This is a genomic window from Neisseria sp. HMSC067G12, assembly GCF_001812725.1.
Taxonomy (GTDB): domain Bacteria; phylum Pseudomonadota; class Gammaproteobacteria; order Burkholderiales; family Neisseriaceae; genus Neisseria; species Neisseria perflava.
Map to the genome: position 1 here is coordinate 1 of NZ_KV810199.1, position 53,262 is coordinate 53,262.

The 53,262-nt window shown below is 48.4% G+C and carries 65 protein-coding genes and 2 pseudogenes (1 of these 67 only partly in view); 45 read left to right on the top strand and 22 right to left on the bottom strand.

Going from position 1 to position 53,262, the window contains the following annotated elements; translation table 11 throughout:
- Positions 1-208: 208 nt before the first annotated feature.
- Both HMPREF2871_RS04155 and HMPREF2871_RS04160 read left to right on the top strand, forming a co-directional pair.
- Entirely contained in the window at positions 209-1,192 is a 984-nt protein-coding gene (locus HMPREF2871_RS04155; protein ID WP_100066646.1) for a ribose-phosphate pyrophosphokinase, read from the top strand.
- A gap of 65 nt (positions 1,193-1,257) precedes the next feature.
- Entirely contained in the window at positions 1,258-1,830 is a 573-nt protein-coding gene (locus tag HMPREF2871_RS04160) for a 50S ribosomal protein L25/general stress protein Ctc (RefSeq protein ID WP_004519902.1), read from the top strand.
- A 111-nt stretch (positions 1,831-1,941) separates the two neighbouring features.
- Here the strand turns inward: HMPREF2871_RS04160 and hscB are convergent, their stop codons facing one another.
- Positions 1,942-2,442, bottom strand: coding sequence for a Fe-S protein assembly co-chaperone HscB (hscB, locus tag HMPREF2871_RS04165; RefSeq protein WP_004519901.1), 501 nt, complete (start codon positions 2,440-2,442; stop codon positions 1,942-1,944).
- 79 nt (positions 2,443-2,521) lie between these two features.
- On the opposite strand from hscB, the pseudogene HMPREF2871_RS04170 reads away from it, so the two are divergent.
- Positions 2,522-2,744: pseudogene (locus HMPREF2871_RS04170) on the top strand (alternative ribosome-rescue factor A).
- Here HMPREF2871_RS04170 and iscA read toward each other — a convergent pair.
- The 7 genes and pseudogenes from iscA to iscR all read right to left on the bottom strand — a co-directional run bounded on the left by iscA (position 2,704) and on the right by iscR (position 6,544).
- The gene (gene iscA, locus HMPREF2871_RS04175) at positions 2,704-3,024 is read right to left on the bottom strand and encodes an iron-sulfur cluster assembly protein IscA (RefSeq protein ID WP_003685774.1); all 321 of its coding nucleotides are present in this window, start codon (positions 3,022-3,024) and stop codon (positions 2,704-2,706) included. The pseudogene HMPREF2871_RS04170 and the gene iscA sit on opposite strands and share 41 nt — an antisense overlap.
- A 70-nt stretch (positions 3,025-3,094) precedes the next feature.
- Positions 3,095-3,339, bottom strand: a pseudogene (locus HMPREF2871_RS12090) (recombinase RecA).
- A 107-nt stretch (positions 3,340-3,446) separates the two neighbouring features.
- Entirely contained in the window at positions 3,447-3,833 is a 387-nt protein-coding gene (gene iscU, locus HMPREF2871_RS04185) for a Fe-S cluster assembly scaffold IscU (RefSeq protein WP_049335285.1), read from the bottom strand.
- Positions 3,834-3,901: 68 nt separating this feature from the next.
- Positions 3,902-4,030 (bottom strand): hypothetical protein, encoded by a 129-nt coding sequence (locus HMPREF2871_RS12095; RefSeq protein WP_004519897.1) that lies wholly within the window; start codon positions 4,028-4,030, stop codon positions 3,902-3,904.
- A 116-nt stretch (positions 4,031-4,146) separates the two neighbouring features.
- Positions 4,147-4,755 (bottom strand): hypothetical protein, encoded by a 609-nt coding sequence (locus HMPREF2871_RS04190; protein WP_049335283.1) that lies wholly within the window; start codon positions 4,753-4,755, stop codon positions 4,147-4,149.
- 76 nt (positions 4,756-4,831) lie between these two features.
- Positions 4,832-6,046, bottom strand: a complete 1,215-nt coding sequence (locus HMPREF2871_RS04195; RefSeq protein WP_049335281.1) for an IscS subfamily cysteine desulfurase — start codon at positions 6,044-6,046, stop codon at positions 4,832-4,834.
- Between the two features lie 51 nt (positions 6,047-6,097).
- Positions 6,098-6,544 carry a Fe-S cluster assembly transcriptional regulator IscR gene (iscR, locus tag HMPREF2871_RS04200; RefSeq protein ID WP_004519894.1) on the bottom strand — a complete coding sequence of 149 codons (447 nt, stop codon included), beginning with the start codon at positions 6,542-6,544 and terminating at the stop codon, positions 6,098-6,100.
- A 359-nt stretch (positions 6,545-6,903) separates the two neighbouring features.
- On the opposite strand from iscR, the gene HMPREF2871_RS04205 reads away from it, so the two are divergent.
- Positions 6,904-8,076 carry an alpha-hydroxy acid oxidase gene (locus tag HMPREF2871_RS04205; protein ID WP_049344453.1) on the top strand — a complete coding sequence of 391 codons (1,173 nt, stop codon included), beginning with the start codon at positions 6,904-6,906 and terminating at the stop codon, positions 8,074-8,076.
- Between the two features lie 61 nt (positions 8,077-8,137).
- On the opposite strand, the gene dsbD is transcribed toward HMPREF2871_RS04205, so the two are convergent.
- A complete protein-coding gene (dsbD, locus tag HMPREF2871_RS04210; protein WP_070629610.1) occupies positions 8,138-9,943 on the bottom strand; it encodes a protein-disulfide reductase DsbD in 1,806 nt (601 codons plus the stop codon).
- Positions 9,944-10,159: 216 nt separating this feature from the next.
- A complete protein-coding gene (gene folE2 / locus HMPREF2871_RS04215) occupies positions 10,160-10,933 on the bottom strand; it encodes a GTP cyclohydrolase FolE2 (RefSeq protein ID WP_003685690.1) in 774 nt (257 codons plus the stop codon).
- A gap of 178 nt (positions 10,934-11,111) precedes the next feature.
- Between folE2 and HMPREF2871_RS04220 the strand changes: the two genes are divergently transcribed.
- The 5 genes from HMPREF2871_RS04220 to HMPREF2871_RS04240 all read left to right on the top strand — a co-directional run bounded on the left by HMPREF2871_RS04220 (position 11,112) and on the right by HMPREF2871_RS04240 (position 16,068).
- Complete coding sequence (locus tag HMPREF2871_RS04220) at positions 11,112-12,269, top strand: trans-sulfuration enzyme family protein (protein WP_049344451.1); 1,158 nt, start codon at positions 11,112-11,114, stop codon at positions 12,267-12,269.
- A 66-nt stretch (positions 12,270-12,335) separates the two neighbouring features.
- On the top strand, positions 12,336-13,205 hold the full coding sequence (locus HMPREF2871_RS04225; RefSeq protein WP_141744538.1) for a hypothetical protein: 870 nt from the start codon (positions 12,336-12,338) through the stop codon (positions 13,203-13,205).
- Positions 13,206-13,238: 33 nt separating this feature from the next.
- Positions 13,239-13,694 (top strand): META domain-containing protein, encoded by a 456-nt coding sequence (locus HMPREF2871_RS04230; RefSeq protein ID WP_039862177.1) that lies wholly within the window; start codon positions 13,239-13,241, stop codon positions 13,692-13,694.
- Between the two features lie 98 nt (positions 13,695-13,792).
- A complete protein-coding gene (locus HMPREF2871_RS04235; RefSeq protein ID WP_004519886.1) occupies positions 13,793-14,572 on the top strand; it encodes a ferredoxin--NADP reductase in 780 nt (259 codons plus the stop codon).
- 170 nt (positions 14,573-14,742) lie between these two features.
- On the top strand, positions 14,743-16,068 hold the full coding sequence (locus tag HMPREF2871_RS04240) for a tyrosine-type recombinase/integrase (RefSeq protein WP_049343818.1): 1,326 nt from the start codon (positions 14,743-14,745) through the stop codon (positions 16,066-16,068).
- A 44-nt stretch (positions 16,069-16,112) separates the two neighbouring features.
- On the opposite strand, the gene HMPREF2871_RS04250 is transcribed toward HMPREF2871_RS04240, so the two are convergent.
- The 9 genes from HMPREF2871_RS04250 to HMPREF2871_RS04285 form a co-directional block, all read right to left on the bottom strand.
- A complete protein-coding gene (locus HMPREF2871_RS04250) occupies positions 16,113-16,664 on the bottom strand; it encodes a hypothetical protein (RefSeq protein ID WP_141751232.1) in 552 nt (183 codons plus the stop codon).
- A gap of 109 nt (positions 16,665-16,773) precedes the next feature.
- Positions 16,774-16,950 (bottom strand): hypothetical protein, encoded by a 177-nt coding sequence (locus HMPREF2871_RS11875; RefSeq protein ID WP_161799805.1) that lies wholly within the window; start codon positions 16,948-16,950, stop codon positions 16,774-16,776.
- Positions 16,947-17,231, bottom strand: a complete 285-nt coding sequence (locus HMPREF2871_RS04255) for a hypothetical protein (RefSeq protein WP_049343814.1) — start codon at positions 17,229-17,231, stop codon at positions 16,947-16,949. The genes HMPREF2871_RS11875 and HMPREF2871_RS04255 overlap by 4 nt, the downstream gene beginning before the upstream one ends.
- 1 nt (position 17,232) lies before the next feature.
- Positions 17,233-17,439: a hypothetical protein gene (locus HMPREF2871_RS04260; RefSeq protein WP_049343811.1), complete on the bottom strand. Its 207-nt coding sequence runs from the start codon at positions 17,437-17,439 to the stop codon at positions 17,233-17,235.
- Complete coding sequence (locus HMPREF2871_RS04265) at positions 17,436-17,675, bottom strand: helix-turn-helix transcriptional regulator (RefSeq protein WP_049343809.1); 240 nt, start codon at positions 17,673-17,675, stop codon at positions 17,436-17,438. Before HMPREF2871_RS04265 ends, HMPREF2871_RS04260 begins: the two co-directional genes overlap by 4 nt.
- Positions 17,676-17,917: 242 nt before the next feature.
- Positions 17,918-18,331, bottom strand: a complete 414-nt coding sequence (locus tag HMPREF2871_RS04270; RefSeq protein ID WP_070629583.1) for a hypothetical protein — start codon at positions 18,329-18,331, stop codon at positions 17,918-17,920.
- The gene (locus HMPREF2871_RS04275) at positions 18,328-18,789 is read right to left on the bottom strand and encodes a helix-turn-helix domain-containing protein (protein ID WP_049343805.1); all 462 of its coding nucleotides are present in this window, start codon (positions 18,787-18,789) and stop codon (positions 18,328-18,330) included. Before HMPREF2871_RS04275 ends, HMPREF2871_RS04270 begins: the two co-directional genes overlap by 4 nt.
- A gap of 16 nt (positions 18,790-18,805) precedes the next feature.
- A complete protein-coding gene (locus HMPREF2871_RS04280; RefSeq protein ID WP_049343803.1) occupies positions 18,806-19,243 on the bottom strand; it encodes a hypothetical protein in 438 nt (145 codons plus the stop codon).
- A gap of 117 nt (positions 19,244-19,360) precedes the next feature.
- Positions 19,361-20,002, bottom strand: coding sequence for a S24 family peptidase (locus tag HMPREF2871_RS04285; RefSeq protein WP_049343801.1), 642 nt, complete (start codon positions 20,000-20,002; stop codon positions 19,361-19,363).
- A 457-nt stretch (positions 20,003-20,459) separates the two neighbouring features.
- Between HMPREF2871_RS04285 and HMPREF2871_RS04290 the strand changes: the two genes are divergently transcribed.
- The 34 genes from HMPREF2871_RS04290 (at position 20,460) to HMPREF2871_RS04450 (ending at position 49,781) form a co-directional block, all read left to right on the top strand.
- A complete protein-coding gene (locus HMPREF2871_RS04290; RefSeq protein ID WP_049343799.1) occupies positions 20,460-23,300 on the top strand; it encodes a DUF5906 domain-containing protein in 2,841 nt (946 codons plus the stop codon).
- Between the two features lie 384 nt (positions 23,301-23,684).
- Positions 23,685-23,879 (top strand): hypothetical protein, encoded by a 195-nt coding sequence (locus tag HMPREF2871_RS04295; protein ID WP_141751233.1) that lies wholly within the window; start codon positions 23,685-23,687, stop codon positions 23,877-23,879.
- Positions 23,854-24,228, top strand: coding sequence for a hypothetical protein (locus HMPREF2871_RS04300; RefSeq protein WP_049343672.1), 375 nt, complete (start codon positions 23,854-23,856; stop codon positions 24,226-24,228). The genes HMPREF2871_RS04295 and HMPREF2871_RS04300 overlap by 26 nt, the downstream gene beginning before the upstream one ends.
- Positions 24,229-24,354: 126 nt before the next feature.
- Positions 24,355-24,759 carry a hypothetical protein gene (locus HMPREF2871_RS04305; RefSeq protein ID WP_049343669.1) on the top strand — a complete coding sequence of 135 codons (405 nt, stop codon included), beginning with the start codon at positions 24,355-24,357 and terminating at the stop codon, positions 24,757-24,759.
- Positions 24,760-24,903: 144 nt separating this feature from the next.
- The gene (locus HMPREF2871_RS04310) at positions 24,904-25,566 is read left to right on the top strand and encodes a hypothetical protein (RefSeq protein ID WP_049343667.1); all 663 of its coding nucleotides are present in this window, start codon (positions 24,904-24,906) and stop codon (positions 25,564-25,566) included.
- A gap of 239 nt (positions 25,567-25,805) precedes the next feature.
- Complete coding sequence (locus HMPREF2871_RS04315; protein WP_049343666.1) at positions 25,806-26,297, top strand: terminase small subunit; 492 nt, start codon at positions 25,806-25,808, stop codon at positions 26,295-26,297.
- A complete protein-coding gene (locus HMPREF2871_RS04320; RefSeq protein ID WP_053088858.1) occupies positions 26,257-28,293 on the top strand; it encodes a phage terminase large subunit family protein in 2,037 nt (678 codons plus the stop codon). The genes HMPREF2871_RS04315 and HMPREF2871_RS04320 overlap by 41 nt, the downstream gene beginning before the upstream one ends.
- 192 nt (positions 28,294-28,485) lie before the next feature.
- Positions 28,486-28,689, top strand: a complete 204-nt coding sequence (locus HMPREF2871_RS04325) for a hypothetical protein (RefSeq protein WP_049343661.1) — start codon at positions 28,486-28,488, stop codon at positions 28,687-28,689.
- 1 nt (position 28,690) lies between these two features.
- Complete coding sequence (locus HMPREF2871_RS04330; protein ID WP_049343659.1) at positions 28,691-28,972, top strand: hypothetical protein; 282 nt, start codon at positions 28,691-28,693, stop codon at positions 28,970-28,972.
- Between the two features lie 9 nt (positions 28,973-28,981).
- Positions 28,982-30,532 carry a phage portal protein gene (locus tag HMPREF2871_RS04335; RefSeq protein WP_049343657.1) on the top strand — a complete coding sequence of 517 codons (1,551 nt, stop codon included), beginning with the start codon at positions 28,982-28,984 and terminating at the stop codon, positions 30,530-30,532.
- Entirely contained in the window at positions 30,516-32,402 is a 1,887-nt protein-coding gene (locus HMPREF2871_RS04340) for a phage major capsid protein (protein WP_049343655.1), read from the top strand. The genes HMPREF2871_RS04335 and HMPREF2871_RS04340 overlap by 17 nt, the downstream gene beginning before the upstream one ends.
- Positions 32,403-32,474: 72 nt before the next feature.
- Positions 32,475-32,774 (top strand): hypothetical protein, encoded by a 300-nt coding sequence (locus HMPREF2871_RS04345; RefSeq protein ID WP_070647852.1) that lies wholly within the window; start codon positions 32,475-32,477, stop codon positions 32,772-32,774.
- Complete coding sequence (locus HMPREF2871_RS04350) at positions 32,767-33,069, top strand: head-tail joining protein (RefSeq protein ID WP_049343653.1); 303 nt, start codon at positions 32,767-32,769, stop codon at positions 33,067-33,069. The genes HMPREF2871_RS04345 and HMPREF2871_RS04350 overlap by 8 nt, the downstream gene beginning before the upstream one ends.
- Positions 33,050-33,634: a hypothetical protein gene (locus tag HMPREF2871_RS04355; RefSeq protein WP_065424123.1), complete on the top strand. Its 585-nt coding sequence runs from the start codon at positions 33,050-33,052 to the stop codon at positions 33,632-33,634. Before HMPREF2871_RS04350 ends, HMPREF2871_RS04355 begins: the two co-directional genes overlap by 20 nt.
- 2 nt (positions 33,635-33,636) lie before the next feature.
- Positions 33,637-33,813 carry a DUF2635 domain-containing protein gene (locus tag HMPREF2871_RS11705; protein ID WP_141751234.1) on the top strand — a complete coding sequence of 59 codons (177 nt, stop codon included), beginning with the start codon at positions 33,637-33,639 and terminating at the stop codon, positions 33,811-33,813.
- Positions 33,813-35,288, top strand: a complete 1,476-nt coding sequence (locus tag HMPREF2871_RS04360; RefSeq protein WP_049343651.1) for a phage tail sheath subtilisin-like domain-containing protein — start codon at positions 33,813-33,815, stop codon at positions 35,286-35,288. Before HMPREF2871_RS11705 ends, HMPREF2871_RS04360 begins: the two co-directional genes overlap by 1 nt.
- Before the next feature lie 54 nt (positions 35,289-35,342).
- Positions 35,343-35,711 carry a phage tail tube protein gene (locus HMPREF2871_RS04365; protein WP_049343649.1) on the top strand — a complete coding sequence of 123 codons (369 nt, stop codon included), beginning with the start codon at positions 35,343-35,345 and terminating at the stop codon, positions 35,709-35,711.
- A 60-nt stretch (positions 35,712-35,771) separates the two neighbouring features.
- Positions 35,772-36,059, top strand: a complete 288-nt coding sequence (locus HMPREF2871_RS04370; protein WP_049349576.1) for a phage tail assembly protein — start codon at positions 35,772-35,774, stop codon at positions 36,057-36,059.
- 149 nt (positions 36,060-36,208) lie between these two features.
- Entirely contained in the window at positions 36,209-36,691 is a 483-nt protein-coding gene (locus tag HMPREF2871_RS04375) for a hypothetical protein (RefSeq protein WP_049343646.1), read from the top strand.
- A gap of 54 nt (positions 36,692-36,745) precedes the next feature.
- Complete coding sequence (locus HMPREF2871_RS04380; RefSeq protein ID WP_053088857.1) at positions 36,746-38,452, top strand: tape measure protein; 1,707 nt, start codon at positions 36,746-36,748, stop codon at positions 38,450-38,452.
- A gap of 12 nt (positions 38,453-38,464) precedes the next feature.
- Positions 38,465-39,766: a DNA circularization protein gene (locus HMPREF2871_RS04385; protein WP_049343643.1), complete on the top strand. Its 1,302-nt coding sequence runs from the start codon at positions 38,465-38,467 to the stop codon at positions 39,764-39,766.
- A gap of 2 nt (positions 39,767-39,768) precedes the next feature.
- Entirely contained in the window at positions 39,769-40,998 is a 1,230-nt protein-coding gene (locus HMPREF2871_RS04390; RefSeq protein ID WP_049343641.1) for a phage baseplate assembly protein, read from the top strand.
- Positions 40,995-41,546 carry a phage baseplate assembly protein V gene (locus HMPREF2871_RS04395; RefSeq protein WP_049343639.1) on the top strand — a complete coding sequence of 184 codons (552 nt, stop codon included), beginning with the start codon at positions 40,995-40,997 and terminating at the stop codon, positions 41,544-41,546. Before HMPREF2871_RS04390 ends, HMPREF2871_RS04395 begins: the two co-directional genes overlap by 4 nt.
- Before the next feature lie 10 nt (positions 41,547-41,556).
- Entirely contained in the window at positions 41,557-41,979 is a 423-nt protein-coding gene (locus HMPREF2871_RS04400; RefSeq protein ID WP_049343637.1) for a phage GP46 family protein, read from the top strand.
- Positions 41,969-43,027, top strand: a complete 1,059-nt coding sequence (locus HMPREF2871_RS04405; protein ID WP_049343636.1) for a baseplate J/gp47 family protein — start codon at positions 41,969-41,971, stop codon at positions 43,025-43,027. The genes HMPREF2871_RS04400 and HMPREF2871_RS04405 overlap by 11 nt, the downstream gene beginning before the upstream one ends.
- Positions 43,015-43,614 (top strand): YmfQ family protein, encoded by a 600-nt coding sequence (locus HMPREF2871_RS04410; RefSeq protein ID WP_049343635.1) that lies wholly within the window; start codon positions 43,015-43,017, stop codon positions 43,612-43,614. The genes HMPREF2871_RS04405 and HMPREF2871_RS04410 overlap by 13 nt, the downstream gene beginning before the upstream one ends.
- A gap of 62 nt (positions 43,615-43,676) precedes the next feature.
- Positions 43,677-45,995 (top strand): tail fiber domain-containing protein, encoded by a 2,319-nt coding sequence (locus tag HMPREF2871_RS11375; RefSeq protein WP_079453963.1) that lies wholly within the window; start codon positions 43,677-43,679, stop codon positions 45,993-45,995.
- Positions 45,992-46,237, top strand: a complete 246-nt coding sequence (locus HMPREF2871_RS04420; protein ID WP_053088856.1) for a hypothetical protein — start codon at positions 45,992-45,994, stop codon at positions 46,235-46,237. The genes HMPREF2871_RS11375 and HMPREF2871_RS04420 overlap by 4 nt, the downstream gene beginning before the upstream one ends.
- 63 nt (positions 46,238-46,300) lie before the next feature.
- Positions 46,301-46,639: a hypothetical protein gene (locus tag HMPREF2871_RS04425; protein ID WP_070629588.1), complete on the top strand. Its 339-nt coding sequence runs from the start codon at positions 46,301-46,303 to the stop codon at positions 46,637-46,639.
- An 8-nt stretch (positions 46,640-46,647) separates the two neighbouring features.
- The gene (locus HMPREF2871_RS11380; protein WP_204371637.1) at positions 46,648-47,808 is read left to right on the top strand and encodes a collagen-like domain-containing protein; all 1,161 of its coding nucleotides are present in this window, start codon (positions 46,648-46,650) and stop codon (positions 47,806-47,808) included.
- A gap of 140 nt (positions 47,809-47,948) precedes the next feature.
- Positions 47,949-48,434 (top strand): hypothetical protein, encoded by a 486-nt coding sequence (locus tag HMPREF2871_RS04435; protein WP_049343632.1) that lies wholly within the window; start codon positions 47,949-47,951, stop codon positions 48,432-48,434.
- Positions 48,434-48,745, top strand: coding sequence for a hypothetical protein (locus tag HMPREF2871_RS04440; protein ID WP_049343631.1), 312 nt, complete (start codon positions 48,434-48,436; stop codon positions 48,743-48,745). The genes HMPREF2871_RS04435 and HMPREF2871_RS04440 overlap by 1 nt, the downstream gene beginning before the upstream one ends.
- A gap of 50 nt (positions 48,746-48,795) precedes the next feature.
- Complete coding sequence (locus HMPREF2871_RS04445; protein WP_049343629.1) at positions 48,796-49,272, top strand: D-Ala-D-Ala carboxypeptidase family metallohydrolase; 477 nt, start codon at positions 48,796-48,798, stop codon at positions 49,270-49,272.
- The gene (locus tag HMPREF2871_RS04450; protein WP_049343628.1) at positions 49,269-49,781 is read left to right on the top strand and encodes a hypothetical protein; all 513 of its coding nucleotides are present in this window, start codon (positions 49,269-49,271) and stop codon (positions 49,779-49,781) included. Before HMPREF2871_RS04445 ends, HMPREF2871_RS04450 begins: the two co-directional genes overlap by 4 nt.
- 59 nt (positions 49,782-49,840) lie before the next feature.
- On the opposite strand, the gene HMPREF2871_RS04455 is transcribed toward HMPREF2871_RS04450, so the two are convergent.
- A complete protein-coding gene (locus HMPREF2871_RS04455) occupies positions 49,841-50,257 on the bottom strand; it encodes a type II toxin-antitoxin system HicB family antitoxin (protein ID WP_049343627.1) in 417 nt (138 codons plus the stop codon).
- 75 nt (positions 50,258-50,332) lie between these two features.
- A complete protein-coding gene (locus HMPREF2871_RS04460) occupies positions 50,333-50,518 on the bottom strand; it encodes a type II toxin-antitoxin system HicA family toxin (protein WP_234395568.1) in 186 nt (61 codons plus the stop codon).
- 288 nt (positions 50,519-50,806) lie between these two features.
- Here HMPREF2871_RS04460 and HMPREF2871_RS04465 point away from each other — a divergent pair, with 288 nt between their 5' ends.
- A complete protein-coding gene (locus HMPREF2871_RS04465) occupies positions 50,807-51,814 on the top strand; it encodes an adenosine deaminase (protein ID WP_004519885.1) in 1,008 nt (335 codons plus the stop codon).
- A gap of 49 nt (positions 51,815-51,863) precedes the next feature.
- On the opposite strand, the gene bioB is transcribed toward HMPREF2871_RS04465, so the two are convergent.
- On the bottom strand, positions 51,864-52,916 hold the full coding sequence (gene bioB, locus HMPREF2871_RS04470; protein ID WP_004519884.1) for a biotin synthase BioB: 1,053 nt from the start codon (positions 52,914-52,916) through the stop codon (positions 51,864-51,866).
- A gap of 217 nt (positions 52,917-53,133) precedes the next feature.
- Between bioB and miaA the strand changes: the two genes are divergently transcribed.
- On the top strand, positions 53,134-53,262 hold the 5' end (the start) of the coding sequence (miaA, locus tag HMPREF2871_RS04475; protein WP_049343623.1) for a tRNA (adenosine(37)-N6)-dimethylallyltransferase MiaA. The gene runs 813 nt beyond the window's last position; 129 of the gene's 942 nt are visible here — the first part of the coding sequence; the start codon lies at positions 53,134-53,136; the stop codon falls past the right edge of the window.

A 53,262-nucleotide genomic window follows, 5' to 3' on the forward strand; every position in this document is an offset into this window, starting at 1 on the left:
ATGCGAAGGTTCGAATCCTTCCTCCCCAGCCAAATAAAAGCGTGTAAGTTTTCTTACACGCTTTTTTATGCTCAGAGCGCAATAACGCTGAAAAACTTTTTTTTACCCGTCTTTACGCGTATAATCGCATAATTAGTGTCTTAGACATAGGGCAAAGGGAAGCGTAATGTTTTCTGAGCGTAAATCAAATCTAGAATCAGGTGAAGATATGGCTGCTTATGACAGTTTAATGGTGTTTACCGGTAATGCAAATCCGGAATTGGCACAACGTGTTGTCAAACATTTGGATATTTCACTCGGTGAAGCCACCGTTTCCAAATTCTCTGATGGCGAAGTAGCCATTGAATTGTTGGAAAATGTGCGTGGTCGCGATGTGTTTATTTTGCAACCTACCTGCGCGCCAACCAATGATAACCTGATGGAAATTTTGACTATGGCCGATGCACTCAAACGTGCTTCTGCCGGTCGTATTACTGCCGCGATTCCTTACTTTGGCTATGCGCGTCAAGATCGTCGTCCTCGCTCTGTTCGTGTACCGATTTCTGCTAAATTGGTAGCGAATATGTTGTACTCCGCAGGTATCGACCGCGTATTGACTGTTGACTTGCATGCCGACCAAATTCAAGGTTTCTTTGATATTCCGGTAGATAATATTTACGCTACCCCGATTTTGTTGAACGACATTAAACAACAACGTATCGACAATCTGACTGTTGTCAGTCCTGATATCGGTGGTGTTGTACGTGCACGTGCTGTTGCTAAATCTTTAAATGCTGATTTGGCCATTATCGATAAACGCCGTCCTAAAGCCAACGTGGCTGAAGTGATGAATATCATTGGCGATATTCAAGGCCGTACTTGCTTGATCGTAGATGATATGATCGATACGGCAAACACCTTGTGTAAAGCGGCTGTAGCCCTGAAAGAGCGCGGTGCAGAACGTGTACTGGCATACGCTAGCCATGCAGTATTCTCCGGTGAAGCAGTGAATCGAATTGCTTCTTCCGAAATTGACCAAGTAGTTGTGACAGATACGATTCCGTTGTCTGAAGCAGCTAAAAAATGTGAACGCATCCGTCAAGTTACCATTGCCGGTTTGCTGGCTGAAACGGTACGCCGTATTAGCAATGAAGAATCCGTCTCATATCTTTTCAATGAAGATGTGATGATTGGCGGCATGTTGTTGCCATAACCCGATGTCGTCTTAAGCTGGTCGCGGCCGATGACGACGATTTTATCTAAATTGGAGTATTAAACATGACTTACGAAATTCAAGCCTCTGTTCGCGAAGCCCAAGGCACTGGTGCGAGCCGCCGCCTGCGTCGCGAAGGCCAAATCCCTGGCATTCTGTATGGTGAAGGTCAAGAGCCTGTTGCTATCGCTGTAGACCACAAAACTGTATTCTACGCATTGGAAAAAGAATCTTTCCATACTGCTTTGATTAAACTGTCTTTGAACGGTGAAACTAAAGACGTTATCGTGCGTGACTTCCAAATGCACCCATTCCGTCGCGAAGTTCAACACATCGACTTCCAAGCTGTAAAAGCTGATCAACCTGTACGCATCCGCGTTCCTCTGCACATTGTTAACGCTGAAAACTCTCAAGCTGTTAAATTGCAAGGTGGCCGCGTATCTCTGTTGAACACTTCTGTTGAAGTAGTTGCTTTGCCTGCAAACATTCCTGCTTTCTTGGAGTTGGATTGTGCATCTGTAGTTGCTGGCGACATTCTGCACTTGTCAGACATCAAATTGCCAGAAGGTGTTGAAAGTGTTTCTCTGAAACGTAATGAAAACCTGGCTGTTGCTACTGTTACTGGTAAAAAACGCTAATAGGTAGTTAATATAAGAAAACCGTATCAGATAAATCTGATACGGTTTTTGTTTTACATATAAAATCATTTGCCATAATAAAACTTAGGCAAATGCAGCAGCATATGTACTTTATAAGATTGAAGCAATTTCATTGCGAAGTTTATTAAGAAAGCGGCCATGCCGTACCCATTGTGCGGCCGATTCATAATCCTGTTGTTCAAATGCTTGTTGTAAATCTTGATATAGGTTGCTTTGTACTTCTTGGATTTCTTGATCCAGCGCTCGGATGGCATCATGGTTTTGTTCCATTTGTGCATCCATCAATGTTTCCCGCCATTCCATCTGCTGCATGAGGAATTCTGGTGAAAACGAAGTGTGTTCAGGTGCATCAGCATCGATATTTTGGCTTTTCAAGAGATAAGCGGCTCGATCAATAGGGCTTTTTAATGTGCGGTAGGCGTCATTAATTGTAGAAGACATCATAACGGCTTGTTTCTGCTCAAAAGCTGAAGCAGAAGCAAATTTATCGGGATGAAAACGGGCAGCTAAAGCTCGATAGATCTGTTCGAGTGCTTCGGTATCAATATTGAAAGATGGCTCAAGCTGAAAGAGGTTGAAGTATTGAGACATGATATCAAAGGAAAAAATCTAAAGAAGAGGATTATTTTACGATATAATCCAGAAACTGTTTATACGAAAGGAAAACAATATGACCGGTAAGGTGCAACACAATAAAGGCAAAATACGAGACAATGCCTTAAAAGCCTTAGTCAAATCTGATTTGTTCCGACACAAAGTAGAACGAAAAAGAAAAGGCAAGGGTAGCTATAATAGGCAAGAAGCCAAAAAATGGCGGGATGGTTTTGATACTTTCTCGCCATTTTTGATATTTTAAACGTGGAAGCTCTCGCCACAGCCGCAGGAATCTTTAACGTTTGGGTTTTCAAATTTGAAACCTTCCTGTAATCCTTCTTTGGTGTAATCGACTTGCGTGCCGTCTAGATAAACCAAGCTTTTCGGATCGATATAAACGCGTGCGCCGTGTTCTTCAAAAATCAGGTCATCCTCGTTCACTTCATCGACAAATTCAAGGTTGTATGCCATGCCTGAGCAGCCGCTGGTTTTCACACCCAAGCGCACGCCCAAACCTTTACCGCGTTTGGTCAGGTAGCTGTTGATGTGTTTGGCTGCGTTTTCTGTGATGGTAATCATGCTTTTTTCCTCATTTCGCAATCATTTTCTGTTTTGTCTGCTTTTTTATTTCAGATGGCCTCTTGAACTATCAGGCCGTCTGAAAACGCTGTTTTGCCCACTCTATTGCGGCAGTAATGGCAGCTTTGGCCTGCGGACTATTTTTCCAACAGGTTGAGCCGGTTAATTGTGCGCCCTGTTCCAAAATATCGTCTAAATCCGCAACCTCCAGAGTGGCAATATCATCAATCCCATTTGCTGCAAACGCTGCAATATGGTTTTACCTATTCCTTTGACAGCAAGTAGGGATTGGATTTCTTCATCGGTAAAAGGCATATCGTCTTCTTTGATTTTGCAGGTACTGGCGCACTTATATGGCAAGTTGGGCCTATCAAGCCGATTTAGACATTAATGTCTGCAAACTAAGTATCTGGCAAACAAGGTTATTTGTTTTCCTGACGTTTGCGATAGTCGGCAACGGCTGCTTTTACCGCATCTTCAGCCAAGATGGAGCAGTGGATTTTTACCGGCGGCAGCTCCAATTCTTCGGCGATTTCGCTGTTTTTGATTGCCAGCGCGTCATCCAAGCTTTTGCCTTTTACCCACTCGGTAATCAGGCTGGAAGAAGCGATAGCAGAGCCGCAGCCGTAAGTTTTAAATTTTGCATCTTCGATAATACCCTCATTGTTTACTTTGATTTGCAGACGCATTACGTCACCGCAGGCCGGTGCACCGACCATGCCGGTACCGACAGATTCGTCGTTTTTGTCGAAAGTACCGACGTTGCGGGGGTTTTCGTAGTGGTCGATTACTTTATCGCTGTATGCCATGATGTGGTTTCCTTTGTGTTTTTAGTGGTGTAAATGGTTTGTTTACGAATATTCAGACGGCCTGAAGTTTAGATTTTGCACGCGCCGCCTTCGCAGCCGTCATCATTCTCTGAATCAACGCCGCCTTCTACGGTAACGCCGTCAAAATCTTCGAGCAGGTTGTCGAGATTGTCGAGGTCGAGTTCTTGTTCGTCCATGGGTTTGTATCCTTAATTTGAAGATTGTGGCTTTTAGGTCGTCTGAAAAGGTATATTTTTAGAGTTTCAGACGTCCTTTTTAATGTCTAAGTTGATTATCTATTACAGTTGTTTTATCAGCCATTTATAAAGGCACATTCTAAAATTGTTTGGGGTTTTCCGTTAACATTAATCGGTTTTAGTTTTGCTTGCAGGGTTTCGTATTCTTCTAAAATCAAACTGTATTTTCGAATAGGGCGGTATTTTCCTTTTAACACCTTGCGTGCCTGTCCCAAAGGTACATCCAACAATAAACGGGTGTAACTGTAACCTGCGGTTTCTACTTGGAACGTCTGGCTGATATGAACCACAGGCAAGCCATAGTAAGTACCGCTGAGTTTCAAACGGGTTTGATCAAGAATAAACGGTTTTCCATCTTCACTAAATTCCGTGCGGTGCAAAGTCATCGGAGGGTGCGCAAGATCACGGTAAGCCTTTGGCAGCTTGACTCTATTGGGATAATTCAAACGCAGGTTTTGATATTTAGAGTCTTTATCGTTCCAGTCATAGCTTACATCACTAAATGGATCCAACAGGTTTTCCAAATGTTTATCGAATTGGCAGCCATTTTCAAATGATTTGAATATAGTTGACCAATCAGATTGTGTCTGTGCTGAAACCAGCGGGGCCGAGCATAGAATCAGACAAGAAAGTAAGTGGCGTATTTTATTTTTTATTATCGTCATTTTTAGTATTTTTCTTGATGAGGTCGTCTGAAAAGGTAAAGGCCTTGTGGATTTTTCAGACGACCTTTTCTCTTGATTAATGCGCCGCCCATTCAATCGAGTTCAAATCGATACCTTCTTTAAACATTTCCCACAGCGGAGACAGTTCGCGCAGTTTGCCGATTTTGGATTTAATCAGTTCTGCTGCGAATTGGACTTCTTCTTCAGTGGTCATGCGGCCGAAGGTGATGCGCAGGGAAGAGTGCGCCAATTCGTCGTTACGGCCGAGTGCGCGCAGGACGTAGCTTGGTTCGAGACTGGCAGAAGTACAGGCGGAGCCGCTGGATACGGCGAGTTCTTTGACTGCCATAATCAGGCTTTCGCCTTCGACGAAGTTGAAGCTGACGTTCAGGTTGTTTGGAGCGCGGTGTTCGAGGTCACCGTTGATGTAGACTTCTTCGATGCCTTCGATACCTTTGAGGAAGATATCGCGCAGTTTCAGGTAGTGCGCCATGTCTTGCTCGAGTTCTTCTTTGGCGATGCGGAAGGCTTCGCCCATGCCGACGATTTGGTGGGTGGGCAGGGTGCCGCTGCGGAAGCCGCGTTCGTGGCCGCCGCCGTGCATTTGGGCTTCGAGGCGGACGCGTGGTTTACGGCGTACATACAGGGCGCCGATGCCTTTAGGGCCGTATACTTTGTGGCCGGACATAGACAGCAAATCAACTTTGGCGGCTTCAACGTCGACAGGCACTTTGCCGCATGCTTGTGCTGCGTCAACGTGGAAAATGATTTTGCGTTCGCGGCAGATTTCGCCAATGGCAGGAATATCTTGAACTACGCCGATTTCGTTGTTTACCCACATTACGGAAACGAGGATGGTGTCTTCGCGGATAGCGGCTTTCAGCACGTCTAAGTCAACCAAACCGTTTTCTTGTACGTCCAGATAAGTTACTTCATAACCTTGGCGTTCGAGTTCACGCATGGTGTCAAGCACGGCTTTGTGCTCGGTTTTCACGGTAATGAGGTGGTTGCCTTTGGATTTGTAGAAGTGCGCCGCGCCTTTAATGGCGAGGTTGTTGGATTCGGTTGCGCCGCTGGTAAAAACGATTTCTTTAGAGTCGGCGTTAATCAGGGCTGCGATGTCTGCACGTGCTTTTTCTACGGCTTCTTCTGCTTCCCAGCCGAAGCTGTGGCTGTTGGAGGCTGGGTTGCCGAAAATATCGGACAGGTAGGGAATCATTTTTTCGGCAACGCGGCGGTCAACGGGAGTGGTGGCGGCGTAGTCGAGGTATACGGGGGTTTTGACGGTCATGGTTTGCTCTTTCGTTTGGTCATCTGCCTGCGGTCTTTGCCGCAAGTCGGTTTAATGAATGTGTGTAAAAGTAACGACATGACTGCTGTCGCTGCAGTTTTTTTGTTCAATGATGCTTTGCAGCGTAACGCTGCTGAGGTAATCATTGATGGTTTTGTTTAAGTTTTCCCAAAGGTCATGGGTCAGACAGGGGGCACCGTGGTGGCAGTTTGCTTTGCTGCCGCATTGTGTGGCATCCAGTCGGTCTTCGGCTGCGGAGATGATTTGTGCAATATTGATTTGCTCGGCGGGTGCGGCAAGGATATAGCCTCCGCCTGGGCCGCGTAGGCTTTCAACCAATCCGGCACGGCGCAGCTTGCTGAATAATTGTTCGAGGTAGGACAGCGATATGCTTTGTCGTTCGCTGATGGCACTGAGTTTGACAGCGCCGGTTTGCGCGTTCATCGCCAAATCTATCATGGCGGTTACTGCAAATCGCCCTTTGGTAGTCAGTCTCATGGTGTGGTTGCCTGTGTGGGGCGTTTTTATTAGTAGGGGAATTGTCTAATATCTGAGTGTTTCAGTCAAGTATGTGGCGGTTCGGTTTGATTGTTTGTTTAAATGGTGGCATGGGCTGATTTTTAAATCGGAAAATATTTTCCTTATTTTTCTGTAATTTGGACTTAAGGCCGTCTGAAAAAAGGCTATCAACCCTACAAATATCAGGGTTAAAATGTTTTGATTTAATATTGATACTGATATAGATTATCAAAATTATTCTTAAAATTTAGTTGTTTTGATGGAGTAAAATAATGAGGTGTTTGAAATGTTCAGACGGCCTTGACCATCCATCTTTACCTTAACAGAGGCAATCGACAATGAAATGTAATTTAAGCAAAATAACCTGTATCGAAGACTTGCGCCTTGTTGCCAAACGTAAAATGCCGCGTATGTTTTATGACTATATTGACTCAGGCTCTTGGACGGAAACCACTTATCGTGAAAACACTTCGGATTTTAAAGACATCCGTTTCCGCCAAAAGGTATTGGTTAATATGGAGGGGCGCAGTCTCGAAACCAAAATGATTGGGCAGGATGTGAAAATGCCGGTAGCGATTGCGCCAACAGGTTTCACGGGTATGGCGCACGCCGACGGTGAAATTTTGGCGGCGCGTGCGGCGGAAAAATTTGGTATTCCGTTTACGCTGTCGACCATGTCCATTTGTTCGATTGAGGATGTGGCTGAAAACACCAGCGCGCCGTTTTGGTTTCAGCTTTATGTGATGCGCGACCGCGAGTTTATGGAAAACCTGATTAAGCGTGCGAAGGATGCCAAATGTTCGGCTTTGGTATTGACCGCTGATTTGCAGGTCTTGGGTCAACGCCACAAAGACATCAAAAACGGCCTGTCCGCGCCGCCGAAACCAACCATTGCCAATTTAATCAATTTGGCGACCAAACCGGAATGGTGTATGAAAATGCTGAACACGGAACGTCGCACCTTCCGCAATATTGTCGGTCATGCGAAAAACGTGGGCGATTTGTCTTCGCTGTCTTCGTGGACTTCCGAACAATTCGACCCGCGCCTGAGCTGGGATGATGTGGCGCGCATTAAAGATTTGTGGGGCGGCAAGCTGATTATCAAAGGCATTATGGAGCCTGAAGATGCGGAAAAGGCAGCGAAAAGCGGCGCGGACGCATTGGTCGTTTCCAATCATGGTGGCCGTCAGCTTGACGATACCGTGTCCGCCATTAAAGCTTTGCCTGATGTGGTCAGCGCAGTTGGTAGCGATATCGAGGTTTGGATGGACAGTGGTATCCGCAGCGGTCAGGATATTTTGAAGGCTTGGGCTTTGGGTGCGAAAGGTACGATGATTGGTCGGGCGTTTCTGTATGGTTTGGGTGCGTATGGTGAAGAAGGCGTAACCCGTGCGCTGGAAATCCTGTATAAAGAAATGGATATTTCCATGGCATTTACTGGTTATCGCAATATTCAAGATGTGGATTCCAGCATTTTGCGTTCTACGCGTTGGGCTCAAGATGAATTTTAATTTTTAAACATAAGAAAAGGCCGTCTGAAAATCTGTTTTCAGACGGCCTTTTTATAGACGGCTATTTCTCGTTTTTGCGATACCATTCGATGAAGGCATCGGGTTTGACAAAGCCTAATAAGGCTTCGCTATGACTGCCGTCGGCGCGGACAACAAACACGCCCGGAGGACCGAAGAGGCCGTATTCTTTCAGTAAGGCCTGATGGTCGGGAGTGTTGGCAGTTACGTCGATTTGGAAGAAGCGCTGCATATCGACCGCTTCGTGTACCTGCGGTTGGTTGAGCGTGTAGGCGGCCATTTCTTTGCAGGATACGCACCAGTCGGCGTAGAAATCAATCAGCACGGGCTTGCTTGGATCGGCTTTCAAGGCGGCATCCATAGCGGCTTTGAGTTCGCTGACATCGGTAAACATCTTGCCGTGGTCGGTTTCTTGTCCGGCTTCGGATGGCGGAACCAGCGTTAAGAAGTGGTGGAGGGCGGTGGTTTGTTTATTGAGGCTTTGCCAGCCAAACCATGAGCCGCCAATCAGCAGTAAAAAGCCCAATACGGCGGCAACCGTTTTCAGACGGCCTTTTTGTTTGCCGGATTTCGCTAAAAGCATAAGGGCGGGAACAATCATCAGCAAGGTGTAGAGGCTGACTACTGCGAAATAAGGCAGATGCGGTGTAGCAAGGTATACGGCAACAGCCAGCAAGATGAAGCCGAATGCGTATTTGATGCCGTTCATCCAGTCGCCTGCTTTAGGCAGGATATGGCCGCCGAATGTACCGATGATGATGAGCGGCACGCCGGTGCCGAGTGCCAAGACATAAAGCGCAAGACCGCCCAATACGGCATCGCCGGTCTGGCCGATATAGCCCAAAGCAAATGCCAGCGGAGGCGCAACGCAAGGGCCGACAATCAGGGCGGACAAAATACCCATGATGAAGACGGAAATGATTTTGCCGCCGGAGAGTTTGTTGCTTTGGTTTTGGAAATAGGATTGGACGGAGTTGGGCAGTTGGATATTGAAGAGGCCGAACATGGACATAGCCAGTACCACCATCAGCGCGGCGGCGGCAAGTACGACCCAAGGCTGTTGCAGCCATACGGTCAACAGCGCACCGGTCAAACCGGCAATCACGCCGACCAAGGTATAGGTCAATGCCAAGCCTTGTACATATACCATAGACAAGGTAAACGCGCGGCCTTTGCCGGCTTTTTTATCGCCCACGACAATACTGGAAACAATCGGCAGGAGCGGATACATACAGGCGGTAAAGCTTAAGCCCAAACCTGCGACAAAAAACGCCAACAGGTTGGCGTTTAAAGTATCCCAAGAGAGCTTGAAGCGGCTGCTGTCGGGATTGTTTGTAGCGGGCTGCGTGGGCATTTGGCCGTCTGAAGAGGCGGACGGTTGCAAGAATCGGTCTTTGGCAGAAACCGGCTCATCGCTTTGCGGCTGGTAAACCCCGTTGCCTTTTACGTCAAACTCGGTGTCCACCGGCGGATAACACACACCCACTTCGGCGCAGCCTTGATAAGTCAGTGTCAGTTTGTATTGCGGCGCGGCTTGTTTGTAAGGCAGGTCAACCTGTGCGGTATGGTGGTAAACCGTTTGTTTGCCGAAGAATTCGTCTTCTTTTTCTTCGCCTTTGCTGAATTTGGGTTCGGCCAAGACTTTGTCAGGATTGGTCGCTGCAACGATTTTGGACTGGTACATATAGTAGCCATCAGCGATTTTGAACTGCACGCTGATGCCTTGGTCGGTTACATTGACTTGAGGTACAAAGGCTTGCTCGGGGGGCAGCAAATCATTGGCATCTACTGCGAATGCGAAGCTGCTCAAGCCTAAAAATGCAATGAGGAAATAAAGGAATTTTTTCATAATATCCACGGATATGCCGTTGAGAAACCGTCATTATAAATGATGGGAAAACAATCGGCTTAATTTAAGTTAAAGATTACGCGAGTTGTCTAATTCTTTTGAATTATATCGGATTGCAGTTAACCTTACATGAGCGATAGTCTCATGTTATCGTTCAATTTATGCCAAAGGCCGTCTGAAACGTTCAGACGGCCTTTGTTGCTATTTGGCTTAACTTTAAGGATAAGCGATATAAGCGTAAGCGGAATGGTTGTGTATCGATTCGAAGTTTTCGCTTTCGACGACGAATGATTCGATGCGTTTGTCTGCAATTAACACCGTGGCCACATCACGAACCATGTCTTCGACAAACTTCGGATTTTCGTATGCTTTTTCCGTTACATACTTCTCGTCAGGGCGTTTGAGCAAGCCGTAGAGCTGGCAGCTTGCCTGTGCTTCGACGTAATCGATGATTTCTTCAATGCCTACATCCGCGTTTGCAATCAGGCTGACGGTCACATGCGAACGTTGGTTGTGCGCGCCGTATTGGGAAATTTCTTTGGAACACGGACACAAGGAAGTAACCGGAACCATCACTTTCAAGCTGTGGCTGTATGTACCGTTTTTGATTTCGCCGGTCAGGGTGACATCATAGTCAAGCAGCGATTGGATGCCGGAGACAGGCGCACTTTTCTTGCGGAAAAACGGGAAGGAAACGCTGATTTTGCCGGAATGGGAATCCAACAGGGCAACCATATCGGCGGTCAGCTTGTGCAGCGTATCGAAATCCAAAGCATCGGTTTGTTTTTCCATCAGGGCGACAAAGCGCGACATATGCGTGCCTTTTTGGTCGGCAGGCAGGAAAACCGTCATGGTCAGGCGGGCGACGGTGGATTGTTCGCCTTCTTTGCTTTTAAGCGAGATTGGAAAGCGCAGGTCTTTAATGCCGACCTGATTAATCGGCAGGTTGCGTAAATCGCGGCTGGATTGCACGTCTGCAATGGCGTTCATGCGTGGTATGTCCTTCATGATAGGATTGTTGAGATGCGTGTGGAGGGAATCGGCTCGTATCGGCCGATTTGCAAATGCGAGATTATATCACTTGCTTTATCTGCCTGCATTGATTGTTTCTATTTTTCAGATAGTGATAAAATCTTCGATTATTCACATCTATATAGGCAGAGACCAAATGAAATTCGCCACGAAAGCCATTCATTCCAGCTACGATTGCGACGAACACAACCGTGCGCTGATGCCGCCGATTTATCAAAACAGTATGTTTGCGTTGCACGAGATTGGCGAAAATGTGCCTTACCGCTACTCGCGCCTGAGCAACCCGACCCGTCAGGTATTGGAAGATACCGTTGCCGATTTGGAGCACGGTGCGGCCGGTTTTGCGTTTTCCAGCGGCATGGCGGGGATTGATGCCGTATGGCGTACTTTCCTGCGCCCGGGCGATACCATTGTCGCAGTCGCCGATATTTACGGCGGCGCTTATGATTTATTGGTCGATGTTTATCAAAAATGGGGTGTGAACGTTGTTTTTGCCGATTTGGGCAATCCGGATAATCTGGACGAGCTGCTTAAAGCGCACAATGTCAAACTGGTTTGGCTGGAAACGCCGTCCAATCCGCTTTTGCGCTTGGTGGACATCAAAGCGCTTGCCGCGAAAGCCAAAGCAGCCGGTGCGCTGGTCGGCATCGACAACACCTTTGCCACGCCGTATCTGCAACAGCCGTTGGATATGGGCTGTGATTTTGTGTTCCATTCCGCTACCAAATATTTGTGCGGCCATTCGGACGTACTGATGGGCGTAGTCGTTGCCAAAACCAAAGAGCTGGCGCAGCCTTTGCACGACATGATGGTGCATACCGGCGCGATTGCAGGTCCGATGGATTGTTGGCTGGTGTTGCGCGGTATTAAAACACTGGCTCTACGCATGAACGCCCATTGCCAAAACGCACTCGAAATCGCGCGCCGTTTGGAAGCCCATCCTGCCATTGAAAAAGTGTTCTATCCCGGCCTGCCGTCTCACGAACATTACGAACTCGCCCAAGCACAAATGCCCAAAGGCATCGGTGGCGTGGTTACGGTTTACCTCAAAAACGACACGCGTGAAGCGGCCAATAGTGTGATTAAAAACATGAAACTGGTCAAAATGGCTTCTAGCCTTGGCGGAGTGGAAAGTTTGGTCAACCATTGCTATTCCCAATCCCACAGCGGCGTGCCGCATGATGTGAAAATGGAAATGGGCATCAAAGTCGGCCTGCTGCGTTTCTCTGTCGGTATCGAAGATGTGGACGATATTTGGAACGATATTTCCAAAGCATTGGATACGACTTTGTAAATAAGGCTTAAAGGCCGTCTGAAGGTGGATAGTTTTTCAGACGGCCTTTAAATTATGGTGATTAAGATGAATATCCCTGAAAAATTTATTCGTCCATTCCCCTCTCCGGAAGAAGTTTTTTCTGAAGAGATAGAGCGACACGCGAAACATTTTTTACCCATTTGTTCGCTTAATCTTCAATTTATACGTCCTGATAGTGAAGAGTTTTGGATACATTTCGTCCAGCCTGCGGAAATTCATTCGGGTTGCGTAGGTGAGCATACATCGGCATTTCATGACCGCTATAATTTTGAGGACAGTATTTGTTTTGATGTCGATGAGAACGGTAAATATCGATTTAATGGCGATTGGCATTTTTTTATTTTGGAAAACAAGGAAATGCCGTCTGAAATTAAAACCAGAATAATGGAACAGGCGCAAAAGATTGCGGAAAAACAGGGTATGAGTTTTGATCAGGCAGCTTGGTATAAAACGCCGCATATTTATCGGCAGGATACGCAGGAAGAATTAGAAAACGTATATAGAATCAATCATCTTTGTTTTAATGCCATCAAAAATTTGTATCTGAAATATGGAAAATTCCTTCAGGGATATGTACCCATTGAGCTGGACAGTAAATATACTTTGGAAGAATTGGTTGCATTGAAGGAAGCTGCAGATTCACAATGTCAGGATGACGGGTTGGATAGAGATTTGATTGAGGATGCCGGCGGATTATCAGAGGGTATGTTGGAAGAAGGTTTTAACCATATTGATGGAATGTTCCAAGAAGAGTACGGTAATTTAGTGGATACACCCAAACGAGATGATGGAAAAGTTTTTTCTTATGTCGGCTATTTGAGCGGATATAAATTTCAGGAATATGGTTGCGATGAGTTGTACCTATTTTTTGATGCGGATAGTAAAAAAGCCGTTGTCCGTTTGGTGTACAGTTAGACGATAAAGAAGATTTCTAAAAAAGGATGAGTCATGAAAACCCTTATTTCAGCAATGATTGGTGCATTTGTATTGGTTGCTTGTTCTACGCCTGCCGATAAGCCTTTATCAAGTCAGCCACATATTTCTTCTAGCAAATCATCTGAATCAAAGCAAATGAAAATGCCTACTTTAGCCGCTAAATGGCGTGTTGTCGCTTTCAATAAATTCACTGAAAAAGAATTGGCAGATAAAAACGCCTATTTGGATTTCAGCAAAATGCCTAAGGCTTATGGCAATATGGGTTGCAACGGTATGATGTTTCAAGCGAATGTAATCGGAGCGGACAAAATTGATTTTGGCCATATTGCGGTAAGTATGATGCTGTGTGAAGACATGAAGCTGGAAGATGCGTTTTTGCGTAAACAAAGCGTGTGGAACTATCGTTTTGATGGTAACGATTTGATTTTGGAACAAAAAGGCATCAATATCCGTTTGCGCCGTGAATAATCTTAAAGGCCGTCTGAAAATAAATATTTCAGACGGCCTTTTGAATCTTTATAATAAGCCCTATTTGAAACTGATACCGAATATCAAGGAAACCTATTATGGCAGCTTCTCCAGAAGCCAAGTTTACAGAAGAAAAAGTCTTGTGGATCAAACACTATACGCCCAAGCTGATGACTTTTGCCATCAGCCGCCCTGAGTCCTACCGTTTTTCGGCAGGGCAGTTTTCGCGCCTTGGTTTCCGTGACGGCGAGGGCTTTATTTGGCGCGCGTATTCTGTCGTGTCTGCCGAATACGCCGATACGCTTGAGTATTTCGCAGTATTAATCGAAGGCGGCCCGATGTCGGCGCGTTTTGCTGCGATGAAAGAGGGTGATACTATTTTGCTGGATAAAACGGCTACCGGTTTCCTCTTGCCCGAGCGTTTCCCCGACGGCAAAGATTTGGTTATGCTCTGCACGGGTTCAGGCATTGCGCCTTTCCTCTCTATTATTGAGCAGCCTGAAATTTGGCAGCGTTTCGACCGTTTGGTTTTGGCGCATTCCGTCTCTTACGCCGACGAGTTGATTTTCAACCAGCGCCTTGCCGATTTGAAAGAGCATCCGCTGATTGAAGAATATTTCCATAAATTCACTTTTGTTCCGGTCACCACGCGTGAGGAAACGGAAGGCGCATTGAGTGGCAAACGGATTCCCGAATTGCTGAAGAATGGCGGCTTGGAAGAAAAAGTCGGCTTCAAGTTCACCAAGGCCGATACGCGCTTTATGGTCTGTGGCAATCCGGCAATGGTCAAAGACACTTTCCAAGCCTTGATGGATTTGGGCTACGCTATGCACCGCAACCGCATCCCCGGCGAAATCATGATGGAAAATGGTTTCTAAATTCATTTGCAATATACGGCCGTATATAGAAGTGTACAAACCTGCTTATAAACAGTATATTAAGCGGGTTTTTATTTTGCCTGTAATATACGGCGATATACGGAAAACCACTCAAAGCAACATTAATCAGGGGGGATTTTCTGGGGTATATTTTGTGAAGGTTAGGAAAAATGGCGGAATCCAACCGTTTGACGCAGCGGAAAATTGACACGGCAAAGCCGGGGGATAAGGCTTATAAGCTTTACGATGGCGGCGGGCTGTTTTTGTTTGTGCATCCTGCCGGTGGGAAATACTGGCGGCTGAAATATCGGTACGGTGGTCGTGAAAAGGTGTTGTCTATCGGTGTTTATCCGGTCGTGACCCTTAAGGCGGCGCGTGATGCGGCTTTTGAGGCAAAGCGGCAGCTTTATGAGGGGATAGACCCGGGTGCGTTGAAGCGATCTGCAAAACAGGCGGCGCGGGCGGCGGCCGGTGGGCAAAGTATGGTCGATTTGGGCGCAGCATGGTATGAATCGCGTGTGGGTAAGCTGGCTAAAAATACGTTGGATGGCGACAGGGCGAGCCTTGCGCATATCAATGAATTTTTCCGAAAGAATACGGATATTAATTCCATTACGGCGCTGGATATGTCTGAGTTTGTTGAATGGATGAATGCCAAGAATATACCGGCGCGTGCAACGCGTGTGATGCAGATTGCTGAAGCGGTGTGGGATTATGCTGTTCGTAAGGGCATAATTATCAGTGATAGGCGTAATCCTGTCGAAACAGCCAAAGGGTTGCTTACGCCTTATCAATCAAAACCGGAAGCGCATTTGGCTGAGAGCGAGTTGCCGTTGTTTTTTTATTCGCTCCTGAAAGATGAAAGAATTACGGCTTTGGCCAAGTATTTGGTATTGCTTACTGCGCTTATTGCACCACGGAGTGGATCGATAGTGGCCAGCCGGTGGGAAAATGTGGATTTGGATCGTAAAGTCTGGCTTATGCCGGGTGAAGATATGAAGATGCGGAATGATTTTTTGATTCCGCTGTCTGATTGGTCGGTGGCATTGCTGTCTGAGCTGCGTAAGGCAACGGGGCGGCATGAATTTGTTTTTCCGGCCATGAGGAATGATAGTGTATCGGGTACTGTTGGCGTGAAGCTTGGGCATCAGGCGATTAAGCGGTGTGGTTATGATGGGCAGACTGCCGGTAAATCGAATGCTACCATGCACGGCTTTCGGCACTTGATGACGAATATTTGCCTGGTGAACGGCAAGGATATTCTGACGATGGATTTGGCGCTTGGGCATGTGAGTAAATCGGCGTTAAAGCGAGCGGGGTTTTCTTCTTTACCGCATTATCTGACAGCTCAGGAATTCAGATTTAATGAGCGGCGTGAACTGGCGCAATGGTATAGTGATTATTTGCGCCGGTATTATGATCAGGCTGTGGCGCGGCTACATGGGGAAGGGATAACGGATTTCTTCGGTAATTGGAAGATGTTTTATCAGGATTGAGATTATGAAACAGGCCGTCTGAATTTCAGACGGCCTTTGTGTTGTCACTGGTTTGGTTTTTGTTGCTGTTTTTGATTTCTGTGGTTTATATCGTTGGTTAGTTTGTTCAGTAGCGGCGCGGTTTGAGCGTGGGCTTGGATTAAGTGGCCGTAGTCGGCCAGGCTTAATATTTCGATTGCTTGTTCGGTGGCGGATTCTAGTATTTTGATTTCGTCGCCGGTGGCTACGAAGCGGCCGATGTTGTTTTTTCGGATTTGTTGGGCTTCTAGTGTGTCGCTGACGTGATTTACAAAATAATCGCGGGCGATGCTTAGTTTGATGCGGGCGATTTCTTGTACGGTGTCATCGGTTTGGATTTTGGTACTTTGTAGGATGAGGACTAATTCAACCATGAGGTAATTGGTACAGCAGGCAGCCCATAAGTCGGTCTCGTTGGCTGTTCCTGCTTTCAGGCGGTCGATGTACTTCAGCAGCGGGCTAGTGGCTTTGTCGATTTCGTTGATGGTCAGACCGCGCCGGCTGGTTTTCATGATGGCTATCATGTGTGGGGGTATGCCGTCAAAGGTTTTGGGTTGGTACCGTTTTCTTTTTTTCATGCTGCGTCCTTGGTGTGCCATCGGCCCAATAGCTGAACCGATGGCGGATAGTGCGTTCGATGATGATTTGGATGATGATCAGGGCTAATTTAATGATGGCGGGCATGTTTTACTCGTATACAATGCCGCCGCCGATTAATTCGGGATGGGCGTCAAAATCGATGCAGCCATGATCGGGATTGCACTCTTCGGTGGCTGTATTTTCGTGGTGGGCAATGGCTGGGGCGCAACCATAACCGAGTGCGGCGGCTAGGATGGCGATGATTAGTGTGTAGCGGATTTTCATTTCAGACGGCCTTTCTTAAAAATATCGGGGATTGCGTCCATTAATGATTCTGCAACCATTTCGGCGCGGTCTTGCGTTAATGCTTTAAAAATTCGGTCTTGCTTTGAGCGATTTGGAAATTTGAATTGCCATGTGGAGTTGATCGATTTAACTGTTCCACTTGCTTCGAAATGTGAATTCGGGATATTAAGCACGAATATCGATTGGTAGTTATTGCGATGCTGTGTTTGAATTTTCAGCATGAGCCGGCCATATTTTGTGCGGTAGATTTTACGTTTCATTTCACATGCTCCCTAAATGAATGGTTTGTACTAATTCTTTGAGTGCGGTTTTGACCGCTTGCTGTGGTTCGCGGTGTCCGCCGGTTCTGACGAGGTTTTCGCCGGATTCGTTGCGGATTTGGCAGCTGTAGTAGGTCAGATAGTTGGTTGTGGTGTTAGCGTTTACGTCAATTCGCAATAGGTAGGTTTCTTGAACTTGGGTAGTCATGCGGCGGCTCCTTTTGGGTTGTTGGTTTTTGCGGCTTGAGCGGCCAACCATGCGTCTATGTTGGATTCAAGCCATACTGTTACGTTGCAGGCGATTTTGAAGGGTTTGGGGAAAGTGGCGTCATAGCGGGTGTTGTCGGGGTTGCATTTTGCCCAGACAAAGGGAATGCTGACCCCCAGTTTTTCGGCGACTTGTTTGGCGCGAAGGGCGCGGTCGGTATATTTTTCTGAAGTCATGGCGGTTTCCTTTGTTGTTTATTTCGATAGTTGTAGTTTAGTAAACACTTAATTCATAGTCAAGCAAAAAGTTTATTATTTGTTCAATAAATATTAAATTATCTGATTTTTAAGGGAATTTAATTTGCAAAAAAAAACGCCTAACGGGACTGGTGGTAGGTGGTTTTGGATGTTTAGGTGAAAAAAAACCGCCCAGTGGGCGGTTTTTTTAAGGGGAGGGATTAGGTGGCGGTTCGGTATTGTTATGAGTGGTAAGGAAGCCAAGAAAAAAACAGAGGATGGCTCTCGGAGAGAATATGGTTGTGTGTTTTCATTCTTACATAAATGCGGTCGTTGTCTGAAACGGGTAGTCCGCTGATTGTTTGGTGTAGCATGAATGACGCGTTTTCTTCTGTATAACTGCCGTCATATGGTGGAATCTCAAATGCGGAGATTACATCATTGTTGCGGACGATCTCCAGAAAAATTTGACGGGTTTGCAAGGTCTGTATATCCATACCTTTGGCGGAAAATGAAATAGACAGGCACAGACGGCCTAAAATGGCTTGTTGTGTCGGGATATGGCATATATCGGGGAATATACCTATCAGACTGTATTTGTCATTTTCCGCATGGCGGATGATTTCATCGCAATAGTGGACATTTAGGTGGATCATGCCTGCTCCATATATTTGTACTGCCGTTCGAACGCTGCACGAACCTCAAGCGGGGAAACGCCTAATGCGTTTGCCAGTTTCTGTACAGTTTTATCTTGCAGGGATTGTTTGCTGTTTTCGATGCGGGACAGATAGGGTTGAGGCAAGCCTGCGGCGGTTGCCAATTCAGACTGTGTAAACCTCTTTTTCATCCTTAGGCTGACAAATGTCTCCCCGCCTGCTTTGAGGGCTATTTTATCGGCAATTTTCGCTGCCGCCCTGTCCATCGCTGCTTTTCGGCGCGGATTTTTCCGCACATGCTCAATATGCTCTGCGGCGGGGGTAGTGTTGGGGCTGATCGGTTTGACGCATTTAATCTGCCCGTTTATCCGCAGGCAGTTTATGTGGGTGACGGGGGTGGCGGATGTAGGTGTTGATACTGTGCAGGCGGCCACGGCAACAGTGAGTGTTGCACCCATTTGGAACAATGTGCCGTTAGTTGGAGTACAGTTCTTCATAGTCTTTGATAATCCGTTTTGTGATTGGGTGTTCTGCCTGATAGTGAAATTTGTCTGTCTTCTTGTTTACAACAGCCAATATATCTATGCGGCGGATATACGCGCCGTTTGGCTGTTTTTCATGGCATGGTGCGTAAATTATTCTGTATCCGGCGACTTCTTCGCTGTCAGATCGGACGCGTAAAACTTTGATGTCTTTTTTCCACAATGACAATATGGGTTTCACTTCCAAATCAATCGGGCCTATGGTTTCGCCATATTCTCTGAAGTATTTGTTTTTGTATAAGCCATCAAAAATAGCAGAGTCCGCCTGAATCATCTCAATGATGTTCTCGAGATAAGCGACCGCGTCTTCGTCTTTTTCAAAGAGGCGGTCTAAATCCTGCTCGGCGTTAAAGTGGACGGTCAGCTCCATGCGTGCCCTTTTTTATATATTATATCTTTTTAGTTATACCGCGCAATATGCGGTAATAAATCAGTTATTCAAATATTTTAAATCCATAGCCTTCTGCCGGTAACAGTCTTTTTTCTGCTACATCTCTTCGAGCTTCCACGCGCCTTTGATTTTGCCGCAGATTTTAAGCTGTTCAAGGTCATGCTTCTCTACAGTTTCGGTTTCGTAGCGTTTGTTGTCGCTTAGGATTTTGACGCCGCCGGTAACGGTACGTTGCAGGCGTTTGGCGCGCAGGCCGTCGGAAACATGAATCAGGTATACGCCGTCTTCCATCATTTCAGTAACGGCGGTGTCGACAAATATAACGTCGCCTTCATCAATAGTTCCTGCCATGCTGTCGCCGCGTGCGGTGATGATTTTGATGTGGGAGAGGTTTCCGCCGAATTTGTCTTTTGCCCACAGGCGCGATACGTTGACGTAATCGACGACTTCCGCGGGCAAGTTTTCGATACCATTGCCGCATGCCGCTTCGATGTTGAGGCGTTCAAAGCGGATTTGTTGATCGTCATCTGAACCAATCGGACTGTTTGGCGTGGAGTCCAAATAATATCTTCCCATGCCGTAGTCTTCTTCCAGCCGTCTGCTGACTTTTTCGCCAAAAGATGCTTTGCCGCTCATCAATTGAGACAGGAGGCTTTTGTCTTTTGTCGGTAGGGTTTTGTCTTCAAAGAATTTTTTTAAATTTTCAATCCGTATTTCTTTCAATTCTGACTTATTCATAGCTATATCTCCCAGCAGTAATATTCATATTCTATTTAGTTTCTACTAAACAAACAAATAATAAATATATTTGCTTTTTAGTTTAATGACTGTTAAACTTGTTTAATGTTTAAAAATGGAGCAGATATGACTCACGCTGAATTTATTAAAACGCTTTCGACTAAGCGTGGAGCAAGGTCGGAATATGCCCAAAAGTTGGGTTTGTCTCTGTCGTTTTTATGGCAAATCGAAAACCGAAAGGCTGTAACACCGAAGCGGTGCTACGAAAATGTAATTTTGCTTACCAATGGTCGGGTTTCTGTATCCGACCTGATTTCCGAAACGAGATCATAGCCTTGGTACGGATTTCTCATTTTTCCCCCCATTACTGATTAACGCGCAATCAGTGATTCAGCCTGCCCTCTCAAGGGGGGGGCAGGCCTTTTTTACGCCTAAAAAATGTGCAGGACAAACGGATATGGAAAACAAACTGGATTTTAAAACGGTTGCCGATGCGGCTTTGAATGCGGTGGACAACCTGCTTGCGGAATGGCTTCCGTCAGGCAAATACAAAGGGCATGAGTTCTTCGCCCTGAATCCGACGCGGGCGGATAAGCATCTTGGCAGTTTTGCGGTCAATACGCATTCGGGCGCGTGGGCGGATTATGCGACGAACGATGCAGGCGGCGATTTGGTCAGCCTCTATGCCTATCTTTTCTGCAACGGACGGCAGGGGGACGCGCTAAAAGCGGTCGCCGAGCGGCTGCGCATCGGCAATTTCGGAGCGGTCGAAAGGAAGGAATGGGACGGCGAGCCGAAGACGGGTAAGTCGAAACGGGAAAGCTGGCAGCCTATTGCGCCGTTCGATGAAGGCCGTCTGAAATATCTGGAAGGCAGTCAGGTTTACCGTCTTTGTAAAAATGAGCGGGCGGAAGGCTTGCGGGCAGTGTACCGCGATGCGGACGGCAAGCCGCTTTGCGTTGTGCAGCGCTTTATAGACCAGGACGGCGGAAAATCCGATTTGCCGTTTGTGTGGGCGAAAAACAGCGAGGGTGTAGAGAAGTGGACAAGCCGCCGCCTAAAGGATCCACAGCCGCTGTTCGGGTTGGATACTTTGGCGGAAAGGCCTGATGCGCCTGTTTTGATTGTCGAGGGCGAAAAGTGCAAGCTGGCGGCAGAGGCGTATTTTGATTTGAAGGGCTGGGTTGCCGTGTCTTGGCTGGGCGGTTGCAACGGCTGGAAAAAGGCGGATTGGTCGCCGCTTGCCGGGCGCAATGTGCTGATTTGGCCTGACTGCGATTCCCAGCGGGAAAAGCTGTCGAAGAAGAATGAGGCGGCGGGTGTGAAGCCGTCGGATATGCCGTATCTGCCGTGGCGCGGACAGCCCGGCATGAAGGCGGCGCTGGGGATTGCCCAAGTTCTCAAGGAGTCGGGCTGTACGGTCAAAATCGTGAATATTCCGAATCCGGGCGTGTGGCCGTCGGGCTACGATATTGCAGACGTGATTTCGGATACCGAGCCGCTGACGACGGTGCGTGAGATGATGGCGGATACGCTGGTTTTCCCGTTTTCAGACGACATTGACGGGCAGCCTTTCCCGCGCCTATCCGATAAGGAGCGTGCGGCGCAAAATGCGCCCACGGCAACGAAAGGGGGCGGCGGGGACGGCGATGATGCGGAATACGACGGAGAAAATCCGCGTTTGGCGGAATTGTTGAAAAATTACGCGCAAATTGGGTTGAAAGAGAAGGTTTTGAACTTGGAAACAGGGGAATCTTTCAGCCGAAGCCAGTTGGAAAAAGTGTTTTCGCGTCCTGCCGTGCTGACTTGGTTTCATCTGCGCGATAAAAACAAGCTATCGGAGCTTGAGGCGGGGATTTTAATCAAACAGAAAAAATTGGAGGCGATGGCGGTTGTCAGCCCCGTTTTTAAAAACGCGCTTGCCCGCTATATCTACCTAGACGGGACGACGGACGCCTACGACAGGCAGTTGGAAGCTATCGTGTCGCTGGCGGCGGTCAAGGCTGCCGTGCCTGAAGAATTTGACGACTGGAGCAAGTCGCCCGCTCGCCTCGTCTGTCCGATGAGCAATTATGTGTTTGAGCCGGATATGCCGCAAGGTGTGGTGTATAAAAACGAGAAATTAAGCCATATCAATGCGTTCAAGGGCTTGCCGAAAAAGGCTGAAGCGCCTGAAAAGCCGTTCGCGCCGGAAACGCCGCTGGCTGAATTGGAAAAACATTTTCCGAAATGTGCAAACATTATCGGGCTGGTACGGCATTTGTGTTCGGGCAACGGCAATTTGAGCGAGGCTTGCACGGAATGGGTTCTAAACTGGCTTGCCTGCCGTTTCAGGCGGCCAGCCGAAAAGCCCGCTACCGCATTGGTGTTTATCTCCGAAACGCAGGGCGTGGGCAAATCGACGTTTGGCGAGAAGGTCGTCAAAGAGCTTTTCGGCGAGTATCTGCGCCAACTCGACCAAAACGCGCTGGAATCGCGCTTCAATGCGTCGCTGCTGTTTGCACTGGTTACGATATTCGAGGAAATCAGTCCGTCAGACGAGCGGCTGAACGTCATCGGCAAACTGAAAAACATGATTACGTCGGATGTGATTATGGTGGAGCGTAAAGGGCGCGATGCAGAAAAACACAACGACTTCAATTCTTTTATCATTTTCTCGAACGACGAGCGGTCTATCCCCATCGAAAGCAACGACAGGCGGTTTATGGTCTTGTCGTGCAACCGCAAGTATTCGGACGCGCAATACGAGGCATTGCAGGCGGAAATCGACAACGGCGGAGTGGACGAATTCGCGCGGTTTCTCTATGCGCTGCCGCTGATGTATTCGGACGGTGATACGCGGCGGGCATTCACGCCGCATACCAAGCCGCTGACGACAGAAATCAAACGGCGGATGATCAACCTGAACAAACCTTCTTGGGAAGCTTTTCTGGACGACTGGTGGCGCGGCGATTTGGGCTTGCCCTTCATCTCCTGCGCTGCGGGCGATTTGTGGTCGGCATACAAGAAATGGTGCATAGATACCAAGACTTTCTATATGCAGCAGAAGAATTTTTATGCAAATATAGCAAAACGCTTGGCGGATTTGCGAAGCACGGTTACAATCCACGGACAGCCGAAAAAAGTACGGTTTTTCGCCGTGCCACATTCGTGGCTGTCGCCCGACAATCAGGAGAAGTTTCCGCCGCCGAATACCGACAAGACCGAACGTGGTTCTGAAGGGTCGGTTTCAAAGGCAGATTATTACGGCAGGCAGATAGAAGCATTTGCCCTTGCCTCGGATTCTGACCGGTTTTAGGCGTTTGGACGGGGTTGGACACCGTTTGGACGGGGTAAGAGTCGGAAAAAATCCCTTTAAAAACATCGTTTAGACCGTTTGGACGGTTTGGACAGGGTAGTTATCCCATACGCGCGAAGATATACATTTATCTTCGCGCTTTTATTTTTTCTTTTTATACACCTTGTCATATTTTGTTTTTATTTTTTTCTTCTTATACGCGGATTTTTATAAAAAAGTATGTCCAAACGGTCTAAACGATGATTTTAAAGGGAAAAAAGGTGTTTTAAAAGTTGTCCAACCCTGTCCAAACGGTATATTTCCCCGTCTAAATCTTGATTTTTAAGGTTTTTTCGAAATGTCGGTAATTTTGATATGTGGTAAGATACGGACAAGGAGATGAAAATGAAGCATTTGAAGAATATTTGGGAAGGTATGGGGCTGATTTCCTCCGTATTATCCGAGCCGAAAGCCTATCCTGACACAAGGAACGGTTTTGCACGAGACCATGCAAGACTGATACGGGACGCCCGGCGCGTTGCCGGTGAACTCAACGAGAAGGCGGAAAAGGTTTATGGCAAGCAAAAATACGCGGATTAGTGCGAAAAACAGAACGGGCAATGAAGTCAGTCTGTCGCACAGTCAGACCGACAGCCCGATTATCGATGTTGCATCATTGGAGCGGTTGCAGTCTTTCCGTCCCGATTTGGTGGATTTTGTCATCAATCAGACGCGCGAAGAGGCGGAAAACCGCCGAAAAGAGGAAAAGCGGATCGTTACATTTACCTTTATCGAACGGATAGGTGGTTTGCTGCTTGCCGCCTTTATATGCAGTTTCGGCGTTTTCGGTTCTGTCTATGCGCTAAATCAGGGTAGCGAAAAGCTTGCAATGACGATTGCAACGGTATCTATCGGTACACTTGCCGTTGCTTTTTTGAAACGAAGATAACAACTGGTTGAAAAATGCCGTCTGTTTCAGACGGCATTTTTTGTTATAATATGCGCTTAAAAATTAAAGCCCTGCGGACTCCGACGGGGCTAGGGATGGTCGGTGCGCGAAGAAATCGACTGATAAATGACTATTGATGATTTGCTTGCCCGTTGGGGCTTTTGGCGTTCGGTTCGGGATGATAACGGACTGGGTTATGCAACCAGTGCGGCAAACCGTGCAATGGCAGGTGATGCGAATACGGGCGGAACGCGTCCGTTGCTGCCTTATGGGGTGGACGCGGATTCGGTGTTTTCTGCGGTGGACAGGGTGGTGATGAAGGAATTGCCTGCGTTCCATCGGGAGGTGTTGCTGTTGCGCTATTCAGGCGGTATCGGCGATGAGTACAAGAAGGTCAGCGTCGAAAAGGCGATGGCAGAGAAGTGCGGCTGCTGCGTCCGCTTGTTCTACAAATATTTGAAAGACGCTAAAGCCTTGCTGTGCGTGGCTTTGAGTAGCAGTGAAGCGGGCAGGCTGTTAAACGGTTGTTAAAAACTGCTTGCGCTTCGTGCAGTGAAATGTTTAAATTATGGAAAACTGCGGTTTCGTGCGTAACGAGACCACAGTTTTTTTATTGTCATTACCCGTATAGGCCGTCTGAACCGCCATTCAGACGGCCATTTCTTTGGGGTGGATATGATAAAGATTAAAGCGGATGCCCGCGAAACCGTGCGCTGGTTTGATAATGTGCAGAAAAAACAATTGCCGTTTGCGTGTAGTCGAGCTTTAAACGCTGTGGCAAAAGATGTTAAGACCGCCGAACAAACGGAAATGAAGTCGGTCTTTGCTGCACCGAAAGCTTATACCGTGAATTCGGTTTTCGTCCGAAAGTATGCGCGTAAGACTGATTTAACCGCTGTTGTTGATTTTAAAGACGGTGGCCGTGGGCGCAGTGCTGCTAAATATCTTGCGGCGCAAATCGAAGGCGGAAGCCGTAGGCAGAAAGCGGTGGAATCGTTATTGATTGGCCGTGGGTTAATGCCTGCCGGAATGAAGATTGTTCCGGCTGCGGTCAAGCTGGATCAGTACGGTAACATAACGCTTGGCACGTTCAGGCGCTTGGTTGCCGGCGTGGCGGCGGGTACGCACTTTGCGCTACATCGTCAGCATGGCAAGCTTGAGCCTGGACTTTATCAGCGTAGTAAGCGCGGCAAGGTTAAGCCCTTGCTGATTTATGTGAGTGGTGCCAGCTATGGTAAGCGATTTAAATACTTTGAAACGGCAGAACGTACAGTTCAGTCCAAGTATCGTCAACACTTCGATAGGGAGTTGGCAAATGCTGTGGCAACAGCCCGTTAGGTACTTCCGCCGTCGCTGGACACGCGGGTGATTCGCGCCGCGTTTTTTGTGAAGCGACAGGGGGCGTTAGCTTCCTTACTTGGTTTTGTTCCGATGATTTTTGTGTGTGATGTGAGTTTTATGGGTGGCCTTTGTCCACCCAGTTTTTTTTAGTGTGTTTCAGACGGCCTGTCATTTTTGAATGTGTTGATATTGGGTCTGGTGGCAAGCCGTCTGAAGTGCATTTTTAGGACTTGGATATGCTGGTTAATAAAAGGCAGTTGTCCGAGATTTTAGGCGTGTCCGAACGGTCGTTGACGGATTGGCAGAAAGAGGGTTTACCCGTTGCCAGCTATGCCGACAATCGAGGACAGGCAAACGAATACGAAAGCAGTGAAGTTATCCGCTGGATGGTTCAGCGTGAAATTGAGCGACTGAACAAAGAGAAGCCGCGCGATAGACTGGACAGGCTTAAGGCTGATGCGATTGAGCTTGATATTAAAGAGAGAACGGGCGAACTTGCTCCGGCCGCGTTGTTTGAGCGCGCTTGGTCGGATCATATACTTGCTGCCCGTACCGAATTTTTAACGATGCCTGATATTTTGGCCACCGAATTGAGCGCGACGGCTGGCGTTGAAATCGACCCAGATGCCATTGCCGCCCATATTTACCGAGCGCTTGATAAGCTGGCGAACTACGGAGCCGATGACGATGCAGACAGCGACAGCAACGATGCAAGTGCAGATGGCTGATACCGTGTTGCGCGTGTTGCGGCAGGCATGCCAGAAATGGCGTCCGCCGCGTAAGGTAAAAACACGTGACTGGGCGAATAAGTACCGCTACTTGTCGAGTATTGAAGCAGCCCGACCCGGTAAATACGTTTTGGGCGTTACGCCATATCTTGAGTGGGAAAACAGCCCGCTTGACGCTCTTGATGATCCAAATGTACAAGTGATTTGCTGCCAAAAATCCGCGCAAGTCGCATGGACTTCCGGTGTATTGGGTAACTTCTTGGGCAAGACAATCGACACCGACCCTAGCCCAATACTGGTGCTATTCCCGAAAGAGGGTGCGGCCAAGGAGTACATGGACGAGAAGTTCACGCCGATGGTAGAGGCTACACCTGCCCTGCGTGAAAAAGTCGATACCCGTGCCCGCGTGCAAGGGCAAAGGCAGCTATTTAAGAAATTCCCTGGCGGTTTCCTTAAGCTGGTGGGTTCAAACAGCCCTGCCAGCGTGAAATCGTCGCCGGTGCCGATTGTGTGTGTGGAAGAACCTGACGACTGTAACCTAAACCTACGGGGGCAGGGCGACAGTATCAAGTTGGCAAAGGAGCGAACAAAAACCTACCGCCGTCCGAAAATTATTTTAGGCGGCACACCAACCATTGCAGGCGTATCAACCATAGCGGCTGAAATGGAGCTATCCGATAAACGCGTTGGTATGGTGCCATGCCATGAATGTGGCGAAGCGCACGCTTTGAGTTTTGACTACTTAAGCTGTGATGAAGACCCGAACGGCAACCATCCCGTTTTCGGTAAGAAATTGCCTGAAACTGCACATTACACCTGCCCGCATTGTGGCAGTGTATGGAACGATATGCAGAAAAACCGCAACGTGAAGCGCGGCTGGTGGCAAGCTACCGCCCCATTTCATGGCACCGCTGGTTTTTATCTGAACGAGCTTTACAGTCCGTTTCCCGGCAGTGTCTTTTCCGAATTAATGAAAAAATGGCTCACCGCGCAGTATGAGATGGATAACGGCGATGTCGCGCCAATGATTGCATTTGTCAATTCATCAATCGGCATTCCGTTTGAAATGACTAACGACGGTGTTAAAGAGGATGAGCTGGCTGAGCGTGCCGAAGACTACCCGGAAAATACCGTACCACGTGGTGGCCTGTTGTTGACAATGGGTGTTGACGTACAGCACGATCGATTGGCTATTATTATTCGCGCCTGGGGGCGCGGTGAGGAAAGCTGGTTGGTTTGGTGGGGTGAGATACACGGCAATACCGTTGACCCTAAATCAGACGTTTGGCGCAAGCTGGCGGAAATGATTTTCCAGACAGTCTACCGGCATGAAAGTGGTGCCGGTATGAAGATTGCCGCGGTGTCTATTGATAGTTCAGACGGCAATACGTCTGATGCGGTTTATGGTTTCGTCCGCGCCTGCCGCGGTTATAAGAATATCAATGTAATGGCTGTGAAGGGTAGTTCGAACCCGGATAAAGAGATTTTCAGCCGCGCCCGTGCGATTGATCTGAAACACAAAAACACCAAGGCCGACAAATTCGGCGTACAGGTGTATAGCGTTGGGGTGAGCCGTGCTAAAGACCTGCTGATTGATGAGCATGCCCGAATTAATTTAGAAGGTAGCGGCGCCGGCCGTATGCACTTTTATTCAGGCGTCCGCGCCGATTACTGCAGCCAGTTGTTGTCTGAAATCAAAGTGCCGAGCCGGATGAATAAGCACAAAAAAGTGTGGCAGAAAAAAGTAGGAGTGCGAAACGAAGCGTTGGACTGCGAAGTGTACGCACTTCATGCCGCCCGTTCGCTGGGTACGCATACCATGTCTGCCGCGCGGTGGGCGTTGTATGAATCGGCCTTGTTGCAATCCGAACTGTTTGCAGAACCAAAACCTGAAACTGATCAGGTTGTTGGATCTGAAGCCGGCCACGAAAACAGCAGCGGTTATTCGGCCGTGAACCGTCGCAAGCGTGGCGGCAATTTTGCTACTAACTTTTAAATTCTTGACACGTTGGCGGTGGCACTGCACAACGGTGAAGGACCGAGGCCGGAGAGATGTAGCCGGTACAGTCTGTAAACAGCCCGGCGGTGGCGCGTCGTTAGCAAAGGCAACTGCTACTGTTACTCTCAACCGCCGCCCGGCCTGTAAGTTATGCTTACAGGTTAGGGTGGTTTATAACCGCTTAAAACTATGAAAACCGAAATTTTAGACTACATCCGCGCCAATCCCGGCTGCACATCTACCAGTGTTAATAAAGCACTGCGAGAAGATCGAAGCTGGGCTGATTGGATTAATACGCGCAACGATATAGACAACCTGATTAAAGAAGGGTTGGTCAAATCGAGTGAAGAAAACGGTATCACTTTATTTTATTTAACGGATAAGGCCGTCTGAAATGACTATCCAGCAAATCACCGCCGATCAGCGTGAACAGCAGTTCATAGCAGAATTAGATGATGCCCGTGAAATCTTGCAGGTGCTTAAAAACGCCTATAAGGAACATGCTACCGGCCGTGGCTTGACCAAGCGCTACAAAATTAAAGACCGTGAAATGGAGTTTGTCGATTTGGCAGATTTGCTGAAGCAAATCCGCTATTGGGAAAACGAAATCCGGAAATTTGAAGCTGCTTTAGGTTTTTCAGCCAGGCGTAGCGGACGTATTATTTGCCGATTCTAGGATTACACCATGCCAACAAACAACCCAACCGTGCAAAAGCGCGGTTTTTTTGCGCGTATGTTCGGGCGCAAACAGCCGGAGCAGTCCCAGCAGGGTAATCGCCGCAATTTTGCCGGTGCAGGCCGTTTGGGTGCATTGCAATCGTGGCAGCCGCAAAACTGGTCGGCTGATGCCTTGGCGCAATCTGATTTAGACCGGTTGCGTGCACGTGCCCGTAGTTTGGCGCGAGATAACGACTATATGCGTAAATTCTTGCAAATGGTCGAAAGCAATATTATCGGGCGCGAAGGCTTCGCATTGCAGATGAGGGTGCCGATGGACAACAGCAACAGCTCCGACAGTATCGCAAACCGTGCGATTGAAGCAGCGTTTTACCGCTGGGCACGGCGTGGTGTGTGCGATGTTACAGGCCTGTTGTCATTTGCTGATTTACAGCGACTTTTAGTGCGTTCGGTAGCGCGTGACGGCGAAGCGCTGGTGCGTCACATCTGGGGATTTGGTAACGATTACGGCTATGCCTTGCAGGTTCTCGATATTGACCGTTTGGATACAGGTTTCAGCCGTGATCGGATGGACAATCTTAACGCGGTACGCATGGGTGTGGAGCTTAATGAATACAGTCGCCCGGTGGCTTATTGGTTGCGCACCAGCCATCCCGGCGAGCGCGGTCAGATTTCATCCAGCCCAAATCTGCGTGAGCGGGTGCCGGCAGATGAGATCAGCCATATTTACCTGCACGACCGACCAGAACAGCGGCGCGGCTTCCCGTGGGTTGCTTCAGCGATTGTCGGGCTGCAAAACTTGGGCGGTTATCAGGAAGCGGCGATTATTGCGGCGCGTATCGGCGCGTCAAAGATGGGTTTTTTCAAGCAAACCGAAGAATCTGACAGCTTTATGCCGCCAATCGATGGGCAAGAAGTGAATAACGGGCATGGCGGTGTTGATTTAATCGATACGGTTGAACCTGGGACGTTTCATGAGTTGCCCCAGGGGTACGATTTCACTCCTTTTAATCCAGATTATCCCCATGCGAATTATGATGCTTTCGTTAAAGCAAGCTTACGCGGTTTGGCGAGCGGATTAGGGGTTTCGTATCACTCGCTGGCAAACGATTTGGAGGGTGTGAACTTTTCCAGCATCCGTAGCGGTACCCTTGAGGAACGTGACGCGTGGATGTCGTTGCAGAACTGGTTTGCCGAAAGCTTTTTGTATGACGTTTTCGACCGTTGGATTGAATCGGCGTTGCTTATGGGGGCGATTAAGTTGCCTAGCGGTAAAGCATTGCCGCCTGCCAAGCTGGATAAGTTTAAAAACTACCAATGGCAAGGTCGCCGCTGGTCGTGGGTTGACCCGTTGAAGGATATTAAAACTCACGAAGCAGCTGTATCGCTGGCGGTTAAATCACGGCGCGATATTTGTGCCGAAATGGGCTTGGATTTTGATGATGTGCTGGCTCAAATCGAGCAGGAAAACGTGCTGATGGCCGAAAAAGGCATTATCTCAACTGTAAGCAATTCCGCTGCGGCGGTAGAGGGAACACCAAATGACGAAACACAATAAACCAGATAAAGCAGATATGCAAAACATGAGCCGATTTGCCGTATTCGAGCGTGAAACGGTGAATACCGAAAATCGTACGGTCGAAGTGGCATTTTCGAGTGAGGAGCCGGTAAAACGCTGGTTCGGCGATGAAGTATTAAGCCACGCGCCCGGCGCGTGTGATTTGAGCCGTTTAAACGATGGCGGCGCGGTGCTGTTTAATCATGCTTGGGATAAGCATATCGGCGTAATTGAACGCGCTTGGATTGATTCCGACAAAAAGGGCCGTGCATTAATCCGATTTGGTAATAGCGCCCGTGCTGCGGAAAAGTGGCAGGACGTGCAAGACGGCATCCTGCGCCATATTAGTGTTGGCTACCGTGTTAATGATATGGCATTAGATAATCCCGAAGCTGATTATGATGATTATCGATACATTGTTACCAGCTGGGAGCCATACGAAATCAGTTTTGTAACCGTGCCTGCCGATACTACGGTTGGTGTTGGACGCAGTAACACGCCTGAAGTAACACAATTGCCGGTAGAACCGGAAACCCAAAATCCTGAACCTATTGAAAAAGGAAACCGTAACATGGATAAAACCCAAAATAAGCCGGCAGTTGTACCTGCCGAACCAACCGATACCGCTGAACGCGGCATGCAAGCCGAACGCAGCCGTGTAAGTGAATTGCTGGCGATTGGCCGTGCATATGCGGCGCATGGTGGCATTGAGGCCGCCGAAAAAGTGATTGCAAGCGGCGGTAATGAAGCGAATTTGCGCGCGGTCATCATGGAAAACATGAAAACGCCCACTACCGTAACATCGGACAGCATCGGTATGAACGCTACCGAAAAACGTGAATTTTCGTTGCTGCGAGCAATGGAAGCTGCGGCCACAGGCAAGTGGGAAAAAGCAGGTTTGGAGCGTGAAGTATCCGCTGAGTTGGAAAAACAGCATGGTCGTAGCGCAACCGGCTTCTTTGTGCCTACCGATCTGATGGCACGTGCATACAGCAAAGGCAATGCAGCCAACGGCGGCAACACTATTGCCACTGATTTCCGTGATGACTTGTTTATCGATCTGCTGCGCAACCGTCTTGCTACCGCCCAACTGGGTGCTACCGTATTGGATGGTTTGGTTGGTGATATTACTATCCCGAAACAGCTGACCGGTAATAGCGTAACTTGGGTGGATGAAAACGGCCAAGCCAGCGATAGCAATGCCACATTTGGCCAAATTGGCTTGAAACCTAAAACCGTTACTGCCAATACCGAATTAAGCCGCAAATTCATGCTGCAATCGTCTTTGTCGGCTGAACAATTTGCACGTAATGAATTGCTCCAAGCCATGATGTTGGGTATCGATTTGGCAGCCATCAACGGTAGCGGCACGTCGAATCAACCTACAGGCATTCTGAATACATCCGGTATTGGCGCGGTAGCCATCGGTACCAACGGTGGCGCGTTGACTTGGCAGCATATCGTTGCGTTGGAAACATCCATTGCCGCCGCAAACGCAGATTTGGGCAACTTGGCATACCTGACCAACACCAAGGTGCGCGGTGCGCTGAAAACTACTCTGAAATCCGAAGGCGTGAGTGGTTATATTTGGCAAGACGGCGATACTCCGTTGAATGGCTACCGCTGCGCAGTATCCAATCAAGTGCCGAGCAACCTGACTAAGGGTTCTGCGGCGGGTAAATGCAGCCCTCTGATTTTTGGTAATTGGGCTGACCTGATGATTGCCCATTGGGGTGTTTTGGATGTGATTGTTGATCCGTACACCAAGGGTAAGCAAGGTGCGGTGGTGATTACTGTTCTGCAGGATGTCGATATTGCTGTACGCAATGCCGAATCTTTTGCGGCAGTGAAAGATATTGTGACCGCCTAAGTAGTTTAATCAAGAAATGCCTGTCTGGAAGGTTTCAGACAGGCATTTGTGTTTAAATCATTGGAGTTTGAAATGGCAAAAGTACAAATTATCCCGCGCCGTTCTTTTTTCTTGGGCGATATGCTGCTGAATGAGTCGGAGGTGGCAGTCGTTGAAGAAGCGGATGTAGGTCATCTGATTAAAAGCGGCTGGGTTGATCTGGTAGAAGACGGTGGCGGTGGTGAATCCAAACCGGCGGCCGGCAAGAAATCTGGTGGTAAAAAAGTACCGTCCAAAGTGAGTGAAACAGACGGTCAACGCGAAGGCGAAACAGACGGTCAACGCGAAGGCGAAACAGACGGCCAACGCGAAGGCGAAGGCGAGAATGTTTAAAGAACCGTTCGAGGTGTTTACCAATACCGCAGATTTCGGTGAAACCGTTTTGATTGACGGCGTGCCGGTAGCGGTGGTGTTTGACCGCGAATATCTACCCAATAATGGTTTCGGCGTGGTCATCGGCAATGCCGACCCACAGTTAATTGTTGCCGACAGTAAGCTGCCGTCTAATATCAAAGATGCCACCATCACCGCACGCGGTGTGGCGTATTCTGTGGCTGAAATTGATTATGACGGTTCTGGTATGTCGGTTATTCAGTTGAGAAAACAGCATGACAAGCCAGCTTACTGAAATCCGTTCTGCGGCGGTGGCATTGTTGAAGAAACGTTTTCTGCGTGTCTATGACAACCGTGTGACCGCGCCTGCGCATTCGCAGTTACCGTGTGTGGTGGTTTATATCGATGGGCGGCGTAGCGAAGTATTTAACGTGTCGCCTGTTGAATTAAAGCATACCGTACGTTTGGTAACGATGGTTTGTGTGCAGGCTAATGAACAGGCTGATGCGCTTGCAGAAGAAATGCTGGCTGTGGTTGAGCGGTTGTTTTACGCCAACCCAACCCTACGGCGGTTGGATGTCAACGGCGAGCAGTGCGATATGTTGGCTGATGATTTATTACCCGACAATCTTAATATCGAATATGACGACAGCGGCGAGTATGTTTGCGCATATTATCAGCAAGGTTGGCAGGCTGTGTATCACGAGCAATGCGGCGAGTATGTCGGCGGTGCGGCGGAATATTATCCGCAAGCCGTTATTGTGCAGTCGTTTGCCGATGGCCTGATAGCATCAAACCGCTGGCAGTTGTACGGTACAGATCCCGAAATCGAAGCAGAAGACTTAATCCCGAAAGGCTGAAAATGGCTAATATTATCCAAATCAAGCCGGTGGAAGGTTATGTAGTGACCGACCCGGCAACCATGCAACCGCTGCCCGAAGAAGGTGCATCGGTGGAGTGGTCGAATTACTGGCAGCGCCGCATCAACGAAGGCGCGGTCGAGTTGTTGCAAACAACGTCGAAGAAAGGTGCTAAATAATGGCAATCGCATTTGACCAAATCCCTGGCACTTGGCGTTTACCGGGTGCAAAAACTGAATTTAACAATGAATTGGCCAACCGTGGCGCAACCCTGAAAGCCTTTCGCGGCCTGATTATCGGCCAGATGCTGGCAGGCGGAAAGGCTGAAGCGGGCAAGCTGGTTCGTATTTCGCGTGCAGAACAAGCCGCTGAATTGTTTGGGGCTGGTTCGCAAATCGGTGTGGGTGCGTCCGCATGGTTTAAAAACAACGGCGACTATATCGAAACTTGGGCACTGCCGCTTGCTGATGCGGGTGAGGGTGTGTCCGCTACGGCTAAAATCACTTTTACCGGCGCGGCACAGGAATCCGGAGCGATTTACCTGTATATCGGCGGTGTTCGTGTGCCGGTTGCTGTGTTGGTAAATGATACTGCGGACGTACAGGCAACCAAAACTGCCGCCGCTATCAATGCCGCTACTGGCTTGACGGTAAGTGCGGTAGCGGCCGCCGAAGTGGTTACGCTGACAGCGAAAAACAAAGGCGCGGTAGGCAATGATGTGGATTTACGCATTAATTACTACCCGCTGGACGAGAAGACGCCTGCTGGCATTAAAGTGGCATTTACTCCGTTTGCAGGTGGCACCGGTAATCCGGATTTAACGGCTGCTGTGGCCGCAATGGGCGATTTGCAGTTTGATGCGATTGTTCTGCCGTACACCGATGCTGCGGCGCTGAAGGCAATGGAAGACGAAATGCAAAGCCGTTGGGGTGCGATGCGTGCTATCGACGGCATGTTTTTTGCTGCGTCGGCAAAAGGTTTCAGCGCTTTAACCACGTTGGGCAACAGCCGTAACAGCCCGTTTGCCTGTATCGGCGGCTTGCCGAAAACGCCGTCACAACCGTTTGCCTTGGCGGCGGCTATGGCGGCACAGGCAGCGTTTGCTGCGCAAAATGACCCGGCGCGACCGTTCCAAACGCTGGAACTGGTCGGTATCTTACCACCTGCGGAAAACGACCGCTTAACCGAGCAAGAGCGCAATATTTTACTGTTTAACGGTATTTCTACCTACCGCATCAATGCGGGCGGTAGCGTGCTGATTGAAATGTTGATTAGCACCTACAAAACCGGTAAATACGGCCAAACTGACGATAGCTACCTGATGATTAACACCGTCTGGACGCTGTCTTATCTGCGCTACGACTGGAACGCGTACATTGTAAGCAAGTATCCGCGCCATAAGCTGGCTGATGATGGCAATAAGTTTGGTGCCGGTCAGCCCATCATGACGCCAAAGCAGCACAAGGCAGAAATGGTGAGCCGTGCGAAGTTGTGGATGGAATTGGGTTTGGTGGAAAATATCGACCAGTTCACCGCTGACAGCTTCAGCGAACGCAATTTGGCGAACCCTAACCGCTTAGACAGCTTGTTCGTGCCGGATTTGGTGAATCAAATGATTGTATTTGCCAACAAAGTGCAGTTTATCAGTTCATAAACCATAGGCCTGTCTGAAGTAATTTAGACAGGCCTTTAAACAAGGATTAACAACATGGCAAAACAAAACCGCCGTGCCGGTACCATTTTCTTTAAAGTGGGCGGCCGTCAGCTGGATGCCAAGGGTAATTTTACCTATAACTTAGGCAACCCAAAGCGTGAAGCGATTATTGGTGCAGATGGCGTGCATGGATATAAAGAAACTGTGCAGACTGCCTTTATTGAAGGCGAAATTACCGACAGTGCCGATTTGAAGCTGGCTGATTTAACCAATATCGACAGTGAAACCATCACCTTGGAACTGGGGAACGGTAAAACCGTGGTCTTGTCGCAAGCGTGGTTTGCCGGTGAAGGTACGGGCAACACCGAAGAAGCCAACATCGGTGTGCGTTTTGAATCGCGCCTGCCTGCGCAGGAGATTTAAAGCACAATCAGCCGCCTTTATGGCGGCTGTGTGTTGAAATTATCAATAGAGAGTAGATAAATGGAAGAATGTACTATCAAATTAACAGCGCCGATCATGCACGGTCAAAACGAAATTACTGAATTAACCCTGCGCCCTATCACCGGTAAAGATATGCTGGGTATTAAGTTTGAATTTGATACCGCCGGCAAGATGGTTGTGGATGCTGATGCATCGTTTAAGCTGGGTTACAAGCTCACGGGTATCCCTGCGCCTGTTCTTTCGCAAATGATTGCGCCTGATGTGCTGAATTTGTCGATTGAGTTGCAAAGTTTTTTAGCCAGTGGCCAGTGGACTGGCCGGAGCTAGCGGCAACAATTGGCTACACCTTTAAGGGTAGCGCCGGTAATCCGTTGGATTTGGATTTAGACGGCCTGTTGTGGTGGTATGACAGAGCAGTATGGATTAATGAGCAAATATCTGGTTAAAATAACTGTGTTTATTAACTGGATGAAATCATGAAAAAGAATGCTTTAATTTTTGCTGCTTTATTGTTGTTATCTGCCTGTGAACAACCTGCTGAACCGACTGAAAAATCGGTGGAAGCATCTGCACCGCTTCAGGCTGCTGAATCTAAACAGAAAGTTTTGTTTGATGTCCGTGAAATTGTTTTGAAGCCAAGAAAGCAGGTCGAATTGTTTACTGGTGCGGCTTTGGGTGATTGTGAAAACAATAAAAACGGTCTTTCCTGTCATTATGAAAAAGATGGCAGTATTATTGATGTGGTTTATATTAATGGTGTTGCTGATTGGATAACAATCACGAATCCTAAATTTGAGCAGTTGGATGTGCCGTATCAGTTGGGTATGGATTATGAAAAATCTACTTCTATGACGGATGCGGTCATTGAATATAATGGAAAATTTGGTTTTCAAAGCCTAACCGTATTTAAGTCAGGTGCGGCGGTTGATTATGTTTATATCAAAGCAAAAACGCTTTAAAGTTTAGTTCTTAGGGCCGTCTGAAATTCAGACGGCTTTTTGTTTGGATAAATCATGGCTAATGCAAAGACACAAATTGAAGTCACCGTACTGGACAAAGCCAGTCGTGCGCTGGATAAAATTAAGGGTAAGTTCGCAGGGCTGAATAATGGCAAGGTGGGTGAGGCAATGGCGCATATTACCCGTGCAACTTCTCAGTCCAGTAAGATTCTGGGCGCGTATGCGGCTGCAAGTGGTGTGATTGCCGCTGGTGCGGGTGTATTTGCCAAGGGTGTGATGGATACTGCGTCTGAATTTGAGCGGTACGAAACTATTTTGACTACGCTTGAAGGTAGTGCAGAAAAGGCTAAGAAATCTATGGCTTGGATTTCAGACTTCGCCGCCCGCACACCATATGAAATGAATGAAGTGACCGATTCTTTCGTGAAATTGAAGGCTTATGGTTTAGACCCGTTGAAAGATGGGTTGTTAAATTCTCTTGGTGATACGGCGGCGGCGATGGGTAAGCCGGTGATGCAAGTGGTTGAAGCGATTGCTGATGCTGTAACGGGAGAAAATGAACGTCTAAAAGAGTTTGGTATTAAGGCCAGTAAAATCAAAGGTACTAATTTCACGGAATACAGCTACACCGACAAAAATGGTAAGCAGCAGTTGGCGAAAGTGGAATCTAACAACCGTGCGATGATTCAAGCTACTTTGCAAACCATTTGGAATGAAAAATACGGTGGTGCGATGAATAAGCTTTCCGGTACATGGGAAGGCATGATGTCGAATCTTTCCGATCAGTGGTCTAGATTTAAGCTGTTGATTGCACAAAGTGGGGTGTTTGATTTTCTGAAAGACAAGTTAAGCGGTTTTTTGGATAAAGTGAACAAAATGGCCGATGACGGCAGTCTACAAAAACTTGCTGAAACGATAGGTCAAAAGCTGGTAACCGGTTTTGAGCGTCTATGGGAGGTTGGCGGTAAGATTTACGATAAATTTGTTGCCATTAACGACTTTTTCGGGGGATTTGAAAATACGCTGACCGCGCTTGGCGTAGTGGCTTTACTGCCATTGGTGGCGGCCATTGCGAATATCGGGGTGGCAATCGGGTCGCTGGTGGTTGCTTTGGCACCTTTGGCTACCGCGCTTATTCCTGCTATTGCAGGTTTTGCGCCGTTTATTTTGGCGGGTATCGCCATCGGCTTGTTGGCCGGTTATATTTGGTCGAACTGGGAACCGATCAGCGGCTGGATTATGGAAAAATGGGCAGCTGTAACCGATTTTTTAAGCGGTGTTTGGGAGAGTATCAAATCGCTGTTTGCGGCTGGTTTTGATTTGCTTAAGTCGTATTTTCTCAATTTTACCCCGCTGGGTTTGATGATTCAGGCAATGCAGCCGATTATCGGCTGGGTGGTGTCCAACTGGGAAAGCATCAAGGCGGTGTTTTCCGGTGCGATAAGCGCCATTGGGTCGATTTTGTCGTCATTCAACCCGGTGCAGTTTGTGCAGGCGGCGTTTTCGCGTTTGCAATCTTTTATCGGTGGTATTTTTGACGGAATTAAAGCTAAGGCGGCCAGTATCTTGAATCTTTCTCAGGAGGCAGGTCGGGCTGCTTCATCGTTGCCTGCACCCGGTGCGGTTGTTCGTGGTGGCGGTGGCGCAGGTCGTGTGGATGTGAGCATTAACCACAGTAACGTGCCGCGCGGTACTACCATGAAAACTACCGCCAGCAACCGCGTGAATTTGAGCAGTAAACAAGGTTATGCATTCGGCTGATAGGGTTTAGAAATGTCTTGGAAAAACAAATTGCGCCCCGCGTCTTTTCGCGGGGCTTCGTTTGGGGTGGAATCGCACCAAACGGAGCAAGGCCGTCGAACGCAGGTACACGAGTATCCGGGGCGTGATGATCCTTATGTTGAAGACTTGGGATTAAAGGCGGGTACGTTTTCGGTGCGCGGCTTTTGTATCGGTGCGGATTATATGGCTGCCCGCGATAAGCTGCTGGAAGCATGTAACCAGCCGGGCGCAGGACAGTTGGTGCATCCGTATCTGGGCACGCAGAATGTTGTCTGTACGGCGGTATCGCTGTCTGAAACCGCCGATGAAGGTGGCATGGCGCGGTTTGATTTATCTTTTGTGGTGGCGGGTAAGAATCAGTACCCGGCGCAAACAGAAGATTTAATCGGTAGCTTGCTGGAAAAATCCGATTTTCTGGATTCGGCATTAGGCGATTGGTTCAGTGAAGTGTTCAGTCTGAATGGTGTACCGGATTTTCTAAGTGTACAGGCGATAAATGATCTAACCGCGCGGCTCAATAAGCTGTCCGATTTATCCAGTTTGCTGGATTTGGGTAAACAGTCCGAATTTTTGCAGTCGGTAACAGGGTTGCTTGGGTCAGTTAAAAAGCTGGCAAATGTGCCTGCTGATTTGGCTTTTCAGGTCTTGGGTGCCTTCACCCAGCTTTCCGGTGGTTTTGGCCGCCCGTTGGCCGGTATCCAGGCGCTGAAATTGGCGTTTAAGAAGAAGCCGGATTACAGCGCAAAGCGCATCAATGACACGCATTTGTTGGCAGCGCCATTGCAACAGGGGATTAAAAACCGTGAAGCGGTGGCATCACTATTTGAAATTGCGGCATTAAATGCGGCGGTTGCCACGGCAGTATTGATGCCTGATGACGTGCGTATTGAATTGCCGCAAGTCGGCGGCGATTTTTCAGACGGCAAGCCCGGCAGTAGCAACAGCCGGATTGCGGCTAAAAACGAACGCGAAAGCCTGTTTGAAAGTTTGGATGAAGCCATTATCACCCGCCGCGATTTATTGGCATGGATTGATGCGGTTGCGCCAGATGTCCCTGATGCGGTTTATTCTGCCTTGCAGGATGTACGGCGTGCGGTAGTTCAGGCAGTACCTGATGCACAAAATGAGTTGCCAAGATTGCGTGAAATCACCCCGAAAGCAAGCCTGCCTGTGTTGGTGCTGGCTTATTCGGTGCATGGTGATGCCGCGCGATCTGGCGAAATGCTGCGGCACAATGTAGTGGCGCATCCGGGGTTTATGCCGGTTGCTCCGCTGCGGGTATTGAGTGATTAAAAATGTCTGAAATCGTATTGCAGGTAAACGGCGCTAACTATGGCGGCTGGACGGGAGTATCGGTATCGCGCAGCATTGAAACCGTGGCTGGGGCATTTGATTTGACGTGTACCGAGAATGTGGGCGGCGATGCGGCGCAATGGCCGTTGCGCCCGAATCAAAAGTGTAAGATTTTGGTAAACGGGCAAACTGTGATTGACGGCTACATCGATAAAGTGAGTATAGACGTTTCGGACAGCGCTCACGGTATCGCGGTTTCCGGCCGCGATAAAACGGGCGATTTGGTCGATTGCGCGGCGGTGCATAGTCCGGCGCAATGGCGGAACATCAAGCTGCTGGATTTGGTGAAGATTCTTGCTGCGCCGTTTGGACTTGAAGTGATTTTGGAAACGGTAGCCGATACGCCGTTGGCGGTGTTTAAGCTGGAGCCTGCTGAAACCGCTTTTGCCGCGATTGAACGGGCGTGTAAGTTGCGTGGGGTATTGCCGGTACAGGCGCGTGGTGCATTAGTGCTTACCCATGTTGGCACCGAACGCGCCGGCACGCCGCTGGTTTATGGTGGAAATATTAAGTCCGCTACAGCAGATTTCGATTTTTCCGACCGCTTTTCCAGCTACACCGTATCCGGCCAGCGTGCCGGCAATGATACTGATAACGGCAAGGCGGTGGCTCATGTTAAAGAGCAGGTAGCCGATACAGGTATCACCCGTTACCGCCCTTTTGTGAAGCAGGCAGACGGGCAGGCTACCGCTGCCGTGGCAAGACGTCAGGCAGAGTGGGAAAAGCAGGTGCGTGAAGCACGCAGCACTACATTGTCTTGTACGGTGGCTGGTTGGACGCAGCAAAATGGCCAAGTTTGGGATATTAACCTGCTTGTGGCGGTTGAGGCTGCGATTTTGGGCGTTACAGGCGATTTACTAATTTCGGCCGTTGAATACAGCTACGATGACAGCGGCGAGATTACTAAGATGGAATTGAAGCGACCTGATGCCTACCTGCCGGACCCGGAGGACGTGAAAAAGGCGGAAGGCAAACCGGAAAAGGCAGTCAAAGCAAAAGCATCGGGTAAGGCAAAGGCTGAAAGTAAAACCAAAACCAAGCCGAAAGGTGGTAAGGCGGCCAAGCGTGGAACAGGAAAAAACAGTGCGGCCGGTGGCTGGGATGGCGGTGGAGCGATGGAGTTGCAGAAAAATGCCGATGGCAGTTATACCGTGGGGAATTGGAAAAAATGATTGAGAAGCTTAAGGCCATGATAGGGCGCTGCATCATTGCGGCGGTTTCAGACGGCCATAAAACCCAGTCAGTGCAAATTGAAGCATTTAGCGGCGATATGCATGACGATGTAGAGCGCTTACAGCAATTTGGCTTTACCGGCGTACCGGTGGTAGGAGCAGAGGGTATTGTGCTGTTTGTGGCGGGAAATCATGATCATCCGGTTTTAATCTGTGCTGAAAATCGCGGTATTCGGGTGAGCGGTTTGAAAGAAGGCGAATCGGCGCAGTATAACAGCAGCGGCCATAAGATCGTGCTTTACCATGACCGCTGCGAAATAAATACGCCGCAATTTGTAGTGAACGCGGAAAGCGAAGCAGTGATTAATGCCCCGCTGATTGAGTTGAACGGTAATGTTATCGGCACGGAATCGGCGGTATTTGCCAAAGAGGTAAAAGATATGGGCGGCGGGTACTCTATGTCTGGTATGCGCAGCACTTATAACGGCCATACTCACCACGAAAATGACGAGCAGTCCGAAACCAATTCGCCTACGCAAACCATGTGAGAAACAAACCATGCTTGGATTAATTCCGTCTGAAATCGGTGGCAGTGATTTGCTGTTGAATGATACCGACTGGTTGCGTTCGGCAGTTTGGATGTCTTTAGGTACCGATGCCCGTGCCAGATCTGATGATGTATTGCCGGATGGCGCAGGGGATAAGCGTGGGTGGTGGGGCGATACCTACCGCCCACAAATTATTGGCAGCCGATTATGGTTATTGAGCCGTGAAAAGCAATTACCTGAAACGCTTGCGCGGGCTGAAGAATATACCCGTGAAGCTTTGCAGTGGCTGATTGATAAAAATATAGCCGAATCAGTAGAGGTGAGCGGCTCATGGGCAGGTGTTGGCCGTCTGAATTTGGCGGTGGCGATAACCAGCCCGGAAGGTCAAATCTACCGATACAGTTATTTATGGAGCGCACAAAATGCCGTTTAGTCGACCAAACCTGAAAGAGATTATTGAGCGCGTCGAAACCGATATAACCAGCCGTACCAGCGAAAACGAATATCCGCAGGCAGGCAGCGTTGCAGGGGTGTTTGCGGCCGCTTTGGGCGGTGCTTCCCATCTGCTGCATGCGCATTTGGATTGGGGTATTAAACAAATGCTGCCGTCCACGGCCACCGGGGAACAGCTTGAAGAGCACGCCCGGATTTGGTTGAAAGTGCCGCGTAAACCGGCAGCTTTTGCCGAAGGTGAAATCACGGTAACGGGTGCGCCCGGCGCGGTATTGCCGGCGGGTACATTGTTTGCCCGTGGTGACGGTATCCGTTTTGTTACAGCAGCCGATTTAACGCTGTCTGCATCAAGCGGGGCAGTAACAGTGGCAGCTGAAACGGCTGGAGAAATCGGCAATACAAAAGCCGGTATGGTGTTCACAATGGTATCGCCTGTTTTGGGCATACAGTCCTCCGCGCCTGTTGGGTTATCCGGTATTTCCGGCGGTAGTGATGTTGAGAGCGACGCCGATTTGCGTAGTCGACTGATCCGCCGTATCCAAGGGTCGGCGCAAGGTGGTGCGGATTATGATTACGAAACTTGGGCGCTGGAGGTGCCTGGTATTACCCGCGCCTGGGTGTTGCCGCTGCATAACGGCTTGGGTACGGTTTCGGTTGCGGTTGTGCGTGATAACGATGAAAGTATTATCCCAGATGAACGCGAAATCGCGCGGGTGCAGGAACATATCGAAGAAGTGCGTCCGGTGACGGCGCGGGTAACAGTGATCGCGCCTGTGGAAAAGAAGGTGCAATACCGCATCAATCTTGCGCCTGATACTGCTGAGAATCGGGCAGGGGTGGAAGCAGCGTTAAAGTCATTCCATCTGCGTGAATCGTCTATGGGTGGTACGCTGTATTTGTCACGCATTTCTGAGGCAATCAGTTTGGCGCCAAACGAATTTATGCACGTTATGTCAGAACCTGCTAAAGATGTGACCTGTGCACCAAATGAAATCCTGACGTTTGGAGGGGTGGTATGGCCAAGCTGAATCCATATACAGCCGATCAATACCGGCAGCAGCTGATTGCATTGTTGCCTACCGGAGCGGCATGGCAGTTTGAGCCAGGAACGCGGCTTTGGGAGTTTGTCGATGCGTTGGCGCAGGAGTTGGCCCGCATTGATGCGCGTGTGTCAGATATGGTTGGGGAATCCCATCCACGAAACGCTTATGAAATGCTGAACGAGTGGGAGGCGGTTGCAGGCTTGCCTGATATTTGCACTGGGACTTTGGACAGTATTCCGGAGCGGCAACGGGCATTGGTGGCAAAACTCACATCAACCGGCGGTCAGTCAATACCGTATTACTTAAGCGTAATCGAAAATATGGGCTATTCCGGCGCGACGATTGACGAGCCGGAGCCGATGACCTGCAACGATAACTGTGCAGATTATTTGTGGGATGAGAGCAGTATTTTTTGCTGGATAGTCAATATCCCTGCGGACACTGCCATTGAGCAGATGACCTGTGCGGATGACTGTACCAGTTTTTTAAGTAATTACGGCATTAATGCGCTTGAGTGTGTTTTAAACCGCATTAAGCCAAGCCATACCCACGTTAGTTTTCACTACGAATAATTTACTTTTAATCAATAAAGGCCGTCTGAAATTCAGACGGCCTTTGCTTTTGGAGCATAAGAATGAGACGTATTGATACCAGTACCGCCGCACAGGATTTATTCGGCAAAGGTAAGCACGGATGGCGCAACGGCAACCCGCAAGCCGGTGTTCGTCCCACCCAGTTTAATGCGGAATTTGTAAATGCGTTGCAGGAAGAAATTGCAAATGCCATTGAAAATGCGGGTATTAATCTTAATCCCGAAGATAATCAGCAGCTTTTTAAGGCAATTAGTTCTTTGGCCGGTGGCTCAGGGAAAATCGAAAGTGTAGACGCTTTGCGCCAGTTGAAAGGTGAGTATCCTGCGGTATTGTTAAATGCTTATTACACCGGTGGAACTACGGGCGGCGGTGTATTTGTGGCAGATGCTCAAGATAAAACCACTGCTGATAATGGCGGCACGGTTATTGTTGATACGTCTGGTATGCGCTGGAAACGGGTATTTAAAGAGTTAAGCCTTTATGATTTTGGCTATGATAAGTCAAAAAATAATGCCGCATCTATTTTGAATGCGGTGGAAAATGCGGCGATTGGTGTAGTGGTAGATTGCTTAGGATTATCTATCGATACTGGCAATCAATATCCGAAAAATAATAAGTACGCAAACGGTCAATTTGTCATCAATGGCAAAGCGGTTGATGTTCAGTATCAAATCATTCGTAGCGGCCTTGGCCGTTTTATTTCCGGTAGTGGTGCGGCATCCAATCTTAAGTCAAATGAGTGGACGGGTGCTGGATTGGTGGTTATCGGTGAACAGGCAATGGGACGGGTGGAGCGCTGTGTTTCTGCTATTGCTATTGGCGATCGTTCGCAGGGGTTTTCACGTGTTAGCCGCGATAATATTTCAATCGGGGCAGATAGTTTGATTAATGTTCAGGCTGATACGGAGTGGTATGACCAGTCCAAAATGGCAGGAACTCGCAACATCGGTATCGGCGGTAATGCAGGGCGTGGTATTACAAGCGGTTATTCAAATATTGCGATCGGCCGTAACTCTGGCCAAGGTTTGGGTACTGGCTTTTCTAATATTGCTTTAGGTTCGGCGGCGTTGGCCGGTGTCGGACCAATTGGGCTGAGCGGCGATATTGAAGTTTTTTGGCCGTCGCCAACATCTCGTACCGTGGCTGTCGGCGAATCCGTATTGCAGATGTATCAAGGGCGCGATGCGCAAACGGCAATTGGTGGTGGCGCGGCAAAAAATACAAAGGTCGCCGAAAAAGTAACTGCGTTGGGGGCAAATGCCCTTGAAAACTTGGAACGTAATCTTGCGCCAAACGGTGGTGATGTACTGTGGAGCGGAACGGAGACGGGTAGTTATATTCAAAGCGGCCATAATATTACGTTGAACTTTGGCAATATTCGAGGCGCTCAAGTCGGTTACTGGGTAGGCATCCGTCTGACTTCAGGCGATGGGGCCACCGTGCAGGGTGATGTTGTACCAGTAGAAGTAACAGCAGCGGCAGGCAACAGTCTCACCATCCGCAGCCCGAAAGAGCTTAACGCATCGGGTAACGCAGAACTTAAATATGTTTATTCGACATCATCGGCGGCTGCGAAAAACGAAGAATTGACAGTAATCGGTACCAATGCACTTAAGAATGCGGTAAGCGGCGCATATACAACAGTAATTGGTGCGGATGCAATGCTGTCCAGTGATAACCCGCAGAAGACGGTGGCAGTTGGTGCTTCAGCGCTGCGGAGTGGAACACATGTATCTAGCGTCGCTGTTGGGTATTGGTGTGCGCCCACAATTAGCAGTGAGCAAAGTGTATTTATTGGTGATTCATGTGGGTACCGAAACGTACAAGGTGATGTATTAAGCGGAAAAATTACCAATTCCATTGCCATTGGTTATGGTGCGCGTTTGGGTGGAAGTAATGAAATTCAGCTTGGGATGTATGGCCAGACGCTTTATGCACCCTCAGCCGTGAATATTCGGTCAGATGCCCGTGATAAGGCTGATATTGAGCCATTGGATTTTGGTTTGGATTTTGTTCGTAAACTCAAGCCTGTTACAGGGGTTTGGGATCGTCGAGATGCTTATACTGACGAGTTGTTCACAAACCTTCCGCCTCATGAGCGTTCGGAAAAACTTCGTGAGTGGTGGGCAAATCCGTCAAAGGATGGACGTCATAAAGAAAGTCTCCGTCAGCATTGGTTTATTGCTCAAGATGTTGTAGCGCTTGAAGAAGAATATGGCAAATTGCCAATGATTAACTTTAGACAGGATACCTACACAATTGAGTATGAGATGTTTGTTCCAGTATTGGTTAAGGCGTTGCAAGAAATGGCTGATGAACTGGAGAGCATGAAAAAACAAATGCAGGAGTTAAAGAAATGACACGTTGTGTAATTGATTCGGATGGATTGTTTATCGAAGAACAGTATTTTGATGACTGTCGCCAAAGTATTGAAGCTGAAGTTCCTGTGCTTGAACAACATCAGGCAGCGAAGTGGGTTGGGGAAGGTTGGGAAATTGTCCCTGATTATCGCGGGTGTATGGTTGTCATTGGTGGTGATGTGCAGGTTTGGAATGAGTTGGGCAACCTTCCTGTCGATGTTGTTTTGATTTGTGCTGATTAGTTTAAGTACACCATGCAGTTGTATGGTGTACTTAAAGCTATCGGTCGATTCAGTGGAGTTTTTATGGCTGATTTAATTCATATCAGGGCGGATATTCCAACAGTAAACATTGAAATGCCAGTCGGAAACGCCCGGCGTTTTGAAGTAACGGTAACGGTGGATGGGCAACCTTTCGATTTATCTGCCGCGGAACTGAAGATGATGGTTGCTCCTAGCGTTGGTTTGGCATTTGATACTACAGGAAATATTCAGGTAGTCGGCAACGTCCTAACGCTGGATTTCCCGCCTGATTTTTCCCGAGACGCAAAGTGGCGCCGCGCAAAGTATGACATTTTGAATGTATCAACGCGCCACACGTTGATACGTGGCGAAATCTGTTTGCTGGAGGTTGTAACGCGATGACTATATATATGTTTACCCTGTCAGACAAAACGCCGGCGGTCGAGATTGACGTTAAGGAAACCGCCATTGCTCAAGGTGCAGGGCAGGATTTGTACGAGCGAGCGAAAAAAGAACTTGGCTACTCTGGCACTTTTGAAGAATTTCTCGCTTCGTTCAAAGGCGACACTGGCGAACGAGGGATTCAAGGCGAAAGAGGAATGGACGGCTTGCCCGGCGCGAAAGGAGATAAGGGCGATACTGGCGAGCGTGGCCCGATAGGACCACAAGGGCAACGTGGGGAAACGGGCCAGCAAGGTTTACAAGGCCCTATTGGGCCTACTGGACCTAAAGGCGATACTGGACCTAAAGGGGCGGCCGGGCTTCAAGGGCCTATTGGTCCACAAGGTTTGCGAGGCGAGCGAGGGGAACAAGGCCCAATCGGACCTGTTGGGCCTCAAGGGCCTATTGGGTTAACTGGTCCAAAAGGAGCAGATGGCCGCGATGGTGTGGGTATCTCGCAAAAACTGACCTTATCCGGAAATACACTTACTCTGTCGGACGGCGGGGGAAGCGTAACGCTACCAAGTCAAGAAGCAAATACGCCAACCGGGCAAGCCAATGATTACGAAATCCACGGCACTGGTATGCCTAACGGAAATGTTGCCGCACCAGTCGGGGCGACCTATGTTGATACGGTTGCTACAAATGGCGCTTTGAAGTGGATAAAACGAACCGGAAACAATAACCAAGGATGGGAGGTTTTGACTGGCGATACCGGCTGGCGAACGCTGAACATTGTTTCAAAATTGGGCAATTCTTATCTGAAAATACGACGCAAAAATGACACCGTAATGTATCAATTCGGCGGTTTACAATGGGGCTGGTTTGGTATCGTAAGGCGAGGCGGTCCGGGGTACGTTGTCCAGCCATCGGACAGGGAGCGGAACGTTTTTATTTTAACTTTTAACCAAATACCGCAAGGGTTTAGGTCAGAATCCAGCTTAATTGGCGGTATCTACAATGACAAAGGCATTCCATACGGAACATGGTATTTGGGTAGTCCTGGGGATAGTAATATGCTGCGTTTCCAGTTTACTGACCCTGTCCCTACTGACCGAGATATTGGCGATATTCGGGTAAGTCCTATCATGTACCTGACTAATGACCCTTGGCCGACTAGATTGCCATAATTTTTAAAGGAGAATAAAAACGGCTTCACTTGTCGCTCAAACTATTTCAGCGCCGGGATTCAAACCATTCATTATGCTGTTACCGGCAAACTTGCGTAACAGGCCATCTTTCAGATGGCCTTTTTTCTTGGAGGCAAAAAATGAGTAACTCACTCAAATGGGTTAAATATATTCTTGAATGGCGTTTTCTTCCTGTACGGTTTCAGCAGTGGTTGTTTGGTACGGGCACGCGTGCGGTTGAATTTGTCAGTGGTTGTTCGATGATTGGTTATGCGTTGGTCTTCGCATTTTCGCCGAACGACATCTATAGTTGGCCAATATATTATAAATTCAAGGATATTTCAGAGTTTACGTTGATATTGGTATTTGGCGGTGTCGGAGTGCTGCAACTGATGGCAATGTACTGGCAGACATTCAAGGGGGAAGTGCTGTCGGGTTATATGCTTCTGGTATCGGCATTTATCTGGTATTTAACGGCGTATGCGTTTTGGGCGGCCTATCCGCCGGCGCATACAGGCATGGTTATTCCGCCCGTCTTGGCATTCCTTTGCTTACTTGCTGGAAATAACTCACTTAAATTCTTGTTTTCGGAGGATAAATTCAAACGGAAACAAAAGGGGGAATAATGCACGATTTTTTTCAAATCGGCTATCTGTTCGCGATAGGGGGCGGCGTCATTGGTAGCGTGTGGTCAAGCATGAAAGACCATGATGCACCAGTATCAAGCCTGTTTGAAGCTTTGATTTCGGCGGTTGCGGCGGCGGCAGTGGCGGAACGGTTTTTAATGCTAAACCAAGTATGGACTTGCGCCATTGCGGGCGCATTCATCGGCATCTTGACAGGTCATGCGATGGATACCGTGCAGGCCATTGCCCCGGGACTAATGAAAAAATGGCTCAGAAAAACAGCTAACAAATTTATCGATAGTAAAGACTAGCAAAGGCCGTCTGAATATTCAGACGGCCTTTTTATTTCGAAAGGTAGAATATGACACAAGTAACACAAAATTTTAGTTTGCGTGAATTAACGCGTAGCGAAACCGCCCGCCGTATGGGTGTTGAAAACATTCCGACTGAAAAGGAAATGCAGAATATCCGCAAGACAGCTGAGAAGTTGGAAGAAATTCGTGAATACGTTGGCCGTGGCATCATTGTTACAAGCTGTTTTCGCAGCGAGCGTGTGAATAAGTTGGTTGGTGGTAGCCCAACATCGGCACATCGTTTCGGTTCGGCGGCTGATTGTGACGCTATCGGCATGACTTCTTTTGCTTTTGCGCAAAAGCTGATTGAAATGCGTGATGTTGGAAAGCTGGTATTTGACCAGTTGATCTTGGAATTCCCGGAGCGTGGGGATGGTGCATGGGTGCACATCGGTTTCCGACACAATGGTGCCCAACGTAATCAGGTTATGACCTCCGTTAAACGCGGTGGGAAAACCGTTTATTTACAGGGATTAGTGCCATGATTCCGTGGATACTTAAAAACAGAATCACCACGGCCCTAATTGTGTTGGTGGTGGTTTTGGTGTGTTGGCTTGGCTTTGTTTATGGTGTCGCCATTCCTGATGCTGAAAAGCGCGGTGCAGCAGTCGCTACGGCAAAAATCAGCCAAGATTTTGCTGTTGCCCAAGGCCGGCGTGTTGCTGAAACATTGGAAAAAGAACGGGCGCGCACCGCTGAATTTGCTACGATGCAAGCCAAAATAGAAAAGGAGAGAATCCATGCGAAAACTGTTATTAATAGCCTTCGCAGCGAGCTTGACCGCGTGCAGCAGTACGCCCGAAATCAAGGTGGCCGCCGAAACCTGCCCGCAACCGATAGCACCGCCGGCGCATCTGATGAATCAGTTGCCAAAGGCTGGGCATTATTCGGAAAATGCACGGCTGAATATGCTGGAATGGCAGAAGTAGCAGACCAGCAAAGAAATGATCTGGCTGAATGGCAGGCTTATGGCCGTATTGTTTCTGGTGAATGAAAAAGCCCCCTTGCGGGGGCTTACTCTATAAAAAAAGCGTACTGTATGGAAAGAGTAGGTTAAGAGAAGCTGATATTCAGATGTTTGCCAAGCTTTTCAGCGGCTTTTTCCAAAAAATCAATTTTTGTATTGTGACGCAAATTCAGTAAGCGGTCAATTTGCGGCATGTGCACGTCTAATCTTCTTGCCATTTCGGCTTTCTTTACATTTTGTTGTACCATTTCATTGAGTAGCAGGATTTTAGCTGTTTCTAATGCCGGTAAAACGACAACATGCTCACCATCATTTTCTGAAGGCATTGGGACTGCTTTCCTGTCTTCAAAGTATCCTTCTAATGCGCAAATCAGGCCGTCAATCGCTTCGATTTTTGCTGTATCTTCGTCTTCTCCGACTGCGACAGCTTCCGGAATATCTGGGAATGTTACTAATAAAGTACCATTATCGTCTGGCGTTAGAATATAGGGGTAAGCTAACATACAAACCTTTCATAATAATCCACTATAGTTATTAGGTAGCAAGCTCCTCCGAGCTTGCTCCTTTTTATTTCTTATTTATTTAAGATCTAAGTCTTTTTTGATTTTTTGAACCAATCCGGTACCGATTTCTTTACTACCGTGGTTTGGGAAAACTGATGTTTTATTACCAAGTTTTATTAATTGATGGCTTCCGCGTTTTAGCGTGGTAAACTCTACACCTTGAGAGAGCAGCCATTTCCTGAATTCGCTGTATTTCATCATTCACCTCCTTTCCATACAGTAAGGCCATAATACAACAAAAATGTTGTGATTGCAATACTAAATACAACATTTTTGTTGTATTCAGTATTACTCAAGATGATTTTACTTTGTGGGTATATATGGGGGTATATAAATTAGTAAAAAATAAAAATGTATTTATATACATATAGTTATTATTGAAAGGATAATCATGATGGAAAATGGTTTTTAACAGATAAATGGTCAAAGGCCGTCTGAAAGTTTCAGACGGCCTTCAATATTAAATATAAACAGAAAATCAGAGAAAATATGAATATCAAACAATTTATCCAAGCCCTGCCCAAAGCCGAGTTGCACGTTCATATCGAAGGGACGTTTGAGCCGGGGCTGATGTTTGAAATCGCCAAGCGCAACCATATAGCAATTCCTTATGAAAATGTCGATGCGGTACGGCAGGCTTATGATTTTCACAATCTGCAGTCGTTTTTGGATATTTATTATGCCGGTGCCGGCGTATTGTTGCACGAGGCGGATTTTTACGATTTGACCCGCGCGTATCTTGAGCGTTGCCGTGAAGACAATGTCGTGCATACGGAAATATTTTTCGATCCGCAAACCCATATTGCGCGGGGTGTGGCGTTTGAAACCGTGATTAACGGCATTGTCCGCGCCTGTCATGAAGCCGGACAGCAATGGGGAATAAGCACGCGTTTGATTATGTGTTTCCTGCGTCATTTGTCGGAAGAAAGCGCATTTGAAACCTTAAATCAGGCTTTGCCTTATAAGGAACACATCATTGGCGTAGGCTTGGATTCGAGCGAGCAGGGGCATCCGCCGTCCAAGTTCGAGCGCGTGTTTGCGCAGGCGCGGGCGGAGGGTTTGTTGACGGTGGCACATGCCGGAGAAGAAGGCCCGCCGGAATATGTTTATGAGGCTTTGGACTTGCTGCATATCCGCCGTATCGATCATGGCGTACGGGCGGAAGAAGATGAGGCGTTGATGGCGCGTTTGATTAAAGAACAAATGCCATTGACCGTTTGCCCGTTGAGCAATTTGAAATTAAAAGTGTTCCCTGAAATGGCAAAACACAATTTGCGCCGTATGTTGCAACGCGGCGTGTTGGTAACCGTCAATTCCGATGATCCGGCGTATTTCGGCGGCTATATGAACCGCAATTTTGAAGCGCTTGCCGAGGCTTTGGATTTGAGTGCGGAAGAAATCAAAACCTTGTGCGCGAATTCGTTCCGCGCTTCGTTTTTGAGCGAGGCGGAAAAGGAAGAATGGGTACGGAAGATTGAAAGTTTTAATGTTGAATAACGATAAAAGGCCGTCTGAAAAAGTTTCAGACGGCCTTTTATGATGGCGGTTAATAGTCGACTTTGATTTTAGGCGTTTCCTGAGCGGCTTTGTATTCTTCTTCCAATTCAAAGCGCAGCGGATACAAATTCAATTTTTCCATCAGCAGGCGGTCGCCGTCTTCGTCCGGATTGCCCGTAGTCAGCAGCTTGTCGCCGTAGAAAATTGAGTTTGCGCCAGCCATGAAACACATGGCCTGCATGGATTCCGGCATATTGCTGCGGCCAGCGGACAGGCGGACGTAACTGTGCGGCATGGTAATGCGCGCGACGGCGATGGTGCGGACAAATTCCGTCCAGTCCAAATCTTCGGCATCGGCCAGCGGCGTGCCTTCCACTTTGACCAACTGGTTAATCGGCACGCTTTCGGGTTGCGGATCGAGGTTGGCAAGGCTGGCAATCAGGCCTGCGCGTTCGGCGCGGGTTTCGTTCATGCCGACGATGCCGCCGCAGCAGACTTTCAAACCGGCATTGCGAACTTTGCCCAAAGTATCCATGCGGTCTTCGTGTTTGCGGGTGTGGATGATGTCGTTGTAGCGTTCGGGGTCGGTGTCGAGGTTGTGGTTGTAGTAGTCCAAACCGGCTTTTTTGAAGTCTTCCGCCATGCCGTCTTCGAGCATGCCGAAGGTGCCGCACACTTCCATGCCCAAGCCTTTCACCGCGCTGATGATTTCGGAAACGACAGCCACGTCTTTGGGTTTGGGGCCGCGCCATGCCGCGCCCATGCAGAAACGGCTGGCGCCGCGCGATTGGGCAATTTTGGCTTTTTCGACGATTTCGTCCACATCCATCATCTGCTCTTTGCCCAGATTGGTGTTGTGGTGTGCCGATTGCGGACAATAGGCGCAGTCTTCGGGGCAGCCGCCGGTTTTGATGGAGAGCAGGGTGGAAAGTTGGATTTCGCGCGGGTTGAAGTTTTGGCGGTGGATTTCGGCGGCTTGGAAAACGAGGTCGAGGAAAGGCAGTCCGAATAAAGCCTCGACATCGCATTTTTTCCAATAACGCGCAGTCGGATGCGGCTTGCGCTCGGTTTGACGGCGCAAGGCTACGGGAGATACGGTCATAGTGTGTTCTTTCGTGTTTACAGCGACGCAGTGTCGCTGACGGCTTGACTGCCGGCGCAATGACGGCAGCAGCAGGTTTGAAATCAATATAAAAGGCCGTCTGAAACGGCGCAGCAAGTGTAACGCTTTTGATAATGTAGAGCAAATGTTTCAGACGGCCTGAAATATGGTTTGCCCGGGTTTGCTATAATCGCATTTTTAATTTTTCCGTTTTCTTATGAACGCGCCCAAAGCCTTCGCCGTACTCGGCCCGACCGCCGGCGGTAAAACCGCACTGGCCTTAAATATTGCCCGATCGTTGCCGGTAGAAATCATCAGTTTGGATTCCGCGCTGGTGTATTGCGGC

What these genes read in the sequence shown, in the direction of transcription:
- HMPREF2871_RS04155 (WP_100066646.1), top strand. Translation starts at nt 209, where the DNA reads ATGGCTGCTTATGACAGTTTAATGGTGTTTACCGGTAATGCAAATCCG.
- HMPREF2871_RS04160 (WP_004519902.1), top strand. Translation starts at nt 1,258, where the DNA reads ATGACTTACGAAATTCAAGCCTCTGTTCGCGAAGCCCAAGGCACTGGT.
- hscB (WP_004519901.1), bottom strand. Translation starts at nt 2,442, where the DNA reads ATGTCTCAATACTTCAACCTCTTTCAGCTTGAGCCATCTTTCAATATT.
- iscA (WP_003685774.1), bottom strand. Translation starts at nt 3,024, where the DNA reads ATGATTACCATCACAGAAAACGCAGCCAAACACATCAACAGCTACCTG.
- iscU (WP_049335285.1), bottom strand. Translation starts at nt 3,833, where the DNA reads ATGGCATACAGCGATAAAGTAATCGACCACTACGAAAACCCCCGCAAC.
- HMPREF2871_RS12095 (WP_004519897.1), bottom strand. Translation starts at nt 4,030, where the DNA reads ATGGACGAACAAGAACTCGACCTCGACAATCTCGACAACCTGCTCGAA.
- HMPREF2871_RS04190 (WP_049335283.1), bottom strand. Translation starts at nt 4,755, where the DNA reads ATGACGATAATAAAAAATAAAATACGCCACTTACTTTCTTGTCTGATT.
- HMPREF2871_RS04195 (WP_049335281.1), bottom strand. Translation starts at nt 6,046, where the DNA reads ATGACCGTCAAAACCCCCGTATACCTCGACTACGCCGCCACCACTCCC.
- iscR (WP_004519894.1), bottom strand. Translation starts at nt 6,544, where the DNA reads ATGAGACTGACTACCAAAGGGCGATTTGCAGTAACCGCCATGATAGAT.
- HMPREF2871_RS04205 (WP_049344453.1), top strand. Translation starts at nt 6,904, where the DNA reads ATGAAATGTAATTTAAGCAAAATAACCTGTATCGAAGACTTGCGCCTT.
- dsbD (WP_070629610.1), bottom strand. Translation starts at nt 9,943, where the DNA reads ATGAAAAAATTCCTTTATTTCCTCATTGCATTTTTAGGCTTGAGCAGC.
- folE2 (WP_003685690.1), bottom strand. Translation starts at nt 10,933, where the DNA reads ATGAACGCCATTGCAGACGTGCAATCCAGCCGCGATTTACGCAACCTG.
- HMPREF2871_RS04220 (WP_049344451.1), top strand. Translation starts at nt 11,112, where the DNA reads ATGAAATTCGCCACGAAAGCCATTCATTCCAGCTACGATTGCGACGAA.
- HMPREF2871_RS04225 (WP_141744538.1), top strand. Translation starts at nt 12,336, where the DNA reads ATGAATATCCCTGAAAAATTTATTCGTCCATTCCCCTCTCCGGAAGAA.
- HMPREF2871_RS04230 (WP_039862177.1), top strand. Translation starts at nt 13,239, where the DNA reads ATGAAAACCCTTATTTCAGCAATGATTGGTGCATTTGTATTGGTTGCT.
- HMPREF2871_RS04235 (WP_004519886.1), top strand. Translation starts at nt 13,793, where the DNA reads ATGGCAGCTTCTCCAGAAGCCAAGTTTACAGAAGAAAAAGTCTTGTGG.
- HMPREF2871_RS04240 (WP_049343818.1), top strand. Translation starts at nt 14,743, where the DNA reads ATGGCGGAATCCAACCGTTTGACGCAGCGGAAAATTGACACGGCAAAG.
- HMPREF2871_RS04250 (WP_141751232.1), bottom strand. Translation starts at nt 16,664, where the DNA reads ATGAAAAAAAGAAAACGGTACCAACCCAAAACCTTTGACGGCATACCC.
- HMPREF2871_RS11875 (WP_161799805.1), bottom strand. Translation starts at nt 16,950, where the DNA reads ATGAAAATCCGCTACACACTAATCATCGCCATCCTAGCCGCCGCACTC.
- HMPREF2871_RS04255 (WP_049343814.1), bottom strand. Translation starts at nt 17,231, where the DNA reads ATGAAACGTAAAATCTACCGCACAAAATATGGCCGGCTCATGCTGAAA.
- HMPREF2871_RS04260 (WP_049343811.1), bottom strand. Translation starts at nt 17,439, where the DNA reads ATGACTACCCAAGTTCAAGAAACCTACCTATTGCGAATTGACGTAAAC.
- HMPREF2871_RS04265 (WP_049343809.1), bottom strand. Translation starts at nt 17,675, where the DNA reads ATGACTTCAGAAAAATATACCGACCGCGCCCTTCGCGCCAAACAAGTC.
- HMPREF2871_RS04270 (WP_070629583.1), bottom strand. Translation starts at nt 18,331, where the DNA reads ATGATCCACCTAAATGTCCACTATTGCGATGAAATCATCCGCCATGCG.
- HMPREF2871_RS04275 (WP_049343805.1), bottom strand. Translation starts at nt 18,789, where the DNA reads ATGGGTGCAACACTCACTGTTGCCGTGGCCGCCTGCACAGTATCAACA.
- HMPREF2871_RS04280 (WP_049343803.1), bottom strand. Translation starts at nt 19,243, where the DNA reads ATGGAGCTGACCGTCCACTTTAACGCCGAGCAGGATTTAGACCGCCTC.
- HMPREF2871_RS04285 (WP_049343801.1), bottom strand. Translation starts at nt 20,002, where the DNA reads ATGAATAAGTCAGAATTGAAAGAAATACGGATTGAAAATTTAAAAAAA.
- HMPREF2871_RS04290 (WP_049343799.1), top strand. Translation starts at nt 20,460, where the DNA reads ATGGAAAACAAACTGGATTTTAAAACGGTTGCCGATGCGGCTTTGAAT.
- HMPREF2871_RS04295 (WP_141751233.1), top strand. Translation starts at nt 23,685, where the DNA reads ATGAAGCATTTGAAGAATATTTGGGAAGGTATGGGGCTGATTTCCTCC.
- HMPREF2871_RS04300 (WP_049343672.1), top strand. Translation starts at nt 23,854, where the DNA reads ATGGCAAGCAAAAATACGCGGATTAGTGCGAAAAACAGAACGGGCAAT.
- HMPREF2871_RS04305 (WP_049343669.1), top strand. Translation starts at nt 24,355, where the DNA reads ATGACTATTGATGATTTGCTTGCCCGTTGGGGCTTTTGGCGTTCGGTT.
- HMPREF2871_RS04310 (WP_049343667.1), top strand. Translation starts at nt 24,904, where the DNA reads ATGATAAAGATTAAAGCGGATGCCCGCGAAACCGTGCGCTGGTTTGAT.
- HMPREF2871_RS04315 (WP_049343666.1), top strand. Translation starts at nt 25,806, where the DNA reads ATGCTGGTTAATAAAAGGCAGTTGTCCGAGATTTTAGGCGTGTCCGAA.
- HMPREF2871_RS04320 (WP_053088858.1), top strand. Translation starts at nt 26,257, where the DNA reads ATGCAGACAGCGACAGCAACGATGCAAGTGCAGATGGCTGATACCGTG.
- HMPREF2871_RS04325 (WP_049343661.1), top strand. Translation starts at nt 28,486, where the DNA reads ATGAAAACCGAAATTTTAGACTACATCCGCGCCAATCCCGGCTGCACA.
- HMPREF2871_RS04330 (WP_049343659.1), top strand. Translation starts at nt 28,691, where the DNA reads ATGACTATCCAGCAAATCACCGCCGATCAGCGTGAACAGCAGTTCATA.
- HMPREF2871_RS04335 (WP_049343657.1), top strand. Translation starts at nt 28,982, where the DNA reads ATGCCAACAAACAACCCAACCGTGCAAAAGCGCGGTTTTTTTGCGCGT.
- HMPREF2871_RS04340 (WP_049343655.1), top strand. Translation starts at nt 30,516, where the DNA reads ATGACGAAACACAATAAACCAGATAAAGCAGATATGCAAAACATGAGC.
- HMPREF2871_RS04345 (WP_070647852.1), top strand. Translation starts at nt 32,475, where the DNA reads ATGGCAAAAGTACAAATTATCCCGCGCCGTTCTTTTTTCTTGGGCGAT.
- HMPREF2871_RS04350 (WP_049343653.1), top strand. Translation starts at nt 32,767, where the DNA reads ATGTTTAAAGAACCGTTCGAGGTGTTTACCAATACCGCAGATTTCGGT.
- HMPREF2871_RS04355 (WP_065424123.1), top strand. Translation starts at nt 33,050, where the DNA reads ATGACAAGCCAGCTTACTGAAATCCGTTCTGCGGCGGTGGCATTGTTG.
- HMPREF2871_RS11705 (WP_141751234.1), top strand. Translation starts at nt 33,637, where the DNA reads ATGGCTAATATTATCCAAATCAAGCCGGTGGAAGGTTATGTAGTGACC.
- HMPREF2871_RS04360 (WP_049343651.1), top strand. Translation starts at nt 33,813, where the DNA reads ATGGCAATCGCATTTGACCAAATCCCTGGCACTTGGCGTTTACCGGGT.
- HMPREF2871_RS04365 (WP_049343649.1), top strand. Translation starts at nt 35,343, where the DNA reads ATGGCAAAACAAAACCGCCGTGCCGGTACCATTTTCTTTAAAGTGGGC.
- HMPREF2871_RS04370 (WP_049349576.1), top strand. Translation starts at nt 35,772, where the DNA reads ATGGAAGAATGTACTATCAAATTAACAGCGCCGATCATGCACGGTCAA.
- HMPREF2871_RS04375 (WP_049343646.1), top strand. Translation starts at nt 36,209, where the DNA reads ATGAAAAAGAATGCTTTAATTTTTGCTGCTTTATTGTTGTTATCTGCC.
- HMPREF2871_RS04380 (WP_053088857.1), top strand. Translation starts at nt 36,746, where the DNA reads ATGGCTAATGCAAAGACACAAATTGAAGTCACCGTACTGGACAAAGCC.
- HMPREF2871_RS04385 (WP_049343643.1), top strand. Translation starts at nt 38,465, where the DNA reads ATGTCTTGGAAAAACAAATTGCGCCCCGCGTCTTTTCGCGGGGCTTCG.
- HMPREF2871_RS04390 (WP_049343641.1), top strand. Translation starts at nt 39,769, where the DNA reads ATGTCTGAAATCGTATTGCAGGTAAACGGCGCTAACTATGGCGGCTGG.
- HMPREF2871_RS04395 (WP_049343639.1), top strand. Translation starts at nt 40,995, where the DNA reads ATGATTGAGAAGCTTAAGGCCATGATAGGGCGCTGCATCATTGCGGCG.
- HMPREF2871_RS04400 (WP_049343637.1), top strand. Translation starts at nt 41,557, where the DNA reads ATGCTTGGATTAATTCCGTCTGAAATCGGTGGCAGTGATTTGCTGTTG.
- HMPREF2871_RS04405 (WP_049343636.1), top strand. Translation starts at nt 41,969, where the DNA reads ATGCCGTTTAGTCGACCAAACCTGAAAGAGATTATTGAGCGCGTCGAA.
- HMPREF2871_RS04410 (WP_049343635.1), top strand. Translation starts at nt 43,015, where the DNA reads ATGGCCAAGCTGAATCCATATACAGCCGATCAATACCGGCAGCAGCTG.
- HMPREF2871_RS11375 (WP_079453963.1), top strand. Translation starts at nt 43,677, where the DNA reads ATGAGACGTATTGATACCAGTACCGCCGCACAGGATTTATTCGGCAAA.
- HMPREF2871_RS04420 (WP_053088856.1), top strand. Translation starts at nt 45,992, where the DNA reads ATGACACGTTGTGTAATTGATTCGGATGGATTGTTTATCGAAGAACAG.
- HMPREF2871_RS04425 (WP_070629588.1), top strand. Translation starts at nt 46,301, where the DNA reads ATGGCTGATTTAATTCATATCAGGGCGGATATTCCAACAGTAAACATT.
- HMPREF2871_RS11380 (WP_204371637.1), top strand. Translation starts at nt 46,648, where the DNA reads ATGTTTACCCTGTCAGACAAAACGCCGGCGGTCGAGATTGACGTTAAG.
- HMPREF2871_RS04435 (WP_049343632.1), top strand. Translation starts at nt 47,949, where the DNA reads ATGAGTAACTCACTCAAATGGGTTAAATATATTCTTGAATGGCGTTTT.
- HMPREF2871_RS04440 (WP_049343631.1), top strand. Translation starts at nt 48,434, where the DNA reads ATGCACGATTTTTTTCAAATCGGCTATCTGTTCGCGATAGGGGGCGGC.
- HMPREF2871_RS04445 (WP_049343629.1), top strand. Translation starts at nt 48,796, where the DNA reads ATGACACAAGTAACACAAAATTTTAGTTTGCGTGAATTAACGCGTAGC.
- HMPREF2871_RS04450 (WP_049343628.1), top strand. Translation starts at nt 49,269, where the DNA reads ATGATTCCGTGGATACTTAAAAACAGAATCACCACGGCCCTAATTGTG.
- HMPREF2871_RS04455 (WP_049343627.1), bottom strand. Translation starts at nt 50,257, where the DNA reads ATGTTAGCTTACCCCTATATTCTAACGCCAGACGATAATGGTACTTTA.
- HMPREF2871_RS04460 (WP_234395568.1), bottom strand. Translation starts at nt 50,518, where the DNA reads ATGATGAAATACAGCGAATTCAGGAAATGGCTGCTCTCTCAAGGTGTA.
- HMPREF2871_RS04465 (WP_004519885.1), top strand. Translation starts at nt 50,807, where the DNA reads ATGAATATCAAACAATTTATCCAAGCCCTGCCCAAAGCCGAGTTGCAC.
- bioB (WP_004519884.1), bottom strand. Translation starts at nt 52,916, where the DNA reads ATGACCGTATCTCCCGTAGCCTTGCGCCGTCAAACCGAGCGCAAGCCG.